A 56,826-nucleotide genomic window follows, 5' to 3' on the forward strand; every position below is an offset into this window, starting at 1 on the left:
AGCCGCCACCTGCAGCTTCACCGTCACATTCCGCCCCGATCTGATCGGCTTGAGGTCGAACAGCCTGACCATCGAGGACTCCACTTCCCTGGAGAGACACACCGTCGCGGTCTCGGGTACCGGTGTCGACCTGCCCGGCGCCCTCGATGTGTCCGTGGTGCCGACCTACACCGGCCACACGGTGAGCTGGAGGTCCCTGCAGACCGCTGCCGGCACACCGGTCCGTGGCTACCAACTGCACCGTTACCTGGACGGAGTGGAAACCACCCAGTGGTTCGAGGAGAAATCCTCCACGACCGACTTCAGCGTGACCGAACCCAACCCGAAGGCCGGCATCGAGTACGCCGTCTCGGTCGTGAACGAGGTCGGCGAGGGGCCGACCGGCTCCCGTCGGGCCGTTCCCCGCGCGAACCAGCAGATCGTGGTCACCCAAGGTCAGGCGGAGACCCGTGAACTGGCGGCGGCCGACCTGTCTGGGTACGTCGTTCCGTTCCCTGCGGACGCGAACTCGGTCAAGCCGAAGGAAGCCGTCACAAGCTCTCCGGACGGCAGGTCGCTCGCCTACGTCACGAGCACCTCGGAGCGCGTCCTGTGGACCCGCACCGTGACCCCGGACGGACTCGGCGTACCGGCGCGGTTGTGGGCCTCCACGGCACCGATCACCCACCTGTCCTGGTCGCCGGACGGCACCCGGATCGCATTCCAGGGGCAGGAGAACTCCACCCCGTGCGTGTACGTGATCGCGGCTGTCGGAGGTACGTCCGAGAAGGTCGCTTGTCAGGTGATCAGCCCGAGTTGGATGCCGGACGGCCGGACCCTGATGGTGGCCGACCACCGGCTCGCCCCCGACCGGTTCGCGAGAATCGAGGCGAAGACCGGTGGCGCACGGGTCAGCACACTGCCTGACCAGGTCGCGGTGGCGGACGGTACGCCGGTGCGAGTCTCGCCCGACGGCCTCCAGGTCGCGTTCGCTTCCGGCTCCACTGTTCGCCTGGCCGGGGAGCTCGCCAAGACGAGTCCTCCCCTCGACTCGGCGGTGCAATCGATCAGCTGGAATCCGGACGGCGACGATCTGGTGGCGCTGACGTCCAGTGGGCGCGTCTACCTGCTCGGTCTGTCGGTGACCCACGACTTGTGGATAAAGGGCGGGCTGCGCGACACGATCGACAGACTCGACCTCACCTGGCAGCGGCTCGGGGTGACGATCAAGCCGACGCCAGCGGTGCTGGGCCCGCAAATCGCGATTCCGTTCGACAGTTCGGCCCTGCCTGCCGGTACCAGGTTCACCTGCGCGCTCACGGGCCGTGCGCTCGCCGCGTGTACCTCCCCGATGACCGCGGCCGGCCTGGTCTCTGGAAATTACTCCCTCACAGTCAACGCGATCGAGCCCGACGGCCGGGTGACCAAGGCGTTCCGGACGTTCACCGTCGACGCCACTGGTCCGGTGGCGCGGACGCTGGCGCCGGCGTACCAGGGGTCGACGGCCACGACGGCCGCGGTGAAGGTGACGGCAACGGATGCCAACGGGGTCGCGACGTACGACGTGCGGTACCGCCGGGCGTCGTACGCCGGGGCATACAGCGCGTATGTGCAGCCGTGGACGAACACGACCGCGACCTCGATGAACCTCGCGATGGCGGCGGGCTACGAGTACTGCGTCTCCGTCCGGGCGAAGGACAAGCTCGGGAACGTCGGCCAGTGGAGCGCGGAACGGTGTTTCTCACGGCCGATGGACGACCGGTTGTTGACCTTGGCAACGACTGGCTGGACGCGGGCCTCGGGGTCGGCGTTCTACCTCGGCACGACGACGCAGACCTCGGCGTACGGGAAGGCTCTCACCCGGAGCGTGCAGGGCAAGCGGTTCTTCCTGGTCGCGACCCGGTGCCCGACCTGTGGGTCGGTCGCGGTCTACGCGGGCAGCAAGTACCTGACCACGCTCAATCTGGCCTCTCCGACCACGCAGCGGCAGGTGCTGCTCGGACTGCCCGTGCAGACCACGCTCTTCAGCGGCACGCTGACCTTCAGTACCCGCTCGACGGGCAAGCTCGTCCAGATCGACGGTCTCGCGGTGGGCCGCACCTGACCAGGCGCCGGAGGCCCCGTCGTACGGCGGAGCCTCCGGTCAGCACTCAGGTCAGGTGGTCGTAGTCTCCGCGGGCCCAGGCTGCGTGCCGGTCCGCGGAGAAGCGGACGACCGCGCGGGCGTCGACGGGGATGGATGCCCCGAAGTTGCCGTACAGCCGGTCGTACTCGAAGACGTCGAGGGCCTTGGCGACCCGGTCGACGACGGCGCCCGAGAGCGGGATGCGGTTCGGGTAGCTGCGCATGAAGCTCACCGACGTACGGTCCGGGTTGGCGAAGATGGTGTCGCCGGCCAGGATCACTCCCTTGCCCTCGGCCCCTTCCGCCCAGTGCACGACCGCGCTGCCCGGGAAGTGCCCGCCCGGCTGGATCAGCGTGACGCCCGGCAACAGGTCCAGGGTGCCGGACCAGAGCTTGATCGCCTCGTCGTCGCGCGCCACCCACTGCTTGTCGGCCTCGGACACATACACCGGTACGCCGCCGAGCCGCTTGCTCCACTCGACCTGTACGCCGTACATGTGCGGGTGACTCGCGATGATCGCCTTGACCTCGCCCAGCGCCCGCACCTGCTCGACCGCCTCGTCATCCAGGTACCCGATCGGGTCCCACAGCAGGTTGCCCTCAGCGGTCTGCACAACCATCGACTGCTGCCCGATCCCCGCACTGGGCGTCGAGGTCACCCCGTGCAACCCTGGCTCAACCTCCTTGACCTCCACCTTGTAGCCAGCCGCAGACAGCGCCTCGAGCGTCGTCCAGTGCTGCCCATCAGCAGGCACCCACTGCCGCTCGTCCGCGCAGATGGCACACACCTCGACCTGCTCGGAGTGCTCCACCGCACAGGTCTCACAGATCCAGAAACTCACTGTCGTCCCCTCTCCTGTTGTCACCGATGCCCACGCTAGGCCCGAAAAGGTTCGCCAGCACGGGCCAATCCGCCTCCCGGAGCGCGGTCCACTGGATCGTCGAGCTTCAACCACGCTTGAGGTCAACAGGACGCCTGATCGCGGTGAGTGACCCCTCACGATCCGTCATGGCGGCTGGCCCCGAGAGCGACGTCACAGGGTCGAGAGCGATGTCACACGGGAGTGGGGCGGTTGCGGGGTGGGGCGGGGATAACATCAAGAACGGCCTGGTTCCCTGCCGGGTCGAGCCGATCGCGGCCCCTTTCGCTGAACTGACGCCCCGGAGTCGCCGCGCCTACCGGCTCTGGTCTGTCGTCCGATCGGAGGATCGGTTTGCCCAGCAAGCCAGTCGGCACCCTGTACCGCGGCCACGAGGGCATGTGGTCGTGGGTGGCGCACCGGATCACCGGCGTCGGGATCTTCTTCTTCCTCCTCGTGCACGTGCTGGACACCGCGCTGGTCCGGGTCTCCCCGGAGGCGTACAACGAGGTCATCGGCACCTACAAGAACCCGATCGTCGGCCTGATGGAGGTCGGGCTGGTCGGGGCGATCCTGTTCCACGCCTTCAACGGCATCCGGCTGATCCTGATCGACTTCTGGGCCAAGGGCCCGCGGCACCAGCGCAAGCTGATGATCGGCGTCGGCGTGGTCTGGGTGCTGCTGTTCGTGCCGTTCGTGATCCGGCACCTGAGCCACGTCTTCGGCGGGGAGTGACCATGTCAGAGATCGCAGCCCCACGCTCCTCCAGCCGGTCCCGGTCACTCAAGGGCGGCGGCCGCAACCGGTCCGGCCAGACCAACTTCGAGCTCTACAGCTGGCTGTTCATGCGGCTGTCCGGCATCGCCTTGGTGGTGCTGGTGCTCGGCCACCTGTTCACCAACCTGATGCTCGGCGGCGGGATCACCGCGCTCGACTTCGGCTTCGTGGCCGGCAAGTGGGCCAACCCGCTGTGGCAGGTCTGGGACCTGCTGATGCTCTGGCTGGCGATGCTGCACGGCACCAACGGGATGCGCACGATCATCAACGACTACGCCGAGAAGGACCAGACCAGGTTCTGGCTCAAGTCGCTGCTGATCACCGCGGCGATCGTGATCGTCGTGCTCGGCACCCTGGTCATCTTCACCTTCGATCCCTGCCTAGACCCGGACAGCACGCTGTCGGTCTGCAAGTAAGGACAGTTCAAGATGCAGCGGCATCAGTACGACGTAGTGATCGTGGGCGCGGGTGGCGCCGGTATGCGCGCCGCGCTCGAGTCGAGCAAGCGGACCCGGACCGCGGTGCTCACCAAGCTCTACCCGACCCGGTCGCACACCGGCGCGGCCCAGGGCGGCATGTGCGCCGCGCTGGCCAACGTCGAGGAGGACAACTGGGAGTGGCACACCTTCGACACGGTCAAGGGCGGTGACTTCCTGGTCGACCAGGACGCCGCCGAGGTGATGTGCCGCGAGGCCGTCGACGCGGTCCTCGACCTGGAGAAGATGGGCCTGCCGTTCAACCGGACGGCCGAGGGCAAGATCGACCAGCGCTTCTTCGGCGGTCACACCCGCAACCACGGCGAGGCGGTCGTCCGCCGGTCCTGCTTCGCGGCGGACCGGACCGGCCACATGATTCTGCAGACGCTGTACCAGCAGTGCATCAAGCAGAACGTGGAGTTCTTCAACGAGTTCTACGTGCTGGACCTGCTGATGGTGGCCGGCAAGGCGACCGGCGTGGTCGCGTACGAGCTGGCCACCGGTGAGCTGCACATCTTCAACGCCAAGTCGATCGTGTTCGCCTCGGGCGGCTTCGGCAAGGTCTTCCGGACCACGTCGAACGCGCACACGCTGACCGGCGACGGGATGGGCATCGTCTGGCGCAAGGGCCTGCCGCTGGAGGACATGGAGTTCTTCCAGTTCCACCCGACCGGCCTGGCGGGCCTCGGCGTACTGCTGTCGGAGGCCGCTCGTGGTGAGGGCGGCATCCTGCGCAACAGCGACAACGAGCGGTTCATGGAGCGGTACGCGCCGACGGTGAAGGACCTCGCGCCGCGCGACATGGTGGCCCGCGCGATGGCGAACGAAGTACGGGAAGGCCGTGGCTGTGGGCCCGACAAGGCCTACGTGATGCTCGACCTGACCCACCTCGAGCCCGCGCACATCGACGCCAAGCTGCCGGACATCACCGAGTTCGCCCGGACGTACCTGGGCGTCGAGCCGTACACCGAGCAGATCCCGGTGTTCCCGACCGCGCACTACGCGATGGGCGGCATCCCGACCAACATCAAGGGCGAGGCGCTGGCCAACAACGACGACGTCATCCCCGGCCTGTACGCCGCGGGCGAGGTCGCCTGCGTCTCGGTGCACGGCGCCAACCGGCTCGGCACCAACTCGCTGCTGGACATCAACGTGTTCGGCCGGCGGGCCGGGATCGCGGCCGCGGAGTACGCCGAAACCGTCGACTACGAAGAGCTGCCGGACCGCCCCGAGACCTTCGTGGTCGAGCTGATCGAGGGCATGCGGAACGCGACCGGAACCGAGCGGGTGGCCGCGATCCGGGCCGATCTGCAGGCGACGATGGACATCAACGCGCAGGTGTACCGGACCGAGGGCTCGCTGAAGCAGGCGCTCACCGACATCGAGGCGCTGAAGGTCCGGTTCGCGGACGTCTCCGTGCAGGACAAGGGCAAGCGGTTCAACACGGACCTGCTGGAGGCCGTCGAGCTGGGCTTCCTGCTCGACCTGGCCGAAGTACTGGTGGTGTCGGCGCTGGCCCGCAAGGAGTCCCGGGGCGGGCACTTCCGCGAGGACTACGACAAGCGCGACGACGTGAACTTCATGCGGCACACGATGGCCTACCGGTCGATCGATGCCGAGGGCAACGTCAATATCCGGCTGGACTACAAACCCGTCGTACAGACCCGTTACAAGCCGATGGAGCGGAAGTACTGATGGACGTCAAGGTCAAGATCCTTCGGTACAACCCCGAGGTGCTCGACGAGACCGAGTGGGTGACGTATGCGGTCACCCTGCAGCCGGGCGACCGGGTGCTGGACGCGCTGCACAAGATCAAGTGGGAGCAGGACGGCACGCTGACCTTCCGGCGGTCCTGCGCACACGGCGTCTGCGGCTCGGACGCGATGCGGATCAACGGCCGCAACCGGTTGGCCTGCAAGACGCTGATCAAGGACCTGAACCCGGACAAGGAGATCACCGTCGAGCCAATCAAGGGCCTGCCGGTGCTCAAGGACCTGGTCGTCGACATGGAGCCGTTCTTCGACGCGTACCGCTCCATCATGCCGTTCCTGGTCACCGACGGGCACGAGCCGAGCCGGGAGCGGATCCAGTCGCAGTCCGACCGGGAGCGCTTCGACGACACCACCAAGTGCATCCTCTGCGCCGCCTGCACCACGTCCTGCCCGGTGTTCTGGTCCGACGGCCAGTACTTCGGCCCGCAGGCGATCGTCGGCGCCCACCGGTTCATCTTCGACAGCCGCGACGAGGGCACCGAGCAGCGGCTGGAGATCCTGAACGACAAGGAAGGCGTCTGGCGCTGCCGGACCACCTTCAACTGCACCGAGGCCTGCCCGCGCGGCATCGAGGTCACCAAGGCCATCCAGGAAGTGAAGCGAGCCCTGATCTTCCGCCGGGTCTGATGCAACCGAACCCACTCCCCGGGAGTCGTGCTGACAAAGGGGTCCGAACTGGGGAGTGGTGATGGTTGACGACGAGACGACGGTACGGGAGCTGTACGAGGGGTGTTATCGGCGGCTGGTAGGGCAACTGTTCGCCGTCTGCGGGAATCTCGGTGAAGCCGAGGACGCCGTCCAGGAGGCGTTCGTCAGGGCGGTCGAGAAGCCGCGGCGGTTCGCTCAGGTCGACAACCCGGAGGCGTGGCTGCGGACGGTCGCGCTGAACGTAGTACGCAGCCGCTACCGCCGCGCCACCCGCTTCCACGGGCTGCTCTCGCGACAGGTCGTGCCACCGACGACCACCGCCGGTATGTCCGCCGACCGGGTCGCCCTGGTCGAGGCGCTCCGGCAACTCCCGTACGAGATGCGCGAAGCGATCACCCTGCATCACATCGCCGACCTCCCGATCCGCGAGATCGCGGCCCAGCTCGGCGTCGCCGAGGGCACCGTCAAGGCCCGGCTGTCCCGCGGCCGGGCGCGCCTCGCCCCACTGGTGCAGGAGTTCGCCGACGAAGCCGAGGAGGTCAACCATGTCTGAGCTCAAGGAACTGTCCTGGGAGATCCAGGAGGACGTCCAGCCGCTGCCGTTCGAGCAACTGGAGCGCCGCGGCCGCCGCCGCCGTCGCCGCAACCAGACCCTGGCCGGTACCGGAGTCGCCGCGGCAGTAACGATCGCCGTACTGGCCGCCTTGCTGCCGCTCCGCAACGTGACCGGCACGGAGAAACCCCCGGTGGCCACCCAGACCGTGCCGATCGCCGTCGACAAGGCAGCCGAAAGCCTGGTCGGTGGGCACGCGAAACTGTCGGAGACCGTCTTCGCCTCCCCCACCCGCTGGGTTGCTTCCTGGGACGGCTCCGGCGAGAAGCAGCGCTACGCGGCGGTGCTGAGCCGGGACGGCGTACGGACGACCACCCCGGTCCGGGACATGTGGTTCTCGGCTCTCCGGATCGGTGGCGACCCGGCCGCCGTGTCCGGGCCCAAGGGCACCGGTGACAAGTTCGATCCGAGCTGGGCCCAGACGCTGCTGGTCCGGCTGACCGCCGACGGCAAGGTCGAGAAGAAGCTGCACTGGGCCGCGCCGACGACGACCTTCGGCAAGAACGAGGTCCTCACCTATGACGTGATCCACGACCACGTCCCGCTGATCCTCGATCCGGACGCCGGCACGTTGCGCAGACTCGTGATCGACGGGACGGAATACCTCTCGTCCCCGGTTCAGGACGGCACCGGACGCTGGTGGCTGGTGGGCGGGAAGTACGAGGGAACGAGCTACATCTTCTGGACCGACGACGGCGGCAGGACGTGGGGCAAGACGGTCATGGATCCGAAGTCCCAGGCCGGCGACATCCACGTCAGCGCTGATGGCAACACCGCCGTCGCCTACTCGACGGGCGGGGGCGCGGGCTCGCTGCTGAGGGTGTCGACCGATCGCGGGGCGACCTGGACGACCGTCGGCCCCAGGGAACGCACCTGGGCCAGGGGGCCGGTTGCGTTGAACGGCGGCCGCGTCCTGCTGCTGGAGGGCGAACTCGTCCTGCTGGGCGGCGACCGGCTCGGCACCGCGCCACCCAAGGACTCGTACGAGCTACGCGGCGACGACAACCTCCTGTACGTGACGATCTCGCGCCCGGACGGAACGCAGCAGTCGATCGCGACCAGCACCGATCTCGGCAAGACGTGGAAGGAGTTCGAGCCTCGTTAGGGGTGCATGCGGGCGCCCTTGAGGATCTTGTCGACGGCGTTCTTCGGTCCGTGCAGAGCCAGTCCGACCAGGTCGAGCTGGCTCTGCTGGACTGCTTTGACGGCTGCGCGGTTGTCGCGGTCGTTGCCGGTGGCAAACAAGTCCTGGGTGAAGACGGAGATGGTCAGGCCGCGGCTCAGGGCCCGTTCGTGGGCGGTCGGCATGAACTCCTTGGCCGCCTCGAAGACCAGCACCGGCTGGCGGAACATGGGGAGGTACCGGGTCCCGTCGGCGTCCTCGTAGGGCTCGCCCACCAACTCGGGGCCGGTCGCGGCGATACCGCTGACCAGGAACGCGGTGACGTTCAGCCGTTGCCAAGTGGGGAGGTCGTCCCGGAGCAGGACGGCGAGCTTGGTGTCGAAGCGAATCGGTTCGTTGTCCACACCCTCCAATCTGCCGCCGCCGACAGACCGGGGTCTTGTACGTTCCTAACCGAGAGCCTTGGTCAGCAGGCTCAGCAGGGTCTCGCGTTCGGCGGCCGAGAGCGAGCCGACCGACGCGGTGAGGACCGAGTCGAGGGCGTCGGCGCCTTGGCGGCGGATCTGCTCGCCTTCCGGGGTGGGTTTGTGGCGGATGGCTCGGCCGGGGCCTTCTACTCGGGTGATCAGGCCTCGGGCGATCATCCGGGTGGCCAGGGAGCCCATGGACTGGTCGGTCTGGAAGGTCAGTTGGGCGAGGTCGTGCAGGGATGCCTCGGGGTGTTCGTGGAGGCGGCGGAGGACGTCCCATTGGGGGAGGGAGACACCCAGTGGGGCCAGCAGCTTGGTGGCTTCGGTGTGGTGTTGCCATTGGAGGCGCTTCACGGCGATGCCGATCTCCTGCAGGGTCACAGAGGTCAGATTACCAGGTTGTTTATATAAGGATGTTGATCTAAGGTTCCTTACATGACTTCCTTTACCGCTCTGGGCACTGGTCCGAATGTTCTGCTGTTGCACGGTGGCGGTGGGCCGCAGACGGTGGCTGGGTTTGCTGAGTTGCTCTCCGCGGACCACCACGTGGTGACGCCTACTCATCCTGGGTTCGGGGGTACGGCGCGGCCGACCGGGCTGACTACCATCGCTGGGCTGGCTGCGGTCTACGCGGAGCTTCTGGATGAGCTGGAGCTCGACGAGGTGACCGTCGTGGGCAACTCGATCGGTGGGTGGATCGCGGCGGAGTTGGCGTTGCTGCGGCCCGATCGACTGAAGGCCGTTGTGCTGGTCGATGCGGTGGGGATCGAGGTGGACGGGCATCCGGTGGCGGACTTCTTCGCGCTGGACTTCCCGACGATCGCCAGGCTGAGCTACTTCGCCCCGGAGAAGTTCCAGATCGATCCGGAGGCGCTGCCGCCGGCGGCGCGAGAGGTGCTGGCGGGCAATCGCGCGACGCTGGCCGTCTACGCCACCGAGATGACCGACCCGACGTTGCGCGGGCGGCTGGCTGGGGTCAAGGTGCCTACCCACGTCATCTGGGGTGATTGCGACCGGATCGTCGATCCGGAGTACGGGCGCGCGTTGGCCGAGGCGATTCCGGGGGCGACTTTCGACGTACTCGAGAACACCGGGCATCTCCCCCAGCTCGAGAGCCCGGAGCTGCTTGCGTCAGCAGTACGGCGGGTTGCTGGTGATCGCGGTCGCGACGCGTAGGAAGAGGTTGAAGAGGCGGTAGAGGTCAGGCATCGGCGCCTCGACCAGAACCGTGCGATCGTCGGTGCGGGTGACGCCCGGGATGGCCGGCAGGTGCGAGGCGATCGACGCGTTCTGCCAGCGCACGGCCAGCCGGTGAGCACTCCGGCTCACCGTCGGCGTCGTGCGCGGCGTACGCACGGCGGCCTCGACCCCGGCCTCGATTGCGGCGCGAGCCTCGGCGACCGGCACCAGCTGAGCAGCGAAGCGATCCTTCGCGAACTTCACCGGCACGACAGTCACCGACGAGTCCCACTCGGTCATCTCCGCGCAAGCACTGTCATCGCCGGTCAGAGCAGCCACCGGTACGCCGTACGCCGCGGCCGTCGCCTGCAGCAGCCCGATCTCTCCGACCACCCGATCGTCGAGCCAGATGTCCTCGATCTCGTGCCCCATGAAGCTGTGGCTGAGCACCCCCAGCACCCCGGCCCGGGCATGGAACCCGACGCAGACGACCGCGTCGTACCCCGGGGTCAGCCCCTCGATCATCCCCATCGGCTTCGGCCGGCCCTTGATCAGCGTGACCCGGGGATCGAGCTGGTCAGGCAGCAGATTGCGCATCGGCCCGTGCGCGTCGTTGACGAGAACCGACGACGCCCCACCCGCGAAGGCCCCGCGGACGGCCGCGTTGACGTCCTCGGTCATCATCACCCGGCCGCGCTCGTAGTCCCGCCCACCAGGCTGGACGTCCTCCGCGTCGACCAGCCCCGTGACGCCTTCCATGTCCGCGCTGACGTAGACCTTCATACCCCGAGCGTATGTTGGACGCTGTGAGTAGTGGCGCGCAGGTGAAGGCCTGGCGACCCGCCATGGACGGGGTCGTCGAGGTGTTGCACGCCTACTTCCCGTCGCACGCGTACCCGAGCCACACGCACGACGCCTGGACCGTACTGATCGTCGACGAGGGCGCTGTCCGGTACGACCTGGACCACCGCGAGCACGGGCTGGCACAAGCGCAGGTGTCGCTCCTGCCGCCCAATGTCCCGCACGACGGCCGATCCGTGCACCCGGAGGGCTTCCGCAAGCGCGTGCTCTACCTGGACCCGGATCGCCTCGGCGGAGCCGGCCTGGTCGGCGCAGCGGTCGACACCCCGGAGTACGTCGATCCTGTACTCCGACGGCGCATCCACCAGCTCCATGGCGTGCTGGTGGACGGCCGCGAAGACCTGGAAGCGCAGAGCCGACTCACCCTGATCGAAGAGCGCCTGCAACAGCACCTGCGCCAGCAGGTCATCGACCCACCCGACCGGCGGGACGCAGCCGTCGCGACCAAGCTGAGGGAGGTGCTCGACGGGCACCTGCCCCAAGGGATCACCCTCGACGAGGCGTCGAAGCTGGTGCACGCGCACCCGGTCCACCTGGTCCGCGCGTTCAGCCGGGAGTACGGCATGCCGCCGCACCGCTACCTGACCGGGCGGCGGGTCGAGCTGGCCCGGCGCTACCTACTCGAAGGCCGCCCAACCGCGGAGGTCGCGGTACTGGCCGGGTTCTACGACCAGTCGCACCTGAACCGGCACTTCCGCAAGATGCTCGGGGTCAGTCCGTCGCGTTTCGCGCGTCCGTGAGCGCCTTGCTCTTGAGCGCCTGCACGCCCCACTTGCCGAGCACGGCCGCGATCACCAGGTTCACCACGATCAGCACGGTGTGCGCGATGTAGTACCCCTTGGGACGGCCTTCCGTGCCGGCCAGGTTCTTGATGAACGTCACGTAGGTGACGACGTTCCAGACGGCGATACCGATCAGGACCAGAGCATGCTTGCGTTCGAGCTTCACCCGACTAGTGTCCGTTGCGGTCGACAGTGCGCAGCAGTTGGGTGCGGTTGGCGACGCCGAAGCGGCGGTACAGCCTGGTCAGCTGGGACTCGACCGCCTTGACGCTCAGGTAGAGCGCCGCCGCGATCTCCCGGTTGGTGGAGCCGTCCCGGACCATCGCGACGATCTGCAGCTCGTTGTCGGTCAGCTCGGACGGCTGCCGGCTCCGGCTCGGTACGTCGAGACGCGCCAACTCCGTCTCGGCCACCTCACGCCAGGCGGGCGCGCCGTACGCCTCGAACTGCTCGATCGCGTCCAGGAACGCCGTCCGCGCCACCGACCGGCGACGAGCCTGCCGGGCCACCCGGCCACGGGTCAGCTCGCAACGCGCCAGGTCGAGCGGGTAGATGTGGTCCCCCGCCGTCGTGATCGTCTTCTCCAGCAGCTCCAGCGCCGCGGCCGGGTCGCCCTGCTTGGCGATCAGCAGCGCCTCGGAACGCGCCAGCCCGAGCAACACGACCGACCGGTCAAGCGTCTCGGCCCGCTCCCGGATCTCGGCGATGAGAGCGGCTGCGTCATCGAGTCGACCTGCAGCGACCAGTGCCTCGGCATAGTCCGCGTGCCAGGGGATGATGGCCGGGTCGTACGGCATCGCGCCCTCACCCGAGTCCGCGATCGCATCGAAGGCCTCGACCGCCCGCTGCGGATCACCCATCAGTACGCCGATGATGCCGACGCCCATGAGCGCCGGGCCGGTCCACTCCTCGTTGCCGACGAGCTTGCAACCCTCTAGTGCCGCATCGGCCAGCTCACGCGCCATCGTCGCCGTTCCGCCCGCCCACTCGGCGCGGCAGGCGACGACCAGACCCACCTCGGGCTCGTCGCCCAGATCCTGCATCAGCTGGTAGCACTCGTGACCCGCGACAAGCGCGTCGGCCCCACGGCCGCTGCGCTCGTAGATGGCCGTCGCGGAGATCAGCGTCGAGGCCAGCCAGCGGACCGCGCCTGCCTCCCGCACCTCGTCGACCAGCGCGCTGATCTGCTCGATCGCCGCACTCGTCCGGCCGCCGAACAGCTCACGCATCGCCGCCATCTGCCGGGCATTCACCACAGCCATCGACAGCGGCAGGGCGCGGGCCAGCTCAGCCGCCTGCTCCAGCAGTGCATCGGATGAGCCCTGCTCGCCACCACGCGCCATCCGGATGTTGCTGGCCGCGCTCAAAGCCTCGATCAGGACCTCGGTATCGCCGCACTCCCGCGCCAGCCTCTCGGCCACCTCGGCGTCCTCTTGGGCGTCGTCGAACCGCCGCTCGAAGTACGCGCTGTTGCTGCGCAGGATCCGCACCCGTGCCTCGAGCTGCGGGTCACCCACTGCCGCCTCGAAGGCTTCCGCCAGCAGTGCGATCCGCTGCTCCCGCTCGGGCCATGCAGCGTCCGCCAGGAGCAGGAGTGCCGCCACCTTGGTCTTTGGACGAGTCGCAGCCTGTACTGCGAGCCGCGCCATCTCGGCCGACTCGACCAGGTGCCCGGCCGCCGCGGCAGCATCTGCCGCACTGGTCAGCCGCATAGCCCGGTCGTCTTGCTCGTCAGCAGGCGTGCGCTCGGCAGCGAGGCGCCAGAGCGTCGCAGCAGCTCCAAGCGCTCCACGGCCGCCCGCGACGACAGCAGCCGCCTCGATGGTGGCCGCGAGACCAGTGTCAGCCTCCTGCGTCGCCAGAGCCCGGTGGGTCGCGTTCTCGACCGGCTCGTCTACGACCAGGGCCAGCTGGGCGTGTGCTTGTCTGCGGGCGGCAGAGGTCGCCTCGGCGTACACGAACTCCCTGAGGAGCGGGTGGGAGAAGCGCAGCCGCTCGGACGAGACATCGATCAAGCCAAGCGCTTCTGCCTCGGCCAGGCCGACATCGACCGGGCGGTTGAGGGACTGGGCCAGCTGGCTGGTCGTCGGGCGCGGCGAGGAGGCCGCATGCAACAGCAGCTCGTACGTCGCCGGAGTGAGGTCGGCGAGCCGGTCCCCCAGCAGCGTCTTCAGCCGACTCGACACTGGCAGCGGGTCGTTGGGCGAGACGCCTTGCGGGTGGCGGAGGATGGCCCGGCCCAGCTCCAGTGCCATGAACGGGTTGCCTGCGCTCGCGGTGAAGATGCGGCGCGCAGTACGGACAGGTAGCGGGCTGGAGAGCCTGTTGCGGAGCAGGGCCAGTACGTCGGGCTCGGCGAGCGGTGGGACTTCCAGCTGCAGCACGGGCTCAGGGCAGGCCTCGGCCATCACCGGGAGGTCGCCGTCGGCCACCTGCTCAGTGGCGAGCATGTGGACGCCCTCGGTCAGGCGCCGGGCGCAGAAGGTCAGTACTTCGAGACTGGACGGGTCGACCCATTGGATGTCGTCGACAACCAGCAGGACCGGTCCAGAGGCCGCCAGGCGACGCAGTACGTGCAGCACTGCGAGGCGCACGGCCAGCTCGTCGCGGACCGTGTCGGGGGCACTCGACTTGAGTAGTGCCACCTCCAGCGGCTGGCGGAGGTGGTCGGGCAGCACCTGCCAGGCGAGCTCGAGCTGGTTGGACAACAGGTCGAGGAGGGTGACGTACGGCAGGCCGGCCTCGCTCTGGGAGGGGGCGGCGCTCAGTACGCGACAGCCGGCCCGGGCCCGTTCAGCGACCAGCGCCCGGCCGGTGGCGGACTTGCCGATCCCGGTCGGGCCGTAGAGCAGCACGCTGCCACTGGTCTCGAGCTGCTTCTTCGCACGCTCGACCAGTCCGGCGCGCCCGACCAGCTCGTCGTCAGTCATCGATCCACATTCTCCCCGAAGGATTACATTCGCCGACATCACAGTCGAGTGCCAATGGCCACGGCGAGTGTCACATATGGAGATCGCCCGGCCATCAGCTCGTTACCTCACTGTTTAAACGAGTAACCCGCACAAAAGTGCGCAATTCCCCGGCGCGGCGCTCAAAATTAGCCGAAATCACCCCCTGGCACAGCAGTGCCCCGACACGACTCCGTCACCCCCGACACGCCGCTTCCTGTCCAAGCCCCCCACTAGCGGGCAGACCCGCCAGTAGTGGGCTTGAACACCGAGCGGCGACCTTGAACACGAAATATCTTGTTCAAGGTCGCCGGTGGGTGTTCGAGCCCACCAGAGGTGGGCTTGTGGGGTCAGATGGATTCGAGGTCGCGTTCGATGGCGGCCAGTTCCTCGGCGGTGCCCTGGACCTTGGGGCCGGTGAACCACTTGCGGGCCGAGACCAGCCACCAGATGCCAGCGAAGCCGAGGACGACCAGGACGGCGATCGGGGTGTAGTTGAAGGTGCTCTTGGCGACCGGGCTGACGGTCGGGAGCATGAACAGGATGGTGATGAAGACGACCCAGGCCACCGCGATGATGCCGATCGGCCGGCTCCAGCGGCCCAGGTGCCACGGGCCCGGCTCGAACTTGTCGCCCTTGAGCAGCCGCAGGAAGGTCGGCATCACGTAGGCGATGTAGAGCCCGATGACCGCGATCGAGGTCACCGCGGCGTACGCCGTCGCGTTCCACAGGTACGGCAGGCCGAGCAGGAAGGCGCCGCCGCCGGCCAGCCAGATCGCGTTGGTCGGCGTCCGGGTCTTCGGGTTGATCCTGTGCCAGAACTTCGAGGCCGGCAGCGCGCCGTCGCGGGAGAAGGCGTAGATCATCCGCGAGTTGGCCGTCATCGACGACATCCCGCAGAACAGCTGGGCGCCGACCACGACGAGCAGCAGGATCTTGCCCAGCGAGGCGCCGACCGCGTCGATGAAGATCTGCGCGGGCGGTACGCCGGTGTCGCTGCCGAGCGCGCCGTCGTAGCTCTGGATCGCGAACGTCAGGCCGATCAGCAGCACCCAGCCGGCCGCCAGCGAGACCAGGATCGACATCACGATGCCGCGCGGGCCCGACCGGGCGGCGTCGTGCGTCTCCTCGGTCATGTGCGCGGACGCGTCGTACCCGGTGAAGGTGTACTGCGCGAGCAGCAGGCCGAGCAGCGCGACGTAGAAGGTCGAGCTCCAGCCGGTGTTGTTGACGAAGTGGCCGAAGACGAAGCCGGCCGACTGGTGGTGGTCGGGCACGAAGGCGAGCACCGCGACGATGAAGACGACGCCGACGATGTGCCACCAGACGCTGATGTCGTTGAGCCGGGCGACCAGCTTCACGCCGACCGAGTTCAGCAGCGCGTGCACGAGCAGGATGCAGCCGAACAGCAGGATCGTGTGCCCCGGCGTCGCACTGAAGCCGAACTGCAGGTCCAGCAACGCGTTCAGGAAGAACGCGGCGCCGAAGTCGATGCCGGCGGTGACGGCGACCTGGCCGAGGAAGTTGAACCAGCCGGTGAACCAGGACCAGGCGGCCCCGTTGGACGGCGCGAGCTTGGCCGACCAGTAGTACAGGCCACCAGCGGTCGGGAAGCTCGAGCAGACCTCTGCCATCGCCAGCCCGACCAGCAAGGTCATCAGGCCGACGATCGGCCAGCCCCAGACGATCATCACCGGGCCGCCGGTGTTCATCCCGAAGCCGTACAGGGTCAGGCAGCCGGACAGGATCGAGATGATCGTGAACGAGACGGCGAAGTTCGAGAACCCCGACATCGTTCTGGACAGCTCCTGGGCGTAGCCCAGCTGGTGCAGGCGTTTTTCGTCGTCGGTCAGGTCGTTGCTCACGAATGCCTCCCAATGGTCTTCATACAGACCTTTGCGGACCATTGAGACATGCGCCACACCCGCTGTCAAGGAATCAGGTGAGGCTGTTCAGAAATCAGGTCAAGAAGGCGCGCAACAGTGCCGCAGTGCCGGACAGATGCTCCTGCATGGCCTGCCGGGCGGCGGCCGGTTCACCGGCCAGGATCGCCGCGACGATCGCCTCGTGCTGGTGGTTGGAGTGCTCCAGATTGACCGCCAGCAAGGGGATCGCGTCGAGCAGCTCGTTCAGCCGCATCCGTACGTCGGCGGTCGCCGACGTCAGCGACGGCGAGCCGCTGACCTCCGCGATCGCCAGGTGCAGACGCGAATCCATCCGCCGGTAGTCGGCCAGTTTGGCGGCCGACGTCTCCGCCAGGCAGCTGCGGAGATGGTCGATCTCCGCCTCGGTGAGGTCGCGGGAGGCTGCCGCTTCGGCTGCTCCGGTCTCCAGGGCGTAGCGGAGTACCAGGGCGTCGTCGACGTCGGCGCCCTGCTCACGGGTGAACGGCTTCGCGCTGACGCGCCGTGCCTTGGGCAGGCGCTCGTTGACGAAGGTCCCGCCGTACCGGCCGCGGCGGGACTCGACGTAGCCGGAGTCGGTGAGCGCCTTGATCGCCTCCCGCAGGGTCTCCCGGCTGACATTCAGCCGGGCCGCCAGGTCGCGCTCGGCGGGCAGCCGCTCCCCCGGCCCGACCACGCCGAGTTTGATTGCCTGCAGCAACCGTTCGACGGTCTCCTCGAACGGGTTCCCGGCCCGTACCGGCCGGAACACCGCCTCGTCCGCGCCTGCCACCCTGCCACCCACTCTCCCCGTAGCCGCCGCCACCCTAGTTCCTTACGTCCGAAGAAGTGGGGTACGTGCCAGACACTTCTTCGGACGTAAGGAATTCAGAGGGGGGTGACGTACGCGCCTGAGATGCCTCCGTCGACGAGGAACGTGTTGGCGGTGATGAAGGACGAGTCGTCGCTGGCCAGGAAGGCGACCGCGGCCGCGATCTCCTCCGGCTCGCCGAACCGGCCCATCGGTACGTGGACCAGGCGGCGGTTGGCCCGCTCCTCGTCCTTGGCGAACAGTTCCTTCAGCAGCGGCGTGTTGACCGGGCCGGGGCACAGTGCGTTGACGCGGATGCCCTGCCGCGCGAACTCGACGCCCAGTTCGCGGCTCATCGCGAGCACGCCGCCCTTCGACGCGGAGTACGAGATCTGCGAGGTGGCGGCGCCCATCACCGCGACGAACGAGGCGGTGTTGATGATGGAGCCCTTGCCCTGGCGCTGCATGTAGGGGATGACGTGCTTGCAGCACAGGTACACCGAGGTCAGGTTGACCTCCTGCACCTTGCGCCAGGCCTCCAGGCCGGTCTCCAGGATCGAGCCGTCCTCGGGCGGCGAGATGCCGGCGTTGTTGAACGCGATGTCGACGCTGCCGTAGGTGTCGAAGGCCTGCTTGAACAGGTTCTCGACATCAGCGTCACTGGTCACGTCGGTCTGCACGAACAAGCCGCCGACTTCGTCCGCGGTCGCCTTGCCGGCGGCAGGGTCGACGTCGCCGACGACCACCTTGGCGCCCTCGGCCGCCAGCCGTCGCACTGATGCCAGGCCGATTCCGCTGGCGCCCCCGGTGACGACCGCGACGCGGCCCTCCAAGCGGTGTGCCTTGACGTCCATTCAGTCCTCCCGATATCTCACGCTGAGATGAAGATGTTCTTGGTCTCGGTGAACGCGTCCAGCGCGTCCGGCCCGAGCTCGCGACCGAGCCCGGATTGCTTGTAGCCGCCGAACGGCGTGGAGTACCGCACCGACGAGTGCGAGTTGACCGACAGGTTGCCCGCCTCCACCCCGCGCCCGACCCGCAGCGCCCGGCCGACGTCCCGGGTCCAGATCGATCCGGACAGCCCGTACTCCGAGTCGTTGGCGATCCGGAGCGCATCGGCCTCGTCCTCGAACGGGATCACCGCGACGACCGGCCCGAAGATCTCCTCGCGCGCGGCCCGATCACCGGGGTCGACCGCCAGCACGGTCGGCGGGAACCAGTATCCCGGGCCGCTCGGCGCGCTGCCTTTGAAGGCGACTTGGGAATCGTCCGGCACGTAGCCGGCGACTCGTTCGAGTTGCTGGGCCGAGATCAGCGGGCCCATCTCCGTGGTGGGGTCGCTGGGATCGCCGACCTTGACACCTTGCACGGCGGGCTCGAAGAGCTCCATGAACCGCTCGTACGCCGTCCGCTCGACCAGGATCCGCGACCGCGCACAGCAGTCCTGCCCGGCGTTGTCGAACACCCCGTACGGCGCCTGCGCGGCCGCCTTGGCCAGATCCGAGTCGGCGAAGACGATGTTCGCCGACTTGCCACCCAGCTCGAGCGTCAACCGCTTCACCTGGTCGGCACACCCCGCCATGATCTGCTTGCCGACCCCGGTCGAGCCGGTGAAGACGACCTTCCGGACGGCCGGATGCGTGACGAACCGTTGACCGACCACCGTTCCGGCGCCGGGCACGATCTCCAGTACTCCCGGCGGGATCCCCGCCTCCGATGCCAGCTCACCGATGCGGATGGCGGTCAACGGAGTCAGCTCGGCCGGCTTGAGGACGACCGTGTTGCCCGCCGCCAGCGCGGGCGCGAAGCCCCAGCCCGCGATCGGCATCGGGAAGTTCCACGGCACGATGATGCCGACCACGCCGAGCGGCTCGTGGAAGGTGAGGTCGATGCCCCCGGCAACGGGGATCTGCTTGCCGAACAGCCGCTCCGGTGCGGCCGAGTAGTAGTTGAGGACATCCCGGACGTTGCCGGCTTCCCAGCGGGCGTTGCTGATCGTGTGCCCGGCGTTCTCGACCTCCAGTCGTGCCAGGTTCTCGAGATCGGCATCGACCGCGTCCGCGAACCTGCGCAGCAACCGGCCGCGATCGGCCGGTGTCACCTCACGCCAGGTCCGGAACGCCTCGGCGGCCCGGGCGATCGCGGCGTCGGTGTCCTCGACCGTGGCGAGCTCGATGCTCCGGACGACCTTCTCGGTCGCGGGGTTGATCACGTCGTGCGTCACCGGCGAGTGCTCCTTTTCTTGCCTTCAGCAACGAGTGCGGCGATCAGCCGCAGGTCTTCGGGGTTCTCCTCGGGATGCCACTGGACGCCGACGGCGAAGTCCGAGCCATCGACCTCGGCCGCCTCGACGGTGCCGTCACCGGCCCGCGCGGTGACCCGGAGGCCGTCGCCGACGCGATCGAGGGCCTGGTGGTGATAGCAGTGCACGGTCGTCTGCTCGCCGAAGATGCTGCCCACCTTGGTATCCGGCTCGATCTTGACCTCGGTCCGGCCGAAGATCGCGGGCGACGGACGGTGCTCGTCATGGGCCACGGCGTCGGGCAGATGCTGCTGCAGGGTGCCGCCGAGCGTCACGTTGAGCATCTGCAGTCCCCGGCAGATCGCGAGCAGCGGCAGGTCCGCGTCGAGGGCCGCCCTGATCAGGATCGCCTCGTGCTCATCGCGACCGGGCCGGGTGTCGACGGTCTCAGGGTGTGGCTCAGCGGCGTACGAGGCAGGATCGACGTCGCAACCGCCCGCGATGATCAGTCCGTCGAGCAGGTCGAGGATCGATGGGTCCGTACCGACCGGCGGCAGCAGCACCGGTACGCCGCCCGCCGCGACCACCGAGTCGAGGTAGACGCGCGGCAGCAGCGCGGCGTCGCGGTGCCAGACTCCCCAGATGATCGGCTCGAGGTAGGTGGTGATGCCGATGCGTGGGCGCTCAGAGGCGTTCGAAGCCACGGATCCGCTCCCAGTCGGTCACCGCCGCGTCGTAGGCATCCAGCTCGACCCGGGCCGCGTTGACGTAGTGCTCGACGACCTCGTCACCGAAGGCCTCGCGGGCGATCTTCGAGCCACCGAAGAGCGCGGCCGCCTCACGCAGGGTCGAGGGGACGTGCGGCTTGTCCGAGGTGTAGGCGTTGCCCTGCAGCATCGGCTCCATCTCGAGCTCGTTCTCGATACCGTGCAGGCCGGCCGCGATCAGGGCCGCGACGGCGAGGTACGGGTTCACATCGCCGCCTGGCAAGCGGTTCTCGACGCGCAAGGACTCGCCGTGGCCGACCACCCGCAGCGAGCAGGTGCGATTGTCGATGCCCCAGGCAACGGCCGTCGGCGCGAAGCTGCCGGCCACGAACCGCTTGTACGAGTTGATGTTCGGCGCGAGCAGGTAGGTGAACTCCTCCAGGCACGCCAGCTGGCCGGCGATGAACCGCTCCATCAGGTCGGAGAAGCCGTACTCGTTGTCACCCGCGAGGACCGCGGTGCCGTCGTCGGCGCGGAAGCTCAGGTGGATGTGGCAGGAGTTGCCCTCGCGCTCGTCGAACTTCGCCATGAAGGTCAGGCTCTTGCCGTGTTTCGAGGCGATCTCCTTGGCGCCGCTCTTGTAGATCGAGTGGTTGTCGCAGGTCGCCAGCGCCTCGTCGTAGCGGAAGGCGATCTCGTGCTGGCCGAGGTTGCACTCGCCCTTGGCGGACTCGACGTACAGGCCGGCGCCCTCCATCGAGAGGCGGATGTCGCGCAGCAACGGCTCGATCCGGGCGGTGCCGAGCAGGGAGTAGTCGACGTTGTACTGGTTGGCCGGGTCGAGGTCCTTGTAGCCCTTGGTCCAGGCCTGCTCGAAGGTGTCGTTGAAGACGATGAACTCGAGCTCGGTACCGACGTACGCCTTCAGCCCGCGCTCGGCGAGCCGGTCGAGCTGCTTCTTGAGGATCTGCCGGGGCGAGGCGGGCATCGGGGTCTTGTCGAGCCACTGGACGTCGCAGAGCACGAGCGCGGTGCCTTCGAGCCAGGGCAGCAGGCGCAGCGTGGTGAGGTCAGGTGCCATCAGGAGGTCGCCGTAGCCGCGCTCCCACGAGGACATCTCGTAGCCGTCGACGGTGTTCATGTCCACGTCGACGGCCAGCAGGTAGTTACAGCCCTCGGTGCCGTGCGCGAGCACCTCTTCGACGAAGTACCGGGCGCCGCAGCGCTTGCCCTGCAATCGCCCCTGCATGTCGGTGATCGCGACCAGCACGGTATCGATCCGCCCGGCTCCGACCTGGTCCCGGAGTTCCTGCACGGTCAGTCTGCCGGTCTTAGAGCTCACGGTCACTCCCGGAGGGGTTCTATTGGTCTGCTGTCAGTCCATTGACGCAAGCCCGGGCCCGGATGTCAATGTGGGATGTCAAAAGCTGCAACTGTGGAAAACCTCCGTGGCCTGGTCTCGACATCCGGCAAGATGTGCCGGTACAAGTCACGAACGGGGGATCCGGCATGAAGCTGCGGTCGACTGAGGTGGACGGCGTCCCGGTCCTCTGGGCGCCGGGCCAGGGCACGCTGCGGGCCAGTCTGTGGTTCCGCGCGGGCATGGTCGACGAGACGATGCCGACCCGTGGCTGGCTGCACCTGCTCGAACACCTCGCGCTGCACGGGCGGGACTCCATCCGGACGCCCGTCAACGGGCACGTCAGCCTGCTGCACACGAGCTTCGATGTCACGGGCGAGCCTGAGGACGTGGTGGCCTTCCTGCGCGACGTCTGCCGCTGGGTCGGCGCGCCGGACCTCTCGGAGCTCGAGCACGAGCGCCGGGTGCTGCGCGCCGAGGGATCCGGCCGCGGCTTCGGCGAGGTCAGCGGCCACCTGCTCTGGCGGTACGGCGCCCGCGGCCCCGGGTTGGTGGGCGACGACGAGTTCGGTCTCTACACCGCTGACGAGGACCGGCTCCGTGAGCTCGCCGGGCGGGCCTTTGCCCAGGGCAACGCCGTCCTCGCGCTCTCCGGACCGCCACCGGCCGGGCTCGCGTTGCCGCTACCACCAGGCCCGCGGCTCCCCACACCGGTGGCTGTGCCTTGTGACCAGCCGCAGCAGGCGGGTATCGCTGGGCGGCCGAACAAGTTCGCCCTGTCCGGGACGTTGGAGCGGTCGTACGGGGCGACGGCGCTGCAACGGGCGCTGGAGCGCGATCTGCAGCGCGGTCTGCGGCACGACCAGGGCGTCGGCTACAGCGCCTGGTCCTCCTACGAGATGATCGACGCCCATCACGCGCTCGTGACCGCGGGGATGGACGTCGTCCCGGAAGCGGTGCCGGTCGTGGTGGCCGAGGCCACCGCCGTGGTGCGCCGGCTCCGCGACCGGGGTCCCGACCCGACCGAGCTACGCGACGATCTCGCCCTGCACATCCGGCGGATGAGCGAGGAGCCGGCCGAGCGGTGGCTGCCCTTCCTGGCCGCGAGCGACACGTTGCTCGACAGACCCGCGTCGATGAGCGTCGACGAGGTGGCCGCCGAGATCGACGCGACCACCGTCGCGGACGTCCAGCGAGCCGCCTACGACCTCTGGACGGACCTGCTCGTATCGGTGGATCCGGACGGCGCGGGCGACCCTCAGCTGGACTGGCTGGGCGCCGCTCCGGCCCCGCAGGGCAAGCCGAGCGGCCGCTCGTTCCGCTCGATCGACAGCCCGGAGAGCAACGATCTGCTGTTCGTCAGCGAGACCGGGGCCCGGCTCCAGACCGGCAGCCCGTCCGAGGCTAGGTACGACGAGCTGGCCGGAGTGCTCGCCTTCGAGGACGGCGGACGGCGGCTGGTCCGCCAGGACGGCTTCCAGGTGCCGGTCGAGCCGACGCTGTGGCGCAAAGGACGTGAGGCGGTCGCACTGGTCGACGCCGCGGTGCCTGAGGGGCTGCGGATACCGCTGCCTGCCCGGTCGCCTGAGCAGATCCCCTGGAAGCGAGTCAGGCGGATCGACAACTTCAGGAACTGGGTCCAGGCCCCCAAGGTGTGGGTTCCGGCCCTGTGGGTCTGCGTTGTGCTGCCCGGAGTCGTGGCGCTGAGCCTGCCGGGCTTCATCACCAAGATCCTCCTCGTCGGTAGCGCGGTCGGCGTCATCAACTTCGTCAGACAGCAGCGCGGCCAGTGATGACCGATCACGAAGGGATGGGTCGATGAGCCCACTACGGCGGGGCAAGGCCGGGTCAGTCCTCGAGATCGACCCCTGCATGGGCGATCAGCAGGCCTGGTCGCTGCGCGATGCCCTCAGCGCGCAGGACTGGCCGACGGCTCGGGCAGTCCTGGTGGCTGCCGAGCATCCGGATGACAAGGCGTTCCTGCTCGAGACGTGTGGGGCCGTTCCCGGAGTACAGGACTGGATCGGACCGCTTGCGGCCGACGATGTGCTGGCCCAGCTGGTCCGCGGTTGCCATGCCGTGGCGTGGGCCTGGCAGGCTCGCGGTAGGTACGGGGCGGAGCACACGGGGCGGGATCGGTTCGCTCTCTTCTTCGAGCGACTCCGGCTGGCCGAGGCCTACCTCTACAACGTCGTCGTGCGAACCCCGGACGACGTGACGGCCTGGGCCTTCCTGGTGCGGACGGCGCGCGGACTGCAGCTTCCGTTGGAGGACGGCGAGTTCCGCTTCGCGCAGGCGATCGAGCGGCATCCCACGAGTCTGAAGGCGCATGCCGAGTGGATGCAGACGCTGTGCAACAAGTGGTCCGGCAGCCACGAGTGGATGCACCAGTTCGCCCGGGACGGCGCGGTCCGCGGTGGAGACGGCAGCATGCTGCACGCCCTCGTCGCGCTGGCTCATCTGGAAGTGATGATCGACCTGAAGGGCGAGAAGCGCACGCAGTACATGGCCCGCGAGGATGTACGGACCGACCTGCTGACGGCCGCCGGACTGTCGATCTGGCACCCTGCAGCCGAGTTTCGGCCGGGCTGGCCGCTGTATCTCAACACCTTTGCGCTCGCCTTCAGCCAGAGCGGTGACCTGCCCTCGGCAGCCAAGGTCTTCGAGCGGCTGGGCGACAACCCCACCGAGTTCCCCTGGGGCTACCTGGGCGGCGACGAGATCAGCTCCTTCACCAAGGCCCGGACGACCGCCTTGGCCGCGCGGTGAGCGGCGAGGGGCTGCGCGCGACAGCGGTCGGGCCGGTGCTTCGGCGCAGTACTGCCGTGGCACCTATCTGACAGGGAACTTCTTTCCAGTTGCCGGGATGACGCTCAAAATCGGCTGATCCGGCCGCCCGCCCCGCGGCCAATGATCCGAGGAGCGCTTCTATGCGATCTCTCATCACCCGCCCCCGCGTACTGGCCGTGATGCTGGCCGGTACCGCACTCGCCTTCAGCCCGCTCGGTGGCCAGGCCACCGCGAAGCTGCCGGCGGACCAGTTGACCAACCCGTGTTTCCAGCCCTCCGAGGGCCCGTCCGCGCGTGGCGGCTTCGGCGCCGACCACCGCGAGCTGTCGGCCGCGGAGCAGAAGGCGATCGACGCGAAGACCGCTCAGCTGCTGAAGGCCAAGCAGGCGCGCGGACTCGCGCCGAAGGCCGGCAAGCTGGCGGCCGCCACCGTGCCGGTCTACATCCACGTGATGCGCAGCAGCAGCGGCGCCGGTGACGTCACCGCCACCCAGATCAGCCAGCAGATCGCCGAGCTGAACCAGGACTTCGCCGGTGGCGAGTCGTCCGCCGCGGCGAACACCGGCTTCACCTTCACGCTGGCCGGCACCTACCGGTACAACAACGACACCTGGCACACCGACGGCCAGAGCACCACGTACCGCTCGCAGACCCGCAAGGGCGGCAAGAACGCGCTCAACATCTGGCTGGTCGACTTCTCCTACCTCGGCATCGCGACCTTCCCGTGGGACTACGCGAGCAACCCGAGCATCGACGGCATCCGGGTGCAGTACAGCTCACTGCCGGGCGGCTCGGCGACCAACTTCAACCTCGGCAAGACCGCCACCCACGAGGCCGGCCACTGGTTCGGGCTCTACCACACCTTCCAGGGTGGCTGCACGAGCACGAACGACTCGGTCTCCGACACGCCGGCCCAGAGCAGCGCCAGCTCCGGCTGCCCGACCGGCCGCAACTCCTGCTCGCTGCCCGGCCTGGACCCGATCCACAACTACATGGACTACTCCTACGACTCCTGCTACAACCAGTTCACCCCGGGTCAGAGCACCCGGATCTCCAACGCGTGGACTGCCTACCGGGCGTGACTCTTGCCCCATCGGGCGTCTAGAGTCTCCGCGATGCGTGTCCTCCTGACGGTCTGCGTCACCGCGGTCGCCTCCACGGCGCTCGCGGTGGCCGGACCTCTTGCTGCGACCGCCGCCGGCCAGGGCCTCAACACCCCGGTCGGCGGCGACCAGCTGACTGCGGAGCCGACGGTTGTCGCCGATGGCGCGACGCCGCCGGCCGTGCAGGCGTCGGCGTACGTGGTCGCAGATGTGGACACCGGCGACGTACTGGCGGCCAAGGCGCCGCATGCCAAGCTGCGGCCGGCCAGCACGCTCAAGACGCTCACTGCTCTGGTACTGCTGCCGCGGCTCAACAAGAGCGACCAGGTGATCGGTAGCGACGAGGATGCGTCGATCATCGGGAGCAAGGTCGGGGTCTACCCGGGTCTCCGGTATTCGGTCGATCTGCTGTTCCAGGGGATGTTCCTGGCGTCGGGCAACGACGCTGTTCACGCGCTGGTTTGTCATGACGAGGGTGGCGTGCCGGGGACGATTCAGCGGATGAACAAGAAGGCGGCTGAGATCGGGGCGCTGGACACGCATGTGACCGACCCGACCGGGCTGGACGCCGACGGGCAGTACTCGAGCGCTTACGACCTGGCGCTTTTCGCGCAGGCGGGGTTGAGTCGGCCGGACTTCGCGAAGTACGCGTCGACGAAGTACACGAACTTCCCGCTGGCGAAGAACGGCGGCAGCTACCAGGTCGCCAATCAGAACAAGCTGCTGTTCAACTACGACGGCGCGCTGGGCGTGAAGACCGGCTACACGACGCTGGCGCGGAACACGTTCGTCGGCGCGGCCCGGCGGAACGGGCACACGCTGGTCGTCACGATGATGAACTCGCCGCACGGCATCACCCAGGATGCCTCCAGCCTGCTGGACTGGGCCTTCAAGTCGTACTCCGCGCTGTCTCCGATCGGCACCCTGGTCAAGCCGGTAGCCGCCGCCCCACCCAAGACGGCCAGTACCACCCAGGGCGAGGGCCCCAACACCTCCAAGAAGGCCTCAGCCCTACCGCCCCTGCGCATCCGCACCGCGCGGGTCTCCAACGCACTGGTCCACTCAGCGGCCTACAAGGTCCCGGTGTGGGCCTGGGCCGCCCCACCCATCCTCCTGCTCCCCCTGTTCCTCCGCCGCCCCCGAGCCCTACGGGCCAAGGCAAAAACAGCCGCTAAAGCAAGACGCGCTCGGCAGGGCTAGCGCTTCAACGAGCGGGTGGCTCTGGCTAGTTGGACGGCTATGGCTGTGGCGGTTACGCCCAGGACGGCGCCGGCGGCTACTGCGACTGTGTCGGCCTTGCGGGCTGGGATGGGGACTACCTTGTAGCGCTTGCCGGGTGGGCCTGGGAGGAGGCCGACGTCGGCTGCTGGGATCTGGGTGGGGATCAGTTGCTCGGCCTCGGCTTCGACCTCGATAGCGTGCGGGTGGGCGTCGAGGGTGGCTTCCTTGGTCCAGGCGGCGATCAGCATGATCACCCGGGTCATCAGGTAGATCCACACCAGCAGGGCCAACGGGAGAGCCAAGGTCCCGTACGCCGCGTTGTTGCCGATCACGTTCTTGACGTAGGAGTTGCCCAGCCGCTGGGCCAGGTAGAAGACGATGCCACCGGCCAGCGCCGCGATCAGCATCACCTTGCGCGGCAGGATGATCCGCGGCAGCGCGGTCTGCAGGTACAGGAACAGCACCGAGCCGGCCGCGATGCCGACGACGATGCTGATCAGCTGGATGCCCCAGCCGGCCAGCCAGGTGCCGTCCAGGTCGAGTGCGTCGACGATCTTGTTCGACAGGCCGACCAGCAGCGACGAGGCGCCGGTGGCGATCAGGCCGATCAGGCCGAGCCCGATCAGCGCGCCGAGATCGGTCAGCTTCAGCTTGACCGGGTTGCCCGGCTGATCGTCGAGCTCGTGCATCGAGCGGATCGAGGCGCGCAGCGAGTCGATCCAGCCCAGCCCGGTCAGCAGCAGCGACGCGCCCGAGATCAACCCGATCGTGCCCGCGTTGCTGATCAGCGAGTCCAGGTCGATCTGGTCGCCGATCCCGGGCAGGTTGGTCCGGATCGCGTCCTTCAGATCGCTGACCGCCTTGGCGTTCAGGAACTTCCCGGTCACCGCGGCCGCCAGCACGATCAGCGGGAACATCGACAGGAAGCCGAAGAAACTCGTTGCCCCCGCCAACCGGTTGCCGCGCCGATCGCCGTACCGTTTCGAGGCGCGCCACAACTGCGTCCGGCTGAAGCGTGCCCAGACTGCCTTGGCCCGATCCTTGATCCCCATGCGACTCCTGTACCCCTGGTAAGGAGTCCTACCCTGCCAGCGGGAACGACCGCTGCGGCCGCCACACGCCGTCGGCGCCGTGCTCGTACCGGCTGAAGGCCGCCACGTCGAAGGCCACGTCGTACTCCGAGAGCGCGTCGTACGCGCGGTCCAGCGCGTCCTTGTCCAGATCGTGGGCCACCGTCACGTGCGGGTGGTACGGGAACCGCAGCGCGACCTCCAGCGGGCCGGAGCGCACCTGCGACTGCAGCACCTCGCAGGACGAGATCCCCTCCGCCAGCGGGACGAACACCACCGGCGAGATCGGCCGGAAGGTCGCCGTACCGCGCAGCCGGATCCGGAAGCTCGGGAACCGGGCCGCCACCGCCAGCAGGTGCTCGTCGACCATCGCCAGGTCCTCGTCGGCCACCTCGGTCGGCGGCATCAACGTGACATGGGTCGGGATCGAGGCCGCCATCGGGTCGCCGAACTCGGCCCGGTACTTCTGCAGCTCGGTGCCGTACGGTTCGGCGATCGGGATCGCCACACCGATCGTCGCCATCCGGGACTACCGGCCCTGCACTGGGCCGGGCACGAAGCCGAGCCGGTCGTAGACGCGCTGCAGGGTCGGCTCGGTGACGGCGCGGGCGCGCTCCGCCCCGGCGGCCAGGATCGCGTCCAGCTGCGCCTTGTCGTCCAGGTACTCCAGCGTCTTCTCCCGGAACGGGGTGACGAACTCGACCACCTGCTCGGCCAGGTCCTTCTTGAAGTCGCCGTAGCCGCGGCCGGCGTACTCGTCCTCGAGCTCGCTGATCTTCTTGCCGCTGAGCGCTGAGTAGATGGTCAGCAGGTTGGCCACGCCGGCCTTGTTCTCCGGGTCGAAGACGACGTCGCGGCCGGAGTCGGTGACGGCGGAGCGGATCTTCTTCGCGCTCACCTTGGGGTCGTCGAGCAGCTCGATGATGCCGGCCGGCGAGGACGCCGACTTGCTCATCTTCGCGGTCGGCTCCTGCAGGTCGGAGATCTTCGCGGTCTCCTTGACGATGTACGGCTCGGGCAGCCGGAAGGTCTTGCCGAACCGGTGGTTGAAGCGCTGCGCCAGGTCGCGGGTCAGCTCCAGGTGCTGGCGCTGGTCCTCGCCGACCGGGACCCGGTCGGCCTGGTAGATCAGGATGTCCGCGGCCTGCAGGATCGGGTAGGTGAACAGCCCGACGGTGGCCCGGTCCGCGCCGCCCTTGGCGGACTTGTCCTTGAACTGGGTCATCCGGCTGGCCTCGCCGAAGCCGGTGATGCAGCCGAGCACCCAGCCCAGCTGGGCGTGCTCGGGCACGTGCGACTGGACGAACAGGGTCGACCGCTCCGGATCGATGCCGGCGGCCAGCAGCTGGGCCGCCGAGCGGCGGGTCCGCTCGCGCAGGATCTTCGGGTCGTACTCGACCGTGATCGCGTGCAGGTCGACGACGCAGTAGAACGCGTCGTGGTCCTCCTGCAGCGCCACCCACTGGCGGACCGCGCCCAGGTAGTTGCCGAAGTGGAAGGAATCCGCGGTCGGCTGGATACCGGAGAGGACGCGCGGGCGCCGCTCGGATCCGGCGGCCTGCACAGGGGTGTCCCCAGGGACGGCTGCTGACATGGGCCCGATTCTGCCAGCGCCCGGGCTCTCTTCCACACCCGGGCGGGTTTCACTTCGTCATAACGTCGGAATTATGTGGTCGCCGGGTTGCCGTCGACGGCCCTGGCGAGCCTGGGCACCAACTGGTCCAGCACCGTCGGCAGGCTCAGGATCGAGACGAAGCTGCTGGCGCTGTACAGGTCGTCGTCGTAGTTCTCCTCGATGTAGACCCCTCGGCCCTGCTTGGCCACGCCGAGGGCCTTGTAGACCGGGTCAGCGAGCAGCTTGTCGAGGTCGGACGGCAGGGTGAAGCCCAGGCCGGTCAGCAGCCGCGAGCGCGGGTCCTGGCTGCCGTAGACGAAGTACCCCTCGTACGGCGAGGCCATGATCGCCGTCTTGCCCTTGAACCGGCTTGTCCCCGAACCACTCGGTCGTCGCGACCGGCGTCACCCCGAGGGCGAGCAGCGCGTCCTGCTCCACCAGCCCGACCACGACGACCCGCTTGGGCGCCGCCTTGATCTGCGCGGTCCCGAACTTGTTCTCGATCGACACCGGAAACGCGCCGGCCTCCGAACCCGCAGGGGGTCCGGAGGCGGTGTCGTCCTGGTCACTCCTGACTACTTCACGCTCCCCTGCGTGACGGAGACCTGCAGCTGACGCTGGAAGATGATGTAGACGACCAGCACCGGCGCCACCGTGATCACCACGGCCGCGAACAGGGCGCCGAAGTCGACCGCGTAGCCGGCCTGCGACGCGAACGACGCCATGCCCTGGGAGAGCACGTAGTTCTTCGAGTCGGTGTTCAGCGCGACCGGGAGCAGGAACTGGTTCCACAACCCGAGGAAGTTGAAGATGGCCACCGAGGCCATCCCCGGCCGGGCCATCGGCAGCATCACCGAGAAGAAGGTGCGCCACTCGCCGGCGCCGTCGATCTGGGCCGCCTCGTAGACCTCGCCCGGCAGCGCCTTGAAGAAGCTGTGCAGGAAGAAGACGGTGAACGGCAGCGCGAACGCGACGTAGGTGATGATCAACCCGGGCAGGGTGTTCAGCAGCGACAGGTTCTTCAGCACGAAGAACAGCGGCACGATCGCCAGGAAGACCGGGAAGGTCAGACCGGCCAGCATGCTGTAGTAGATCAGCCGGTTGCCGCGGAACGAGAACCTGGCCAGCACGTACGCGCACATGGCACCCAGGATCATCACCAGGACCAGCGCGGAGGCCACCACGATCACCGTGTTGGTGAAGTAGCGGCCGATACCGGCCGTCGTCCAGGCAGTGGCGTAGTTGCCGAACCGCAGCTTGCCCGGCAGCGCCAGCGGGTTGCCCAGCACCTCCTGCGTCGACTTGAACGAGGACAGCACGGTCCACACTAGCGGCAGGATCACCAGCAGCGACCACAGAATCAGTGCGATGTGTGCGGTGGTGGCAACTCCCCGGCCTTCCCGGGCCCGCTTCTGCGGCGCTCGGGACGCGGACACGACGGCCCGGTCGGCGGTGGTTGTCGTCATCGGCGTACCTTCCGTTCACGTCCGCCGGTCAGGGTGTTCACCGTGAAGACCAAGAGCGCGAACAGCATCGTCACGGCGGCCAGGACCACGCCCATCGCCGTCGAGTAACCGAACTGCCCCTTGGCGAAGGCCGTGGTGAACAGTTGCTGGGGCATCACGAGGGTCGAGTTCTGCGGACCACCGCCGGGGTTCAGCGCCTGCATGTAGACGAACGCGTCCAGCGCGGCGATGCCCAGATAGATGTACGCCGTCTGCACGTTGTCGCGGATCAGCGGCAGGGTCAGCGAGATCGCCGTCCGGAACCGGCCGGCGCCGTCGATCCGGGCCGCCTCGAACACCTCGGGGTCGATCCCCCGGATGGCGGCGATGAACAGCACCATGTAGAAGCCGACGAAGCCCCAGATCATCACGAACATCGAGGCCGGCATCGCAGTCCGGGCGTCACCGAGCCACGCGTAGTCAGCGGCCCCGTGCAGCCCGATCTTCGACAGCACCGCGTCCAGGATGCCCGTACTCGGGGTGAACACCTGGGCCCAGATCAGGCCGATCACGATCGCCGGGATCACGTACGGGAAGAACGAGACGATCCGGTAGAAACCGGAGTTCTTCAGCCCGCGGACGGTTCCGGTGCCCGAGCCGCCGATGGTCACCAAGGTGGCGAGCGTCAGGGCCAGCACGATCGTCACGATCGGCACCACGATCGCCAGCTCGACGTTGTTGCGGACGGCCTTCAGGAAGATGTCGTCGTGGAACAGCTTGACGTAGTTGTCGAAGCCGACGAAGTTCATCTTCGAGCTGAAGCCGGACCAGTCGGTCAGCGAGTACCACAGCGCCTGGACGAACGGCGAGACCACGAAGATCACGAAGACCGCCAGCGGCAGGCCGAGGAACACGACCATGAAGCTGACCCGGTCGAAGGTCAGCGGGCGGCGGCGCCGCCGGACGGCGGGCCGCTGAGGCCCGCCGTCCGGCACAACATTTGGCGTCACGGTCACTTCGTGACCGGGATCTTCTTGACGGAACTGTCGTTCCTCACCTTGTCGGTGATCTGCTGCAGGCCCTTGGTCAGGCCGGCCGCGTCGGTCTGACCCGACAGGAACGAGTTCCAGACGACCAGCTGGTCGGTGTTCATGCCGTACAGACCGAAGACCTGGTAGTCGAAGATGTTGGTGCCGGCGGCATCCAGCATCGCGGTCTGCGACTGCAGCGCGGTCGAGCCGAAACCGTCGGCGGGCACCAGGCCCTTGACGATGGTCGGCGCGAGCCGGGTCTTGGCGAAGTTGGTCGCCGCCTCCTTGGACAGCATGGCCCGCAAGAGCTCCTTGCCGCCGGCAACGTTCTTGCCCTTCGACGGGACCACGAACGGCTCGCCGGCCGCGCTGCGCAGCGACTCGTACGGCAGCTTCGGGCTCTCGGTCAGGGTCGGCTCCGGGATGCCCTTCATCTGGAACCCGGACTTGGTGGCCTTCTTCATCTCGTTCTCGATCCACGAGCCCGAGGGGTAGAGGATGGCCTGCTGGTCGTTGCTCCACTTCGCCTGCGCGGCGGTGAACTGGGTACCGGCGCCACCGGGCACGAAGTACCCGTTCTTCACCATCTTCTCCAGGGCCGCGAAGATGCCCTGGAACTGCGGCATCGACCAGCAGTTCTCCTTCAGGTTCTCCAGCGCCAGCCGGACCTCGTCGCCACCCTCCTTGATGGCGCCGTCGACGGCCATCGTGTGGTAGTAGGTGGCGGCTTCCTTGCCCCAGACGAACAGGTACTTGCCCTTGGCCTTGGCCTTGGCGCCCAGGTCGAGCAGGGCGTCGTAGGTCTTCGGCGGCTCCCAGCCGTTCTCCTTGAACAGGCTGTCGGAGTACCACAGGCCGTACAGGGTCAGCACGTAGTTCATCGCGACGAACTTGCCGTCGAAGGTGCCGGGGATCTTCGCACCCGGGTACAGGGTGTCGGCGATCTTGGTGCCCTCGTAGTTGTTCGCCTCGAAGACGTCGTCCAGCGTCGCCAGCTGGTCCAGGATCGTGTTGAAGCCGATCTGGTTCGCGCCGGAGTTGTCGATCAGGTCCGGCGGGTTGCCACCGACGAAGCGCGGCTGCAGCTGCTGGGCGATCTGGGTGGACGGCGCGACCTTGAACGTCGAGCCGGCGAACTTCTTCTGCGCGATGTCGGCCGCGAACGTCACGTAGTCGAAGCCGTAACCGCCGTTGAAGATGACCGCGTCGACAGTGGCCTTGTCGGCCATACCGAACGGGTTGTCCGCGGTCTTGTCCGCGCCGCCACCGCTTGAACCGCTGTCGTCGCTGCCGCTACTGGCGCAGGCTGCCAGGAGCGTGCTGCCGCCGGTGGCCAGCAGGGTGCCGACCGCCGCGCGCTGCAGGAACAGCCGCCGCGACAGGTTGTTGGGAGTGGTCATTGGTCCCGCCTTCCGAGAGTGTTTCAAGCAGTACGACGGATCCGGCCGGCGTACTGTGCTTCAAGGGCGTGGTTGTGGTCGTCGCCGCCCGGGATGTTCGCGGACAGGTAGACCGGAGGCTTCTCGCCGGCCTCGGTCAGCCGGCGCAGAACCTCCGCGACCAGCATCTGCGCAATCAGGGCCGCGGTGATGGAAGACACGGCGCAAACCTTGCCCCCATCGGGTAGATCGAGTACGGAGTCGCCGTACGGGGCGTGGTTGTCGAGCACCACGTCGGCGAAGTCGATCAACTTCTTGCCCGACGGGTGCCGCGAGTCGACCCCACTGGTGTGCTGCAGCGAGGTGATCGCGATCAGGGGGTGGCCCTGCTCCTTCACCACCGAGGCGAGCTCGACGATCGAGCCGTTCACGCCGGAGTTGGAAGCGATCACGAACACGTCGCCCGATCGGGCCGCGGACAGTTCGTAGAGCTTCCGGGAGTACTGCGGGTCGCGCTCCAGCTCGGCGCTGCGGAGCAGCTCCGGCGGTTCGCCACCGAGCAGGACCAGATCGCGCAGGGCGATCCGGTTGGTCGCGATCAGGCCGCCGGCGCGGCCGGCGATCTCCATCGCGAGCGCCTCGGAGTGACCCGAGCCGAAGGCCTGGATGACGCCGTTCGCGCGCAAGGAGGTGGTGAACAGATCGGCCGCCTGCTGGATCGGGCCGTCGATCTGCGTGGTCACGGCGGCCATGATCGGAGTGAGCGCGTGAACAAAGGCCTGCGCGCTCAAACCACCCTCAATACCGCCTGCGGCATGCCTGCTGCCGTCTGCCGTGCTGGCCATCAGCGGCCCCACCCCTCGACTAAATTGATCGCCGCGACACACCTGATGCCGACAAGTGCGCAAGTTTGCGGTTTGCTGGACAGAACTTTTCTCACCTGGCAGCTAAAGTCAAGGCTCATCTCACTCTTCCTCCCAGATCGGGACCGTTGCGTGACCTTGTCTGTTGTTGTTCACGACTAGACTCTTTCGAGCAGTTTGGAGCATTGCTTATGTCGGTCGAACGCCCACTCGCGCAACCAAAGGAATCAGTGGTCTTGATGCCAGCATCCACACTGGTCCTGGGCGGCGACCTCGGCGGCACCTCCACCCGGATCGTGATCGCGGACCATGAGGGCAACGTAGTAGGCCGCGGGGCCGCGGCCGGCGGAAATCCGACCAGCCACCCGGCGACCGCCGCGGCCAACTTCGGCCAGGCCGTTCACGCCGCCCTGGAGGGCATCGATCCGGCTGCCGTCAAGGCCGCCGTGATCGGCACGGCCGGCGGCTCGGCCCTCGGCCGGCCGGATGTGAAGGCACAATTCGACGCCGCCTGGGCCGGCGCCGGACTGACGGTGATCCCGCGGTTCATCGGCGATCTCGAGGTCGCCTTCGCCTCCGGTACGCCGGAGCCGGACGGCACCGTGCTGATCGCGGGCACCGGCAGCAACACCGGTCTGGTCCGCGATCACGAACTGGTCCGGACCGCCGGCGGCCACGGCTGGCTGCTCGGCGACGACGGCTCGGGCTTCTGGCTCGGCCGGGAGGCAATGCGCAGCGTGCTGCGCGCCATCGATCTGGGCGAGCCGCTCGGCGTGCTCGGCGAGGCGGTCGTCGAGGCCGTCCTGCCGGACCGCGATCCGACCACCAGCGCGGAGCGTGAGGGCTACGATCTGCTCCGTGACGACCTGATTCGCACGGTGAACGCCCGTCCACCCGTGCTGCTGGCCGAGCTGGCCCGGCCGGTCGTGGCGGCGTACGAGCAGAACGACAAGACCGCCCACGCCTTGGTGAAACGCGCAGCCGAACTGCTCATAGAAACGGTCAGCCGGCTGTGGACAACGTCGGACAACGGCCCGCTGGTGCTGGCCGGCAGTGTCGCCGGTGAATCGTCGCCGGTCGGCCGGTTACTGCGGCAAAGCATTCACGACCACTTCGACGGCGAGGTGCTGACCGCGCACGACGGCGTCGGCGGCGCGACCTGGCTCGCGCTCGGCGTCCTCGACCCCGCTTTGGCGACCAACGACAACCACGCTCGGCTCGTCAGCTGAAGAATCCAGTACTACGGCCCGGTGGCTGTACATCTTCTGCCCCCACCCCAACCACCCCGGTCAGGCACGTCACCGGGCCGTACTGCGTCTGCTTTACATGGAGATCGGGCGGAGCTCGATCGCGTACTGCTGTGCCTCGGGGATCCGGGCGGCGACGTCCTCGGCGCGCTCGGGCGTGGCGACGTCGATGATGAAGACGCCGGCGAGTTGCTCCTTCGCCTCGGAGTACGGGCCGTCGGTCGTCGCGCGGACGCCTTCGCGGACCCGGACCACCTTGGTCTCCCGCGGTGCGGCCAGTGGTGAGGCCGTGATCAGCTCGCCGCGCTCGTGCAACTCCTCGAGCAGTTGCTCGAGCTGTGCCGACAGCGCCTCGCGGGCCGCCTTGGGCAGCTTCTTGCCCTCCTCGGTGTGCAGGAAGGACGGATGTCCCCAGGTCACCGGGTTGCTGTGGATGAGCAACATGTACTTCATGGCTGTGTTCCCTTCGGTCGAGTGGATCCTCGCAGCACAGGTCGGAGGCTCGCCCGCGTTCTCGACATTTCGACCCTAAGGTGAACGCCATGAACGAGACCGACCTCCAGCTGAGCGACGGCCGGACCCTGCACGTCTACGACACCGGGCGGGGCGACCTGCCGGTCTTCTGGAACCACGGCACACCCAATCTGGGCGCGCCGCCGGAGCCGCTGTTCCCGGCGGCCGAGCGACTCGGGTTGCGGTGGATCTCGTTCGACCGGCCGGGGTACGGCGGCTCTACTCCTGCGCCGGGGCGGACGATGGCGTCCGTTGCGGGTGACGTGGAGCAGGTCGCCGATGCGCTGGGGATCGACCGGTTCGCGGTCGTCGGGTACTCCGGTGGCGGGTCCTATGCGCTGGGGACCGCGGCTGTACTCCGTGAGCGGGTTCGCGCCGTCGTCACACTGGCGGCCATCGCGCCGTACGGAGTGGACGGGCTCGACTGGTTCGACGCGATGGTGCCGTCGGGCGTCGCGTCGCTGCGGGCCGCGCTCGGTGGGCGTCAGGTGAAGGAGGCCTGGGAGGCTTCTGGGGTCGAGTACGACCCGGAGTTCACCGCTCAGGACCATGCGCTCTTCGAAGGTCCGTGGGGCTGGCTCGGCAAGGTCGCTGGTGGCGGGCTCACCGCCGGACCGTACGGGCTGATCGACGACGACATCTCCTATGTAACGCCTTGGGGCTGCGACCCGGCGACGATCATTGCGCCGATGCTGCTCCTCCATGGCGACCGGGACGGCATCATCCCCAGCTCACACGGCCGCTGGCTCGCCGCCCATTGCCCGACCGCTGAGCTCCGCAGCTTCCCCACCGACAGCCATTTCACTATCGTCGAGCAGGCCGACTCCGGACTGGATTGGCTGGATAACCTGCCGTAACCGCGCTTCGCGGTCTGTCTGGATGGGTACGGGGCCGGGATGAGGTCACCTGGAGAACTCGGCGAACTGGTAGCCGGGCGCTATCGGCTCGGAGACCCGGTGGGCCGCGGCGGGATGGGTGCGGTCTACCGCGCCACGGACGAGGTGCTCGGCCGTGACGTCGCCATCAAGCTGTTGCTGCCCACGAGAGAAGGGCCCGAGGCCCAGGAACGGTTCAAGCGCGAGGCCCGGGCCGCGGCGATGATCTGCGATCCCTACGTGGTCGCCACCTACGACTTCGGTCCACATCAGGACGGCTACTACCTCGCGATGGAACTGGTCGAGGGGCACACGCTCAGCGTGGAGCTGAACTGGCGGGGCCCGCTCGAGCCCCACTGGGCGGTGGAGATCGTGCGCCAGGCGGCCGCCGGGCTGGCTGCCGCTCATCAGCACGGCCTGGTGCATCGCGACATCAAGCCCGGCAACCTGCTGGTGACCGACGACGGCCTGGTCAAGGTCGCCGACTTCGGCATCGTCCGGATCCTCGGCGACACGACCACGACCCTGACCGCGACCGGGCAGGTCGTCGGTACCAGCCACTACCTCGCGCCCGAGCGGGCGATCGGGAAGCCGGCCGGCGCCGCATCGGACGTGTATGCGCTCGGGTGCGTGCTCTACCAGTTGCTCACCGGCCATCCGCCCTTCCAGGCGGAGGATGCCGCGTCGATCATGTACCAGCACGTGCAGGTCACCCCGACTCCGCCGAGCGAACTGCGCCCGCAGTGCGCGGGTGAGGCCGAGGCCTTGCTGTTCTGGATGATGAACAAGGATCCCGCCCAGCGTCCGACCGCCGCGCAGGTCGCCGCGGGCGTGGAGCCGCCGGCTCTTGCTCTGACCTCCGTGGAGCAGGCGGTGCCGGTACGCCGCCGGCCGTCCCGCAACCTGCTCGTCGTAGCCGGAGCCGTGCTGGCGGTCGCGGCCGCCTCGACCGTCGGCATCCTGATCGATGCGAACTCCACCAAGTCGCCGGGCCCCAATGACCTCCAGCCGTCGATACCGGCCGCCGGATCGCCGTCTCCCGCCAACACGACGTCCGGCGTCCCGGTCGCCCGCGCCTCGACGCGCCCGCCGACCGTCGCGTCGAAGACCACCGCGCGCGCCGGCGAACCAGTCCGGTCGGCCGGCACCTCGGTCGACGCCACCGCAGCCGCCTCCACGGCGCCCTCGGCCGCGCCGACCACGACGGTGCAGCCGACCAGGACCAAGAAGCCGAAGCCGAAGCCGACCAAACCGACGAAGACCCTGAAACCGCACACCACCGGCAAGCCCACCGGCTGACCTCCTCTCTCCTCCTATTCCAAGCAAGGGCTTGACATCGGTCAGCCGTCGGCGGATATTCCAAGCATGTCTTTGGAATCTTCGGAGGATCCTCGCCGGCGGCGGTTGCTGGATGACCCGCTGGCGATCAGGGCGATGGCTCATCCGGTGCGGCTTGATCTGTTGTCGCTGCTGGGGCGGGAAGGGCCGTTGACCGCTGCGGATGCGGCGCGGCGATTGGGGATCAGTCAGGCGTTGGCTTCGCATCACCTGCGGCAGCTGGCGAAGTACGACTTCGTGGAGCCGGCTCAGGGCAAGGACAACCGGGAACGGCCTTGGCGGGCCGTGTCGACGTCGCAGACCTGGGCAGATGCTGATCTTTCGCCGGAGGCGGTGGCTGCGGCCGAAGTACTGGAGCAGTTGATGGCCGAGCGTGCGCTGGACGAGCTCGCGGTCTGGCAGAGACAGCGAGCGGATGAGGAGCCTGCCTGGCGTCAGAACGCCGGGATCGGGCGGACCGGGATCTATCTGACCCGCGACGAGTTCGTGGAGCTCGAGGAGCAGGTGCAGGCGTTGGTCATGCGGTACGTCGACGAGCGCCCGATCGACGACAAGTCCACCCGGCCGCCGGGAAGCCGCCTGGTCGAGATCACCCGGATCGTCGTCGTACACCCCGAGGACAAGGTGCTGGAGGAGGAATGAGAAATCTGTGGGAAGTGCTCGCACGGCGGCGGGACTACCGGCTCGTGCTCGGTGCCGGGCTGGTGTCGCTGACCGGTGACTGGATCCTGCGGATCGGGCTCGCCTTCCACGTCTATGCGTTGACCGGCTCGACGCTCGCCTCCGGTGGACTGCTACTGGCGTCGTTCCTGCCGTTGGTGCTGCTCGGCTCGCCGGCCGGCGTGTTCGTCGATCGGTGGGACCGGCGGCGGACGATGGTCGTCACGAATCTCCTGCACGCGCTGGTGTTGCTGCCGTTGCTGCTGGTCCGCGACGGCGACACGCTCTGGCTGATCTACCTGGTGATCCTGGCGCAAAGTTGCCTTCAGCAATTTTTCCGGCCGGCCGAGCAGTCGCTGATCCCGGCGCTGGTCGAGGCTCCGCAGCTGGTCACCGCCAACTCGTTGAACAGCCAGGCCAACGACATCTCGCGACTGGTCGGCGCCGGGGCCGGCGGCGTCCTGGCCGCGGCCGGTGGGCTGCCGCTGCTGGCCTTGGTCGATGCGGCGACCTACCTGATCGCGATGACCTTCCTGCTCGGTGTGCGGCATCGCCCGGAGCGGGTGAAGGCCGAGCGGGTCGGTGGGGTGCGGGTCGCGGTACGAGGGATCAAGGGTGAGTGGGTCGAGGGGATCGGGGTTTGCCTGAGTGGGCCGGCACTGCGGCTGGTGTTCGTCTTCGGGCTGGTGACCGGGGTTGGGGAGGGCGTGATGAGCACGTTGTTCGCGCCGTTCGTGTCGGCGGAGCTGGGCGGTGACGGTACGGCGTACGGGCTGATCACCTCGTCGCAGGCCGTGGGCGGGATCGCGGGCGGGCTGATCGCGGCGGCCGTCGGGTCGCGGTTCCCGGCGGCGAAGCTGTGGGGCTTCGGGGCGGTCGCGTTCGGGCTGATCGACCTGGCACTGTTCCTGTATCCCTTGTTCTGGAAGGGTTTGGCGCCGGCCTTCGTCTGTATGGTCGCCGTCGGCGTGCCGGGAGCGTTCATGGTCGCCGGGTTGATGACGGTGATCCAGCGGCTCACCGACGACGCCTCGCGCGGACGGGTCTTCGGGGCGCTGTTCGCGACCGAAGGGCTCGCGGTTCTGGTGGGCATCGTCGGCGCGGGGGCGCTCGGCGACGTCGTCGGCATCATCCCCCTGCTGGTCGTGCAGGGGCTCGGCTTCTCGATCGGCGGGGTGGTCGTGCTGAGCCGGCTGCGAATCCTGACGCCGGCGCCGGCTGAGCCCGTCCCCGCCGTCGTCTAGTCGGTGGCCGGCTCGGCGGTCGACTGCTCGGCGTCGTCGGCCGCGACGCGGTGGACCCGGACCCGCGCCACCCGGCGGCCGTCCATCTCCTTGACGGTGAGTTGGTAGCCGTCGACCGAGCCCTCGTCGCCGACGGACGGAACCCGGCCGAGCTGGGCGGCGACGAAGCCGGCCACCGTCTCGTACGGGCCGTCGGGCAGCTCGACGCCGGTCTCGTCGGCGAAGTCGTCCAGGTTGAGCAGGCCGTCCACCTCGACGTCGCCACTGCGCAACCGGGTGGTCTCCGGCGACTCCTCGTCGTACTCGTCCTTGATGTCGCCGATCAGTTCCTCGACCAGATCCTCGAGCGTGACGATGCCGGCGGTGCCGCCGTACTCGTCGAGCACGATCGCCAGGTGGGTGCTGCGCCGGCGCATCTCGGTCAGGGTGGGCAGCAGCTTGGCGGTGTCGGGCAGCATCAGCACCTCGCGGGCGAGATCGCCGACGCGGACCGAGCGGGTCGCGACCGCCGGGTCGAACAGGTCGCGGACGTGCACGAACCCGACGATGTCGTCGGCCGAGCCGTTCATCACCGGGTAGCGCGAGTGCGGCCGCTCCGCGGCGAACTTCACCGCCTTGTACGCCGGCATCTCCGCGTCGACGAAGTCCACCTCGGTCCGCGGCAGCATCAGCTCGCGCAACTGCCGGCCGCCGGCCTCGAAGACGTCGTCGACGATCCGGCGCTCCTCCTCGCCGAGCGACTCGTGCGCGGAGACGATCTCGCGCAACTCCTCGTCGCTCATCACCTCGCGGTTCGCGTTCGGGTCGCCGCCGAGCGCGCGGACCACCAGGTCGGTCGACTTCGACAGCAGCCAGATCACCGGCCGGGCGCCGGACGCGATCCGGTCGACCAGCGGCGCCAGGCCGAGCGCGAAGGTCTCGGCCCGCTGCAGCGCGAGCCGCTTGGCCGCCAGCTCACCGATCACGATGGACACGTACGAGATGGCGATGGTGATCAGGATCAGCGCGACGGTGTTCGCGACCGACTCCGGCAGGCCGAGCCTCTGCAGGTGCGGCGACAGGCTGTCGGCCAGCGTCGCGCCACCGAAGGCGGCCGACAGGAAGCCCATCAGGGTCACGCCGATCTGGACGGCGGACAGGAAGCGGTTCGGGTTCGCTGCCACCCGGGCGACCGTCTCACCGCGTTTGCCGCGCTGGGAGATCGACTTGAGCTGGCTGTCCCGCAGCGACACGAGCGCCATCTCGGCGGCGGCGAAGACGCCACCGATGAGCACGAAGACGAAGATCAGGACGATGTTGAGCAGGGTGTCGTTCATGACTTGGGGGTTCCTAGCGCCCTCTCCGAGTAGACAGGAGAGGACGCGAGCGTTGGGCGACGTCCATCGATCAAGAGTAGCGGTGGCGGGTCTCACGATGCATGTTCGAATATGTTGGTTTACGATGGTTGATGGCTGAGAGTGTCGATTCTCGGCGTACTTCGGGAAAGGTCGGTCGATGAACACCACCCCTCGCGGCGCTCGCCGGACGGACACCACACTGTCCGACGGCCGGCAGCTGATCTACTACGACCCCGCCGACGCTCCCGTCCGGGTGCCGCTCGAGGACAGCCGTGGCCTGCCCGCGCCCAAGCCGCTGGCCGAGTTCCGGATCGACCCGCTGACCGGCGACACGATCACCTTCGCCACCCACCGCAACACCCGGACCTACCTGCCGCCCGCCGACCAGTGCCCGCTGGACGCCAGCCGGCCCGGCAACGCGACCGAGATCCCGGACCACGACTACAACGTCGCCGTCTTCGAGAACCGGTTCCCGTCGTTCTCCGGACCCGGCCGGTGCGAGGTGGTCTGCTTCACCAGCGACCACAACAAGTCCTTCACCGAGCTCTCCCAGGGCCAGGCCCGGCTGGTCGTCGAGGCCTGGGCCGACCGGACGGCGGAGCTCAGCGCCCGTCCCGACGTCGAGTACGTCTTCCCGTTCGAGAATCGCGGCCGGGAGATCGGCGTCACGCTCAGCCACCCGCACGGCCAGATCTACGCGTACCCGTTCCTGCCGCCGCGGATCAAGACCCTGATGGCACGCGCCCGCGAGCACCAGGAAGTTGCCGGGAGCAACCTCTTCGCCGACATCCTGGCGGCCGAGCGCAAGGACGGCCGCCGGATCGTGGCGGAGAACGGGAACTGGACGGCCTTCGTCCCCCAGGCGGCTCGCTGGCCGGTCGAAGTACACCTGTATCCGCATCGCCAGGTCGCCGACATCTCCGAGCTGACGACCGAGGAGCGGGACGACTTCACCATGCTGTACCTCGACGTACTGGGCCGTTTCGACGGACAGTACGACGACGACCTGCCCTACATCGCGGCCTGGCACCCGGCTCCGGTGCGGGTGGATCGCGAGCTCGGCTACCTGCATCTGGAGTTGTTGTCGATCCGGCGGGCGCAGGACAAGATCAAGTACCTCGCGGGGTCGGAGTCGGGGATGGGCGCGTTCATCTCGGACACGCTGCCCGAGGACGTCGCCGAGACGCTGCGGAAGGTGGGCTCGTGAGCAGGTTCGTGGAGGTCTTCGGCGTCGAGGCCGACGGGGTCTGGCGCGCGCCCGGGCGGGTCAACCTGATCGGCGAGCACACCGACTACAACGACGGCCTGGTGCTGCCGATCGCGCTGCCGAACCAGATCACGATCACCGCCTCGGCCCGTACGGACGGCGTGATCGCGGTGGCGTCGTCCGGGCAGCAGGACGTGGTCGAGTTCTCGCTGGACTCGTTGGCTCCTGACTCGGTGAAGGACTGGGCGGCTTATCCGGCGGGGGCGGCTTGGGTGCTGCTGCAGGACAAGTACGAGATCGGCGGCGCCAACTTGCTGGTCGAGTCGGACCTGCCGACCGGTGCCGGGCTCTCGTCGTCGGCAGCTCTCCTGTGTGCGACAGCCGTCGCCTTGCTGGGACTGCACTCGATCGAGGTCGACCCGGCCGAGGTCGCGCGGCTGGCTCAGCGGGCCGAGAACCAGTACGTCGGTGCGCCGGTCGGCCTGATGGACCAGATGGCGTCGATGTGCTGCACGGCCGGCCACGCCCTGTACTTCGACATCCGCGCGATGTCGACGGCCCAGATCCCCTTCGACCCGCCCGCCGACGGCCTCGCCCTGCTGGTCGTCGACGTGAAGGCGCCGCATCGGCATGTCGACGGTGAGTACGCAGCCCGCCGCAAGTCCTGCGAACAGGCCGCGGCCGAACTCGGCGTACCGGCCCTCCGCTCGATCGCCTTCGAAGACCTCGACGACACGTTGGCCCGACTGACCGACGAGGTCACCCGGCGTCGCGTCCGGCACGTGGTCACGGAGATCCGGCGGGTGGAGGACGCAGTCGCGCTGATGCATGCGGGCCGGCTGCGCGATGTCGGCCCGCTCTTCACCGCGTCGCATGCCTCGTTGCGCGACGACTTCGAGATCACCGTGCCCGAGCTCGACGTGGCGGTGGACACCGCACTCGCCGCCGGCGCGCTGGGCGCGCGGATGACGGGCGGCGGCTTCGGCGGCTGCATCATCGCGCTGGTCGAGGCGTCCGCGACGAAGACCGTGCTGGACGCCATCGACAAGGCCTTCGAGGAGAACGGTTTCAGCGCTCCCAGCTCACTCGATGCCACTCCCTCCGCCGGGGCCTCCCGCATTTCGTGACAGTTCCCGGCGGATGGTCGGGGCGAAGACGAGGGTCGCTGCCAACTGGAGCAGGCCCATTACGACGTACGGGGTCTTGAGGTCGGTGCGGTGTGCCAGGAAACCGGCGGCCACCGCACCGAGTGGGCCTGCGCAGAAGGCGACCATCCGGTACGCCGAGGTGACTCGGCCCAGCAGCGCGGGTGGGACCAGGCGTTGGCGGAGGCTGATGGTCAAGACATTCCACCAGGTGCCGCCGAGGCCGAGGATGGTCGCCGCGATGGCGACGAGGGTGAAGGTGCTGACCACCCCGAAGGCGATGACGGCCAGGCCGGAGATCAGCATCGAGGCGAGCAGGCCGGCGAAGAGCGGGATGCGCTTGGACAGCCGCGGGGCGAGCAGGCCGCCCAGGATGCCACCGACCGCGTAGATCGCCACCAGCCAGCCGAAGCCTGCTTCGGGCAACTCCAGTACTTCGAGGACGTACAGCACCAGAATCGCGACGATGCCGGAGCCGACCGCGTTGACCACCAGGAGCAGCAGGCAGAGCGAACGCAGGAGTTTGTGCCGCCACAGATAGCTGAGGCCCTCCTTGAGCTCGCGACCGAGGTGCCGGTCGGCAGCCTGCCCGCGTGGTGGTGAGGCGTGCCGGATCGACCAGACCAGGGCCGCGGCGACCGCGAACGAGACGGCGTCGATGAGGATCGGCAGGCCGTGGTCCAGGACGAAGAGGGCGGCGCCGAGCGGCGGGCCGATCAGGCTGGACAGGAGCAGCAGGGAGACCTGCTGGTAGCCGTTGGCGCGTTCGAGCGCGTCGCCGGCGACGAGGTCGGGAACGATCACCGACGACGCGTTGTCGAAGAAGGGCGAGAGCAGGCCGAGCACGAAACCGGCGATCAGCAGAGTCGGGATGTTCGCCCGGTCCAGCAGGATCAGGACGGCGAACGCGCCGGCGACGACCGCGCGGATGGCGTCGACGATCCACATCGTCGAGGTCCGCCGCCAGCGGTCGACCATCACGCCGGAGACCAGCCCGAGCAGCAACCAGCCGGCCCCCGCGACCGCTTCACTGAGCGAGACGATCCGTGGATCGCGGGTGAACGACGCCGCCAGCAACGGCAGCGCCCCGAAGGTGATGCCGTCACCGGCGAAGGAGACCGCCCCTGCACACCACACGACCCAGAACGGCCGCCCCAGTGGGACGGCCGTTCCTTGCTTGGTCACGAGGCGATTATCAGATCACAGCCTGTTTCCCGCATGGACTTCTTGGCCGATGCAGGTAGTCCGGAGTCGGTGACGACCAGGTCGAGGTCGGACCAGGTGGCGAAGGTGCTCAGGCCGACGGTGCCCCACTTCGTATGGTCGGCGACCAGGACCACCTCGCGGCTGGCCGCGATGAAGGAGCGGTTGGTTTCCGCTTCCATCAGGTTGGGGGTGCTGAGGCCGTGTTCGGCGTCTACGCCGTGGGCCCCCAGGAAGAGGAGGTCCAGGTGCAGGGACTGCAGGGCCGCTGTGGCGATGGGACCGACCAGGGCGTCCGAGGGTGTGCGGATGCCGCCGATCAGGACGACTGTGCGGTCTGAGCGGGCGTTGCCGTGGAAGACATCGGCGATGCGGGCGGAGTTGGTGACGACCGTGAGGTTCTCGACCCGGAGCAGCTGACGGGCCAGCGCGTATGTCGTCGTACCGGCGCCGATGCCGATCGCGCTGTCGGGCTGGACGCGGGCGGCCGCCTCGATCGCGATCGCCTGCTTGGCGGCGGACTCCTGGGTGAGCTTGGCGTCGAACCCCGGCTCGTGCGCGCTGCGCAGGCCGACCGACGTCGCGCCGCCGTGCACCTTGTGCAGCAGACCGCTGGAGTCGAGGGCATCCAGATCGCGCCGGATCGTCATATCGGACACGCCGAAGCGCTCGACCAGCTCGGCGACCGTGATCGCGCCCCGGCTGTTGACCTCGGCAACGATCGTGGCCTGCCGCTGGGCGGCCAGCTGGCCACCGCGGCCGCGGGACGGTTCGGAGACGTTCACAGCTGACAGCCTAAGGTCTGGCCTGCCCGATCGCAGTGGGAAAGTGTTCATTTGTGTCGCGCTCCGTGAAATACCGTTGCCGCCCGGCGCGCGGGTTGTCAGGCTGAGCTATGCGATTCCCCGAGGACGTGCCCACCCTGGCCGACGATGTCGTGACGCTGCGTGCCCACACGGTCGCGGACACGCGGCCGGCGTACGAGGCCTGCCAGGACCCGGAGATGCAGCGCTGGACGACGATCCCGGTGCCGTACGAGCTGGGCAACGCCGAGCACTTCCTGACCGAGTTCGTGCCGGCCGGCTGGCGCGACGGCAGCAATTGGGCCTGGGCGATCGAGTACGACGGCCGCTACTCGGGCACCATCGATCTGCGCCCCGGAGACGGCGACGTCGGCGAGGTCGGGTTCGCGATCGCGCCGTGGGCCCGGGGCAACGGCGTGATGACGCGGGCGTTGCGGCTGGCCGTGGCGCACGCGTTCGAGCAGGGCTGGGAGCGGGTGACCTGGCGGGCGTACGTCGGCAACTGGGGCTCCCGGCGGGTCGCCTGGAAGGCCGGCTTCCGGAATCTGGTGACGATTCCAGCCGGCGGGGTCCAGCGCGGCGTCCGGCGGGACGAGTGGGTCGCTTCGATCGCGCGCGACGACGTACCGGAGCCGCAGGGCAACTGGTGGCGGGTGCCGGTCATCGAGCTGGACGGGGTGCGACTGCGAGCGTTCGAGGGTTCGGACGCCAAGCGCCTGATGGAGGCCTGCAACGACCCGCGCACCCAGCAGTGGCTGGCCGGACTCCCGAAGCCTTACCAGCTGGAGGATGCCGAGGGATTCATCGAGAGCCGGCTGGAGAACCTGGCGTCCGGTGAGGGCGTCTCCTGGGCGATCGCCGATCCGGACACCGACGAGCTGCTCGGCAACGTCAGCGTGTTCGACCTGCGGAACCGGATCGACAAGACGATGGGCGAGGTCGGCTACTGGGCGCACCCCGACGCACGCGGCCGGGGCGTGATGAGCACTGCGGTCCGGGGCGCGATCGGGCACGCCTTCACTCCGGTCGAGGACGGCGGGCTCGGGCGGCGCCGGCTGGTGCTGTTCGCTGCCGACGGCAACACGGCCTCCCAGCGGGTTGCCGAGGTCAACGGGTTCACCCGGACCGGGCGCGAGCGCGCCGCCAGCCCGGACCGCGACGGCGGCTTCCGCGATCTGCACGCCTTCGACCTGCTGAGCACCGACCAGCGGCCGGGTTCGAACCGCTGAACGGCGCTGAAAAGTCGTTCCCAGAGGTAACGAATCCGCCATCGAGCGACCAGATGGTGACAGCCGACACCGCTTCCTCTCGCCGTGGAACGTTCTGACTGCTTGAATCGACAGGTGAGAGATCGTGAGGAACTCGTCCGCCGCTGGCAGGCCGGGTGGTCTGTATCGCGGGGCTGGACCACAGTCGAGGATGACAACGACGGGATCCTGACCGTCCGCGCGGGCGAGGAGAACCGCGCGATGGAGTACGTCGTACTGGACGCCGACGACAAACCCGAGCGCGTCGAGCGCGCCGCCGAACTGGCCAGAGCCGCGGGCAGCGGCCGGGGCGCCGGCTGGGTGACGCTGGCCACCGACGACCGGGAGGCGCGGATCGAGCAGCTCGAGGACCTCGGGCTGGAGGTACAGCCGGACCAGGACTGGCTGATGACGATCCAGCTGTCCGAGCAGCCCGCGCTGAAGCTGAACGAGCGGTACACGCTGCATACCGAGCTCGAGGACGACCTGATCATCACCCGGGCGACGCTGCACGGTGGCGTCGTCTCGAGTGGCCGGATGGCGGTCGTCGGCCAGGACGCCGTCGCCGACCGGATCGAGACCGACCCGGCGCACCGGCGTCGCGGCCTGGGCAGCGCCGTGATGGCGTCGCTGGTGGAGACGGCGGCGGCTCAGGGCGCCAAACGCGGCATCCTGATCGCGTCGATCGACGGCCTCCGCCTCTACCGCAGCCTCGGCTGGAAGGTCATCGCCGACATCGTCATCGCCCGCTCCTAGCCACAACTGGTGACCTTGAACACCGAACGGTGACCTTGAACAAGTTATTACGTGTTCAAGGTCACCGTTCGGTGTTCAAGGTTCCGGCCCGCTCGTCGTAAAAGGTTCGTCAAAGCGGGCGTTGTCGGCCGTTCGGGGGTCGTCGTGTTACATCAAGATCCGATAACGTCCGTGCCGCACGGCCTGGGGACGACGGGGATCGACGACGAGAGGCTTGCTGGCTGCAATGAACGAAGTACCGAACGATCCCTTCTACGAGAGCAACCCCGAACCGCCCCGATCGCACGGCCGCCGCAAGCAGCGGCGTGGTGTCGCGGGGCCGATCCTGGGAGCGTTGGCGGTGCTGGCCCTGCTGGCCGGCGCCGGTTGGTACGTGACCCGCGACACCACGCAGGCGACCAGCCAGGACCAGCAGCTGACGGTCCGGAGCAGTACCGACGACCCGATGGTCACGCCGACCGACGACGCGAGCAGCCCGGTGGCGACCCCCACCAGGACTCCTTCGGCCACTCCCTCCAAGACGCCGTCGAAGACGCCGAGCGCGACCCCGACGCCGACCCGCTCGAGCAGCGCGCCGAGCCGGCAGGGCACCCGCTCCCCCAAGCCGACGAAGCCGACGCCGCGCCCGACGCACACCGCGACGCCGAAGCCGTCGACCAAGCCGCCGACCACCAAGCCGCCGGCGCCGAGTGGTGGCGCGGAGGCGCAGGTGCTGCAACTGACGAACAACGAACGCGCCAAGAACGGCTGTGGCCCGCTGCGGATGAACAGCGCGCTGACCAAGGCCGCTGACCTGCACGCGACCGACATGGTCGTGCACCACTTCTTCGACCACAACAGCCAGGACGGCCGGTCGCCGTTCGACCGGATGAAGGCAGCCGGCTTCAAGGGCGGCGCGATGGCCGAGAACATTGCCGTCGGCTACAAAACCGCCGCGGCCGTGGTGGACGGCTGGATGCACAGCGAGGGTCACCGCAAGAACATCCTGAACTGCGACTACACGATGATCGGCATCGGCTACGACTCCGGCCAGGTCAAGCCCGAATGGGGTAACGGAAGTTGGGTCCAGGACTTCGGCGGATGACGCCGGAAAGCCCTGAATCTCAGGGCTTCGTTAAGACGGGACGCGGACCCGTAACAGTGACCTTGCGTGTCGGTTAGGGTCACTGTTCGGTAACCAGGGGGGCCTGGCAACGAACACGCACGGGGAACGACGGAACTTCCGGTAGTACGACGAACTGAAGAGGACTCGCCCACCCATGACGGACTCGCCTACCCCTGGGCGGCACCGCAGCAGAAAAAAGGCACCCCGACGCAGAGGCCTGATCGGCCCGATCGTCAGTGCCCTGTCCGTGCTACTCGCCATCGGGCCCGTGGTCTACCTGATGTCGGCACGTGACGGTTCGGCGGTCGCCGACGACGACGCCACCAAGGTTCTGAACGTCTCCGAGGACAACTCGGGCCCCGCCGCTGTCGAGGGCGAGAGCGCCGGAGCCGGCAAGCCGAAGGTCACCGTGACGAAGACGCTGCCGAACGGCAAGACCGTCGTCTCGGTCGGTACGCCGGCCCTCGGGTCGGCCGAGTCCACCATGAGCACCAGTACGTCGGCCACGCCAGGCGCACCCACCACGGTGCTCACCACCGGCCCGACCGGCGGCGTCGGGCCGGTCACCGTCACGCCGACCGGCCCGGTGATGACGGAGAACGGCAACGGCGGTACGCCGACCCAGAAGCCGAAGCCGTCGAAGCCCACCAAGCCGGTGACCAAGCCGACGAAGACGCCGACCAGGACGGTCACCACGACCGAGCCGACCCCGGACGACCCGCCGCAACCGCCGTCGGGCGGCGGCGGTACCAGCTCGATCGAGCGCGAGGTCCTCGACCTCACCAACCAGGCGCGGCGCAGTCAGGGCTGCGGCAAGCTGCAGCTCGACGACGCACTGGTCGAGGCCGCCGGCTCGCACGCCTCCGACATGGTCCGCAACCACTACATGGACCACACCAACAAGGCCGGCGAGGACCCGGGCGACCGGATGGCCAAGGCCGGGTACCACGGCTCGGGCTGGGGCGAGAACATCGCGGCCGGCTACAGCAGTGCGCAGAAGGTCTTCAACGCCTGGATGAACAGCGACGGCCACCGGGCGAACATCCTCAACTGCAAGTTCACCTTGATCGGCATCGGGTACGACCCGGGGCAGGTCAAGTCCGACTGGGGCAACGGGAGCTGGGTGCAGGACTTCGGTCGTAACTGACCGCAGGACCGACCGCACTCGGCACTGTCCGCCGGGCACTGTGTTCGCCGCAACGACTGTGGCGAACCGACAACGGATGCCCGGTTGTCCCGAGATCAGCGCGGGTAGATCCGTCCTTGCTACACCATCGGGCGCTCCTCACAGCGCCGCGGTGAGACGAATGAGGCACGTCTTGGGGGCGCGACCGTGAAGGGAACACGCACTTAAATGTCACAGCGATCAGCCGCTGGGCGGCGACGGCGCAGCAAGCCGGCGACCGCCCGGCCGGAGTCCCGCCTGAAGCGGATCACGGTAGCGATGGGGACGGTGATCCTGGTGATCACGCCGATCTCCTGGATCCTGCTCCACCAGCCGCAGTCCAACGAGGCCGACGCGTCGGTCCCCTATGTCACCCGCGACGACGACACCTATCTGAAGTCGTCGGCGAAGCCGGTCGTGGCGCGACCGACGGCCACCACGCCGAGCAGCACCCCATCCGGTACGCCGGCCGGTACGCCGTCCCCGAGCGACACCCCGTCGACCCCGGGCCGGACACCGACCGGCGACCCGAGCACCACGCCGACCGAGGGTCCCACCGACGGACCGACGGACCGCCCGACGACGACCGGCGCGACCGACGGCCCGACCAGCAGCACGACGACGAAGGCGCCGGACAACCCGAACACCACACCGACCCACTCACCCAGCACCACCCCGTCCAGCACCCCCAGCACCCCACCCCCGCCCGCCGACGGCGGCAGCATGTCGGCCGAGGAGTTCGAGCTGTTCTCGCTGGTCGACAACAAGCGGGTCGAGAGCGGGTGCTCACCGCTGCACCGCAACAGCAACCTCACCGGCGGTGCGCGCGCGGAAGCGGAAGACCGGGCCAGGACCGGGCAGATGGCCTCGGGCGGCTCCTCCGGCGCGTCCACGGGCGGCAAGGACATGACCGCGAAGGCAGCCTTCGACCGGCTGATGAGCTCCAACTCGAGGACCGTGCTCGACTGCGGGCTGGACGAACTCGGGGTCGGCCAGGGCGATGCGAAGTACTGCACGACGCAGGTGCTGGTCTGTCTGAACACCGCCACCCGGTACGCGTGGGTCGTCGACTTTCAGTAACCAGAGAACTACCCAGGACGGCGGCTCGCGGGGTGCGGGCCGCCGTTTGTGGTCTGTGGGTGGGACGATGGGGCGAGGTGCTTGAGTCGGCCTCGGCAGCGGGGTTAGCTTGAGCCTCCACCGATCCTGCGGGAGGCCGGATGTACGGCGAGCGCGACGATCTCGATCCGCCCCGGCCTGCGTTGTACGGGATCCCGCCGGACGCGATCGCGGACGAGCGCCCGGACCGCCGGCCGGAGGACGCCAAGCGGATCGGGCTGAGCAGGCACACCGAGGAAGGCGCGGTCGTGCACTTCGCCGCCAACCTCGACCGGACCAAACCGGGTCACAAGATGATGGCCTGGATCCTGCTGATCACCTTCGCCACCCCGGCCCTCTACACCCTCTTCTTGTTGCTCTAGCCGAACTCCTGCCGATGGCGTTGCGGCGTCGTCCCGAGCACGTGGTGGAAGTGGTGCCGCAGCGCCGCACTGCTGCCGAATCCGCTTGCCGTCGCGACCCGCTCGATCGACTGGTCGGTTGTCTCCAGCAACAGCCGAGCTCGATCAAGCCGTTGCTGGAGCAACCAGGCCTGTCCGCTGCTCCCTGTCCGCGCCCGGAACTGCCTCGTGAAGGTACGCCGGGACAGCGCGACCGCTGCTGCCCACTCGTCCAGCGAGACCGGCTGGTCGAGCCGCATGCGGGCCCAGACCATGGCCCGCTCGATCACGTCGTCCGTAGGGTCCGGCGGGACAGGTACAGGGATGTACTGCGCCTGCGAGCCACTCCTGTGCGGCGCAACCACGATCACCCGGGCCAACTGCTCTGCACGCTCCACTCCGTGGTGAGTCCGGACCAGGTGGAGGCAGCAGTCGAGGGAGGCCGCAGTACCGGCTGAGGTGACCAGGTCGCCGAGGTCCGACCAGAGGACGTCCGCCCGCACGTCGACCTTCGGGTACTGCGCTGCCAGGCGCTCAGCCCACCGCCAGTGCGTGACCACGTCCCGGCCGTCCGCGATGCCACTGGCCGCCACCAGGAACGCGCCGATGCAGAGGCCGACCACTGTCGCCCCTCGAGCGTGGGCCGCGCGGATGGCCTCCACCAGCCGGCCGGACGGCTCCAGGTCGGGTTCCCAGCTCGGCAGGATGACCAGGTCGGCGTGCTCCATCACATCGAGCCCGCGTTCGACGTACAGGTCGAAGCCGGCATTGGTGCCGAGCCGGCCGGGGTGCTCGGCGCAGACCTGTACGTCGTACTCGACCTCGCCGCCGAGTCGATCGCCGAGCACGAGACAGGGCACGGACAGATGGAACGGACTCATCCCGTCGTACGCGAGAACCGCCACGGAGCGCATGGCCCGATCTTAAGGAACTATGTCCCCCGGGCCAATGGCCCGGCAGCTTCCGAGCTCGCAGGATGGGGGCATGAAGATCACACATGTGGGCGGGCCGACCGCCCTGATCAGCCTTGGCGGGCTGTCCTTGCTGACCGACCCTGCGTTCGACCAGCCGCGCGAGTACCAGCTGCCCGGCCGGGTGATGACCAAGCTGACCGGACCCGCGGTGGGCGTGGCCGAGCTCGGCCCGATCGACGCCGTGCTGCTGTCCCACGACCAGCACAAGGACAACCTCGACGAGAGCGGGCGGGAGTTGCTGGCGGATGTCCCGGTAGTGCTGTCGACGCCTGGCGCGGCGGAGCGGATCGAAGGCGTCCGCGGGCTGGAGAACTGGGAGTCCGTCGAGTTGCAGCGGCCGGACGGCGGCGTACTGGTTGTCACCGGATTGCCTGCCCGGCATGGGCCCGAGGGCTGCGAGTCGGTGACCGGCACCGTCACCGGCTTCTTGCTGAGCGGCGACGGCGTACCGACGGTCTACGTGTCCGGAGACAACGCGTCCGTCGAGCTGGTCGCCGAGATCGTCGACCGCTTGGCGGCCGGCAGCATCCCTGGTGTGACAGCTCGTTCCGTTGACGTCGCCGTACTCTTCGCAGGCGCGGCTCGTACCGCCCTACTCGACGGCGCACCGCTCACGTTGACCTCCGAAGCCGCGGTCGAAGCAGCTCGCCTGCTTGCGCCGGCTGTCATCGTTCCGGTGCACACGGAGGGTTGGGCGCACTTCTCCGAAGGGCCCGACGTCCTCGCCAAGACCTTCGCCGAAGCCGGTCTGGAGCTGCGGATTCCGCCTGCGGGCGAGGCATTGTCACTCTGAGTGCTCCCACCCCTTGACGAACACGGAGGGTGACCCCTAGGTTCGACCCGCCGGGGGGAACCGGCAGTCAGCAGTTCATCGGGCCGGGGGGAAATCGGCCCACAGCCGGAGGGGAAATCCGTGTTCGTACGTCGCTTCAGCCTGCCCATCGCCGCCGCCGTCATCACCGCGGTGGTCGGCTTCGCCGTACCGCTGCCCGCGATGGCGGCGAGTTCGGTGGTCCTGACCGGGATCCAGTACGACCCGGCCGGCAAGGACACCCGGACCAACGCGCATCTCAACCTCGAGTACTTCAGCATCCGTAACGTCAGCACGAAGGCGATCAACCTGAGCGGTTACCGGGTGAAGGACGTCGCCAACCACACCTTCGTCTTCCCGCGCGGCTACGTCCTCAAGGGCCGGACGACAGCGGTCGTCCACACCGGCAAAGCCCGCAACACCGCGGTCCACCTGTACTGGAACCAGGGCAACTACATCTGGAACAACACCGGCGACACCGCCCGCTTCCAGACGCCCGCCGGCAAGACCTTCGACACCTGCACGTACAAGGCGGTCGCGGGCCGCGCTCGCGTCGCCTGCTAGCCCGCCGGCCGTCAGTCGCGCTCGTCGGGTATCGCGAGGTGCCCGCGGGCAGCGGCGGTTGCGATCCAAGGGACGGCCGACAGGGTGCCGATTCCCAGCAGCACCAAGCCGGGGCGTAGACCGAGAGTGGCGCCGAGCAGACCTCCGAACAGGCCGCCCAGGGGCCCGGCGCCCCACTCGACCAGGCGGATGACCGAGCCTGCGCGGCCTAGGAGTCCGGGCTCGATGGAGCGTTGCAGCATGGTCGAGCGAACGATGATCAGGAAGACCACGCCGAGGCCGAGGAGGAACTGGCCAAGGCCGATCGTGGCGATGACCAGGAGGTCCGGGCCCGCGGCCAGCGGCGTGAGGAGGTTGCCGCCGAGGAGGATGGCAGCGACGACCGAGGTCCAGGTCGTGCCGAATCGGCGGCTCACCGGGGTGGTGATGACGCCGGCCAGCAACGGGCCGAGCGATCCCAGGACGGCGATGGCGCCGATCGCGGCGGGCGACAGGTGCAGCTCGCGGACGGCGTACAGGATGTAGAGCGCGATGACGGCCCACTGGAAGAAGTCGAAGCTGCCCTTGCCCGCGGTGATGGCGACGATGCCCGGCTGGCCGCGGAACGCGGCGAAGCCGGCTCGGACCGATGGCAGGAATCGGGTCTTCTCCGCCATCGGCGAAGGGTCGGGCCCTCGGCCGCTTGCTTGAAGGACCGCGGCGACCAGGAACGACGCGCTGTCGACAGCGATCGCTGCGGGAGCCGTCAGTAGCTGGACGAGCAGGCCGCCGAGGCCTGGGCCGGCTACTGCGGTGACTGAGTCGGTCAGCGCGATACTGCTGTTCGCGGCGGTCAGTTGCCGGCGATCGGGTACCAGCACAGGGATGTAGGCGGTGTGGGCGAGGCCGTAGGCCAACGCGAGTCCACCCACCGCGAAGGTCACCACGTAGAGCTGAGCCATCGTCAACACATCGAAAGCGGCAGCCACCGGCACCGTGCCGATCAGTACGCCTTGCCCGATGTTGCACCAGAACAGCAGCCGGCCGCGCCGAAGCCGATCCACGAACACACCGAGGAAGACGGCAAGCACCAAGCTGGGCAGGGCTTCCAGCGCCGTCAGGACACCCATGGCCCCCGGCCCGGCCGACAGGGTGAGCACCGCGATCAGCGGGATGGCGAGTTCGCTGACCTGCGTACCGGCGTTGGACAGCAGCTGCGCGACCCAGAAGAACGCGAACGGCCGATTCCGCCGCAGCGACACCAGCAGGATCCGGCTAGCGAACTGATGGGGCGGGGTCAGCCCCGTCCGGCAGCCATTCGTGGACCACGATCTCGTCGCCCACGGCAACGACCCCCGGAGTCAGCACCGCGCCCTTGATGCCGAAGCTCACGCCGCCGCCGTAGTCGGGCTGGCGCCGGTACTTCGCCAGCGTGCGGGTCGGCTCCGGCCCGCGCTTCTCCCCCGTCGCCTGGTCCACGGTCGGCACCGCGCACCGGATCCCCCGGGCCGAGTAGCCGAACTCGAGCGACCCCGCCGACGCCCGCAGCAAGCGATCCTCGGTATGCGCCTCAGGCCAGCCCTCGATGACGATGTTCGGCCGGAAGCGGTTCATCGGAATCGCCTCCCCGCCGGCCTCCATGATCCGCGCGTTGAGCCCGTCGAGCGAGGAGTACGCCGTGATCATCAGCGCATGCGCGTCGCCGAAGCCGGTGAGCCCCTTGTGCACACCCCATCCCGGCCGCTCGTGCTCCGGCGTGACCCGGACGAACCCGACCGGCCGCTCCAACCGCTCGGAGAACCACTCCTCCGCGGCCGCGTCCTGCACCACCCCGGCCCCGAACCACTTGTTGAACAGACTCACGTCGCGCCGCTTCCCGTCGTACGCGACCTGCACGACGAGATCCTCGGCGCCATCTGCCGACAACCGGAGAGAGTCCCCATCAGCCAGTACTTCGACCCGCAGCGGTGCCATCGCCGGCGTCGTGCGCTGACTCAGGAAGCTGCCGTCCGCCGGGTCGACCAGCATGAAGTTCCGATCGTGCCGCAACCCTGTCGCGAGCACGTCGGCACGCTCGACGGACACCCCGGTGAGACCCTTCACGGGGTAGTACCTCAGCTCGGCAACCCTGGCAGCAGACACCCGCCCAAGCTACCTGCCGCCGGGCTCTCCCCCACCACGGTTTCCGCCAAGGCTGACAGCGTTTTGTCCGGTTCAGCGGCCGAACGTGCCCGCCGGAGCAGCCGGCGACGCGAACCCCTCGGAGTCCGTCAGCGGCGCCGCCTTGCCCGCGAGCTCGCGCAACGGCAGCACCTCGTACGGCGGTTGCGCCCGTCGCCCGACCGGTGTCAGGTCCGGTACCGGCTGCGGCGATCCCACCAGCACCACGTTCCCGAAGCCCTTGCCCCGCAGGACCTTGCGCTCAGCCAGCACCACCCCGTCGCCGAGCCCGGCCAGCAGCGTCGCGGCCACCCGGCGAACGAACCCCAGCCCGGCAGTCCCGTCGATCAGGTTGAAGACGAGCACGCCACCAGGACGCAGGATCCTGGCACACAAGGCGACGAACTCGGCGGTGACCAGATTCGCCGGCACGGCCTCGCGGACGAAGGCGTCCACGATCACCACGTCGGTCGAGTCCTCGTACAGCTCGGTGATCCCGGCCCGGCCGGTGACACCGCGGACCTTGATCCCGGACCGCTTCGGCAGCGGCAGCGTCTCGCGGACGAACTCGGTGAGGTCCTCGTCGGGCTCCAGCACGATCTGCCGGGACCGCGGCCGGGTGACCGCGACGTACCGGGCGAGGGTCAGCCCGGCGCCGCCGACGTGCACGACCGAGATCGGCTGCTTGCGGGCCGCCACCAGGTCGAGCACGTCGCCGATCCGCCGGACGTACTCGAACGCGAGGTTCGACGGATCGGCCAGGTCGACCTGGGACTGCAACGAGCCGTCGACGCGGAGCAGGAAAGTACCGTCCGGCTCCGCCTCGACCGTCGCAGTCCCCGTGCCGACCTTTCGTTCCACC

General features: G+C 68.5%; 56 protein-coding genes (1 of these 56 cut by a window edge). 28 read left to right on the forward strand and 28 right to left on the reverse strand.

Features of this window, described 5'->3' with window-relative positions:
• Positions 1–2,083 carry the 3' portion of a choice-of-anchor D domain-containing protein gene (locus ABD116_RS14405; protein WP_343969004.1) on the forward strand. It extends 944 nt beyond the left edge of the window, so only the last 2,083 of its 3,027 coding nucleotides appear in the window; the start codon falls outside the window, past its left edge; the stop codon is at positions 2,081–2,083.
• 46 nt (positions 2,084–2,129) lie between these two features.
• Here the strand turns inward: ABD116_RS14405 and ABD116_RS14410 are convergent, their stop codons facing one another.
• A complete protein-coding gene (locus ABD116_RS14410; RefSeq protein WP_343969006.1) occupies positions 2,130–2,945 on the reverse strand; it encodes an MBL fold metallo-hydrolase in 816 nt (271 codons plus the stop codon).
• 372 nt (positions 2,946–3,317) lie between these two features.
• Here ABD116_RS14410 and sdhC point away from each other — a divergent pair, with 372 nt between their 5' ends.
• The 6 genes from sdhC (at position 3,318) to ABD116_RS14440 (ending at position 8,354) form a co-directional block, all read left to right on the forward strand.
• A complete protein-coding gene (gene sdhC / locus ABD116_RS14415) occupies positions 3,318–3,698 on the forward strand; it encodes a succinate dehydrogenase, cytochrome b556 subunit (protein ID WP_328334359.1) in 381 nt (126 codons plus the stop codon).
• 2 nt (positions 3,699–3,700) lie between these two features.
• Positions 3,701–4,156 carry a succinate dehydrogenase hydrophobic membrane anchor subunit gene (locus ABD116_RS14420; RefSeq protein WP_343969008.1) on the forward strand — a complete coding sequence of 152 codons (456 nt, stop codon included), beginning with the start codon at positions 3,701–3,703 and terminating at the stop codon, positions 4,154–4,156.
• A 12-nt stretch (positions 4,157–4,168) separates the two neighbouring features.
• The gene (gene sdhA / locus ABD116_RS14425) at positions 4,169–5,911 is read left to right on the forward strand and encodes a succinate dehydrogenase flavoprotein subunit (RefSeq protein ID WP_343969010.1); all 1,743 of its coding nucleotides are present in this window, start codon (positions 4,169–4,171) and stop codon (positions 5,909–5,911) included.
• On the forward strand, positions 5,911–6,615 hold the full coding sequence (locus ABD116_RS14430; RefSeq protein ID WP_343969012.1) for a succinate dehydrogenase iron-sulfur subunit: 705 nt from the start codon (positions 5,911–5,913) through the stop codon (positions 6,613–6,615). Before sdhA ends, ABD116_RS14430 begins: the two co-directional genes overlap by 1 nt.
• Before the next feature lie 61 nt (positions 6,616–6,676).
• Entirely contained in the window at positions 6,677–7,189 is a 513-nt protein-coding gene (locus ABD116_RS14435; protein ID WP_343969013.1) for an RNA polymerase sigma factor, read from the forward strand.
• Positions 7,182–8,354, forward strand: a complete 1,173-nt coding sequence (locus ABD116_RS14440; protein WP_343969015.1) for a beta propeller repeat protein — start codon at positions 7,182–7,184, stop codon at positions 8,352–8,354. The genes ABD116_RS14435 and ABD116_RS14440 overlap by 8 nt, the downstream gene beginning before the upstream one ends.
• Here ABD116_RS14440 and ABD116_RS14445 read toward each other — a convergent pair.
• Together ABD116_RS14445 and ABD116_RS14450 are read right to left on the reverse strand one after the other, a co-directional pair.
• Positions 8,351–8,776 carry a DUF2000 family protein gene (locus ABD116_RS14445; protein WP_343969017.1) on the reverse strand — a complete coding sequence of 142 codons (426 nt, stop codon included), beginning with the start codon at positions 8,774–8,776 and terminating at the stop codon, positions 8,351–8,353. The genes ABD116_RS14440 and ABD116_RS14445 overlap by 4 nt on opposite strands.
• 45 nt (positions 8,777–8,821) lie before the next feature.
• Positions 8,822–9,223, reverse strand: coding sequence for a MarR family winged helix-turn-helix transcriptional regulator (locus tag ABD116_RS14450; protein ID WP_343969019.1), 402 nt, complete (start codon positions 9,221–9,223; stop codon positions 8,822–8,824).
• A gap of 54 nt (positions 9,224–9,277) precedes the next feature.
• Here ABD116_RS14450 and ABD116_RS14455 point away from each other — a divergent pair, with 54 nt between their 5' ends.
• A complete protein-coding gene (locus ABD116_RS14455; protein ID WP_343969020.1) occupies positions 9,278–10,018 on the forward strand; it encodes an alpha/beta fold hydrolase in 741 nt (246 codons plus the stop codon).
• On the opposite strand, the gene ABD116_RS14460 is transcribed toward ABD116_RS14455, so the two are convergent.
• Positions 9,974–10,804: a M55 family metallopeptidase gene (locus ABD116_RS14460; protein ID WP_343969021.1), complete on the reverse strand. Its 831-nt coding sequence runs from the start codon at positions 10,802–10,804 to the stop codon at positions 9,974–9,976. The genes ABD116_RS14455 and ABD116_RS14460 overlap by 45 nt on opposite strands.
• Before the next feature lie 23 nt (positions 10,805–10,827).
• Between ABD116_RS14460 and ABD116_RS14465 the strand changes: the two genes are divergently transcribed.
• Positions 10,828–11,622, forward strand: coding sequence for a helix-turn-helix transcriptional regulator (locus tag ABD116_RS14465; protein ID WP_343969022.1), 795 nt, complete (start codon positions 10,828–10,830; stop codon positions 11,620–11,622).
• Here the strand turns inward: ABD116_RS14465 and ABD116_RS14470 are convergent.
• The 8 genes from ABD116_RS14470 to ABD116_RS14505 form a co-directional block, all read right to left on the reverse strand.
• On the reverse strand, positions 11,594–11,830 hold the full coding sequence (locus tag ABD116_RS14470) for an SCO4848 family membrane protein (RefSeq protein WP_343969023.1): 237 nt from the start codon (positions 11,828–11,830) through the stop codon (positions 11,594–11,596). The genes ABD116_RS14465 and ABD116_RS14470 overlap by 29 nt on opposite strands.
• Positions 11,831–11,834: 4 nt before the next feature.
• Positions 11,835–14,594: a helix-turn-helix transcriptional regulator gene (locus tag ABD116_RS14475; RefSeq protein ID WP_343969024.1), complete on the reverse strand. Its 2,760-nt coding sequence runs from the start codon at positions 14,592–14,594 to the stop codon at positions 11,835–11,837.
• A gap of 368 nt (positions 14,595–14,962) precedes the next feature.
• A complete protein-coding gene (locus tag ABD116_RS14480; RefSeq protein ID WP_343969025.1) occupies positions 14,963–16,477 on the reverse strand; it encodes an amino acid permease in 1,515 nt (504 codons plus the stop codon).
• A gap of 94 nt (positions 16,478–16,571) precedes the next feature.
• Positions 16,572–17,288 (reverse strand): FadR/GntR family transcriptional regulator, encoded by a 717-nt coding sequence (locus ABD116_RS14485; RefSeq protein ID WP_343969026.1) that lies wholly within the window; start codon positions 17,286–17,288, stop codon positions 16,572–16,574.
• Between the two features lie 95 nt (positions 17,289–17,383).
• Complete coding sequence (locus ABD116_RS14490) at positions 17,384–18,160, reverse strand: 3-oxoacyl-ACP reductase (RefSeq protein ID WP_343969027.1); 777 nt, start codon at positions 18,158–18,160, stop codon at positions 17,384–17,386.
• Positions 18,161–18,177: 17 nt separating this feature from the next.
• Positions 18,178–19,530 carry an aldehyde dehydrogenase family protein gene (locus tag ABD116_RS14495; RefSeq protein ID WP_343969028.1) on the reverse strand — a complete coding sequence of 451 codons (1,353 nt, stop codon included), beginning with the start codon at positions 19,528–19,530 and terminating at the stop codon, positions 18,178–18,180.
• Entirely contained in the window at positions 19,527–20,252 is a 726-nt protein-coding gene (locus ABD116_RS14500; protein WP_343969029.1) for a gamma-glutamyl-gamma-aminobutyrate hydrolase family protein, read from the reverse strand. The genes ABD116_RS14495 and ABD116_RS14500 overlap by 4 nt, the downstream gene beginning before the upstream one ends.
• A complete protein-coding gene (locus ABD116_RS14505; protein ID WP_343969030.1) occupies positions 20,233–21,597 on the reverse strand; it encodes a glutamine synthetase family protein in 1,365 nt (454 codons plus the stop codon). Before ABD116_RS14505 ends, ABD116_RS14500 begins: the two co-directional genes overlap by 20 nt.
• 167 nt (positions 21,598–21,764) lie before the next feature.
• On the opposite strand from ABD116_RS14505, the gene ABD116_RS14510 reads away from it, so the two are divergent.
• The 4 genes from ABD116_RS14510 to ABD116_RS14525 all read left to right on the forward strand — a co-directional run bounded on the left by ABD116_RS14510 (position 21,765) and on the right by ABD116_RS14525 (position 26,708).
• Positions 21,765–23,408 carry a hypothetical protein gene (locus ABD116_RS14510; protein ID WP_343969032.1) on the forward strand — a complete coding sequence of 548 codons (1,644 nt, stop codon included), beginning with the start codon at positions 21,765–21,767 and terminating at the stop codon, positions 23,406–23,408.
• Positions 23,409–23,433: 25 nt separating this feature from the next.
• Positions 23,434–24,384, forward strand: a complete 951-nt coding sequence (locus tag ABD116_RS14515) for a hypothetical protein (RefSeq protein WP_343969034.1) — start codon at positions 23,434–23,436, stop codon at positions 24,382–24,384.
• Between the two features lie 161 nt (positions 24,385–24,545).
• The gene (locus ABD116_RS14520) at positions 24,546–25,487 is read left to right on the forward strand and encodes a zinc metalloprotease (RefSeq protein WP_343969036.1); all 942 of its coding nucleotides are present in this window, start codon (positions 24,546–24,548) and stop codon (positions 25,485–25,487) included.
• Positions 25,488–25,520: 33 nt separating this feature from the next.
• A complete protein-coding gene (locus tag ABD116_RS14525; protein ID WP_343969038.1) occupies positions 25,521–26,708 on the forward strand; it encodes a D-alanyl-D-alanine carboxypeptidase family protein in 1,188 nt (395 codons plus the stop codon).
• Here ABD116_RS14525 and ABD116_RS14530 read toward each other — a convergent pair.
• The 8 genes from ABD116_RS14530 to ABD116_RS14565 form a co-directional block, all read right to left on the reverse strand.
• Complete coding sequence (locus ABD116_RS14530) at positions 26,705–27,781, reverse strand: YihY/virulence factor BrkB family protein (RefSeq protein WP_343969040.1); 1,077 nt, start codon at positions 27,779–27,781, stop codon at positions 26,705–26,707. The genes ABD116_RS14525 and ABD116_RS14530 overlap by 4 nt on opposite strands.
• 28 nt (positions 27,782–27,809) lie before the next feature.
• Positions 27,810–28,322, reverse strand: a complete 513-nt coding sequence (locus tag ABD116_RS14535) for a 2'-5' RNA ligase family protein (RefSeq protein WP_343969042.1) — start codon at positions 28,320–28,322, stop codon at positions 27,810–27,812.
• A 6-nt stretch (positions 28,323–28,328) separates the two neighbouring features.
• On the reverse strand, positions 28,329–29,393 hold the full coding sequence (gene trpS, locus ABD116_RS14540; protein WP_343969044.1) for a tryptophan--tRNA ligase: 1,065 nt from the start codon (positions 29,391–29,393) through the stop codon (positions 28,329–28,331).
• Between the two features lie 71 nt (positions 29,394–29,464).
• Positions 29,465–29,758 (reverse strand): hypothetical protein, encoded by a 294-nt coding sequence (locus ABD116_RS14545; protein WP_343969046.1) that lies wholly within the window; start codon positions 29,756–29,758, stop codon positions 29,465–29,467.
• A gap of 231 nt (positions 29,759–29,989) precedes the next feature.
• Entirely contained in the window at positions 29,990–30,880 is an 891-nt protein-coding gene (locus ABD116_RS14550; RefSeq protein WP_343969048.1) for a carbohydrate ABC transporter permease, read from the reverse strand.
• Entirely contained in the window at positions 30,877–31,869 is a 993-nt protein-coding gene (locus ABD116_RS14555; RefSeq protein ID WP_343969050.1) for a carbohydrate ABC transporter permease, read from the reverse strand. Before ABD116_RS14555 ends, ABD116_RS14550 begins: the two co-directional genes overlap by 4 nt.
• A gap of 2 nt (positions 31,870–31,871) precedes the next feature.
• Positions 31,872–33,290: an N-acetylglucosamine/diacetylchitobiose ABC transporter substrate-binding protein gene (gene ngcE / locus ABD116_RS14560; protein ID WP_343969052.1), complete on the reverse strand. Its 1,419-nt coding sequence runs from the start codon at positions 33,288–33,290 to the stop codon at positions 31,872–31,874.
• 23 nt (positions 33,291–33,313) lie between these two features.
• A complete protein-coding gene (locus tag ABD116_RS14565; RefSeq protein WP_343969054.1) occupies positions 33,314–34,114 on the reverse strand; it encodes a sugar isomerase domain-containing protein in 801 nt (266 codons plus the stop codon).
• A gap of 257 nt (positions 34,115–34,371) precedes the next feature.
• Here ABD116_RS14565 and ABD116_RS14570 point away from each other — a divergent pair, with 257 nt between their 5' ends.
• Positions 34,372–35,361: an N-acetylglucosamine kinase gene (locus ABD116_RS14570; RefSeq protein ID WP_343969056.1), complete on the forward strand. Its 990-nt coding sequence runs from the start codon at positions 34,372–34,374 to the stop codon at positions 35,359–35,361.
• A gap of 93 nt (positions 35,362–35,454) precedes the next feature.
• On the opposite strand, the gene ABD116_RS14575 is transcribed toward ABD116_RS14570, so the two are convergent.
• Positions 35,455–35,832, reverse strand: a complete 378-nt coding sequence (locus tag ABD116_RS14575) for a YciI family protein (RefSeq protein WP_343969058.1) — start codon at positions 35,830–35,832, stop codon at positions 35,455–35,457.
• 89 nt (positions 35,833–35,921) lie between these two features.
• Between ABD116_RS14575 and ABD116_RS14580 the strand changes: the two genes are divergently transcribed.
• From ABD116_RS14580 to ABD116_RS14595, 4 genes are all read left to right on the forward strand, one after another.
• Positions 35,922–36,749, forward strand: a complete 828-nt coding sequence (locus ABD116_RS14580; RefSeq protein WP_343969060.1) for an alpha/beta fold hydrolase — start codon at positions 35,922–35,924, stop codon at positions 36,747–36,749.
• A 39-nt stretch (positions 36,750–36,788) separates the two neighbouring features.
• Positions 36,789–38,066 (forward strand): serine/threonine-protein kinase, encoded by a 1,278-nt coding sequence (locus ABD116_RS14585; protein ID WP_343969062.1) that lies wholly within the window; start codon positions 36,789–36,791, stop codon positions 38,064–38,066.
• Between the two features lie 66 nt (positions 38,067–38,132).
• Positions 38,133–38,747, forward strand: coding sequence for a helix-turn-helix domain-containing protein (locus ABD116_RS14590; RefSeq protein ID WP_343969064.1), 615 nt, complete (start codon positions 38,133–38,135; stop codon positions 38,745–38,747).
• Positions 38,744–40,009, forward strand: coding sequence for an MFS transporter (locus ABD116_RS14595; protein WP_343969066.1), 1,266 nt, complete (start codon positions 38,744–38,746; stop codon positions 40,007–40,009). The genes ABD116_RS14590 and ABD116_RS14595 overlap by 4 nt, the downstream gene beginning before the upstream one ends.
• On the opposite strand, the gene ABD116_RS14600 is transcribed toward ABD116_RS14595, so the two are convergent.
• Positions 40,006–41,325 carry a hemolysin family protein gene (locus ABD116_RS14600; protein WP_343969067.1) on the reverse strand — a complete coding sequence of 440 codons (1,320 nt, stop codon included), beginning with the start codon at positions 41,323–41,325 and terminating at the stop codon, positions 40,006–40,008. The genes ABD116_RS14595 and ABD116_RS14600 overlap by 4 nt on opposite strands.
• A 178-nt stretch (positions 41,326–41,503) precedes the next feature.
• Between ABD116_RS14600 and galT the strand changes: the two genes are divergently transcribed.
• On the forward strand, positions 41,504–42,553 hold the full coding sequence (galT, locus tag ABD116_RS14605) for a galactose-1-phosphate uridylyltransferase (protein WP_343969068.1): 1,050 nt from the start codon (positions 41,504–41,506) through the stop codon (positions 42,551–42,553).
• Entirely contained in the window at positions 42,550–43,680 is a 1,131-nt protein-coding gene (gene galK, locus ABD116_RS14610; RefSeq protein WP_343969070.1) for a galactokinase, read from the forward strand. Before galT ends, galK begins: the two co-directional genes overlap by 4 nt.
• Here galK and ABD116_RS14615 read toward each other — a convergent pair.
• Both ABD116_RS14615 and ABD116_RS14620 read right to left on the reverse strand, forming a co-directional pair.
• Positions 43,636–44,883: an MFS transporter gene (locus tag ABD116_RS14615; RefSeq protein WP_343969072.1), complete on the reverse strand. Its 1,248-nt coding sequence runs from the start codon at positions 44,881–44,883 to the stop codon at positions 43,636–43,638. The two genes, galK and ABD116_RS14615, sit on opposite strands and share 45 nt — an antisense overlap.
• Positions 44,880–45,686 (reverse strand): DeoR/GlpR family DNA-binding transcription regulator, encoded by an 807-nt coding sequence (locus ABD116_RS14620; RefSeq protein ID WP_343969074.1) that lies wholly within the window; start codon positions 45,684–45,686, stop codon positions 44,880–44,882. The genes ABD116_RS14615 and ABD116_RS14620 overlap by 4 nt, the downstream gene beginning before the upstream one ends.
• A gap of 110 nt (positions 45,687–45,796) precedes the next feature.
• Between ABD116_RS14620 and ABD116_RS14625 the strand changes: the two genes are divergently transcribed.
• From ABD116_RS14625 to ABD116_RS14650, 6 genes are all read left to right on the forward strand, one after another.
• Positions 45,797–46,933 (forward strand): GNAT family N-acetyltransferase, encoded by a 1,137-nt coding sequence (locus ABD116_RS14625; protein ID WP_343969076.1) that lies wholly within the window; start codon positions 45,797–45,799, stop codon positions 46,931–46,933.
• A gap of 114 nt (positions 46,934–47,047) precedes the next feature.
• A complete protein-coding gene (locus tag ABD116_RS14630; RefSeq protein WP_343969078.1) occupies positions 47,048–47,707 on the forward strand; it encodes a GNAT family N-acetyltransferase in 660 nt (219 codons plus the stop codon).
• A 226-nt stretch (positions 47,708–47,933) separates the two neighbouring features.
• A complete protein-coding gene (locus ABD116_RS14635) occupies positions 47,934–48,791 on the forward strand; it encodes a CAP domain-containing protein (protein ID WP_343969080.1) in 858 nt (285 codons plus the stop codon).
• Between the two features lie 175 nt (positions 48,792–48,966).
• A complete protein-coding gene (locus tag ABD116_RS14640; protein WP_343969082.1) occupies positions 48,967–49,959 on the forward strand; it encodes a CAP domain-containing protein in 993 nt (330 codons plus the stop codon).
• A gap of 207 nt (positions 49,960–50,166) precedes the next feature.
• A complete protein-coding gene (locus ABD116_RS14645) occupies positions 50,167–51,057 on the forward strand; it encodes a hypothetical protein (protein WP_343969084.1) in 891 nt (296 codons plus the stop codon).
• Positions 51,058–51,197: 140 nt separating this feature from the next.
• Complete coding sequence (locus ABD116_RS14650) at positions 51,198–51,458, forward strand: hypothetical protein (RefSeq protein ID WP_343969086.1); 261 nt, start codon at positions 51,198–51,200, stop codon at positions 51,456–51,458.
• On the opposite strand, the gene ABD116_RS14655 is transcribed toward ABD116_RS14650, so the two are convergent.
• Entirely contained in the window at positions 51,455–52,390 is a 936-nt protein-coding gene (locus ABD116_RS14655; protein ID WP_343969088.1) for a GlxA family transcriptional regulator, read from the reverse strand. The two genes, ABD116_RS14650 and ABD116_RS14655, sit on opposite strands and share 4 nt — an antisense overlap.
• Before the next feature lie 70 nt (positions 52,391–52,460).
• Between ABD116_RS14655 and ABD116_RS14660 the strand changes: the two genes are divergently transcribed.
• Both ABD116_RS14660 and ABD116_RS14665 read left to right on the forward strand, forming a co-directional pair.
• The gene (locus ABD116_RS14660) at positions 52,461–53,243 is read left to right on the forward strand and encodes an MBL fold metallo-hydrolase (RefSeq protein ID WP_343969090.1); all 783 of its coding nucleotides are present in this window, start codon (positions 52,461–52,463) and stop codon (positions 53,241–53,243) included.
• Positions 53,244–53,363: 120 nt separating this feature from the next.
• Positions 53,364–53,825, forward strand: a complete 462-nt coding sequence (locus ABD116_RS14665) for a lamin tail domain-containing protein (RefSeq protein WP_343969092.1) — start codon at positions 53,364–53,366, stop codon at positions 53,823–53,825.
• Between the two features lie 11 nt (positions 53,826–53,836).
• On the opposite strand, the gene ABD116_RS14670 is transcribed toward ABD116_RS14665, so the two are convergent.
• The 3 genes from ABD116_RS14670 to ABD116_RS14680 all read right to left on the reverse strand — a co-directional run bounded on the left by ABD116_RS14670 (position 53,837) and on the right by ABD116_RS14680 (position 56,825).
• A complete protein-coding gene (locus ABD116_RS14670; RefSeq protein WP_343969094.1) occupies positions 53,837–55,066 on the reverse strand; it encodes an MFS transporter in 1,230 nt (409 codons plus the stop codon).
• A 13-nt stretch (positions 55,067–55,079) separates the two neighbouring features.
• Entirely contained in the window at positions 55,080–55,946 is an 867-nt protein-coding gene (locus ABD116_RS14675) for an MOSC domain-containing protein (protein ID WP_343969096.1), read from the reverse strand.
• Positions 55,947–56,018: 72 nt separating this feature from the next.
• Positions 56,019–56,825: a spermidine synthase gene (locus ABD116_RS14680; protein WP_343969098.1), complete on the reverse strand. Its 807-nt coding sequence runs from the start codon at positions 56,823–56,825 to the stop codon at positions 56,019–56,021.
• Between the last annotated feature and the right edge of the window lies 1 nt (position 56,826).

The sequence above is a fragment of the Kribbella koreensis genome, assembly GCF_039525325.1.
Taxonomy (GTDB): domain Bacteria; phylum Actinomycetota; class Actinomycetes; order Propionibacteriales; family Kribbellaceae; genus Kribbella; species Kribbella koreensis.

Coding starts and splice junctions, on each gene's coding strand:
- ABD116_RS14420 (WP_343969008.1), top strand. CDS start 3,701: ATGTCAGAGATCGCAGCCCCACGCTCCTCCAGCCGGTCCCGGTCACTC.
- sdhA (WP_343969010.1), top strand. CDS start 4,169: ATGCAGCGGCATCAGTACGACGTAGTGATCGTGGGCGCGGGTGGCGCC.
- ABD116_RS14430 (WP_343969012.1), top strand. CDS start 5,911: ATGGACGTCAAGGTCAAGATCCTTCGGTACAACCCCGAGGTGCTCGAC.
- ABD116_RS14435 (WP_343969013.1), top strand. CDS start 6,677: ATGGTTGACGACGAGACGACGGTACGGGAGCTGTACGAGGGGTGTTAT.
- ABD116_RS14440 (WP_343969015.1), top strand. CDS start 7,182: ATGTCTGAGCTCAAGGAACTGTCCTGGGAGATCCAGGAGGACGTCCAG.
- ABD116_RS14455 (WP_343969020.1), top strand. CDS start 9,278: ATGACTTCCTTTACCGCTCTGGGCACTGGTCCGAATGTTCTGCTGTTG.
- ABD116_RS14460 (WP_343969021.1), bottom strand. CDS start 10,804: ATGAAGGTCTACGTCAGCGCGGACATGGAAGGCGTCACGGGGCTGGTC.
- ABD116_RS14475 (WP_343969024.1), bottom strand. CDS start 14,594: ATGACTGACGACGAGCTGGTCGGGCGCGCCGGACTGGTCGAGCGTGCG.
- ABD116_RS14490 (WP_343969027.1), bottom strand. CDS start 18,160: ATGGACGTCAAGGCACACCGCTTGGAGGGCCGCGTCGCGGTCGTCACC.
- ABD116_RS14510 (WP_343969032.1), top strand. CDS start 21,765: ATGAAGCTGCGGTCGACTGAGGTGGACGGCGTCCCGGTCCTCTGGGCG.
- ABD116_RS14515 (WP_343969034.1), top strand. CDS start 23,434: ATGAGCCCACTACGGCGGGGCAAGGCCGGGTCAGTCCTCGAGATCGAC.
- ABD116_RS14520 (WP_343969036.1), top strand. CDS start 24,546: ATGCGATCTCTCATCACCCGCCCCCGCGTACTGGCCGTGATGCTGGCC.
- ABD116_RS14525 (WP_343969038.1), top strand. CDS start 25,521: ATGCGTGTCCTCCTGACGGTCTGCGTCACCGCGGTCGCCTCCACGGCG.
- ABD116_RS14530 (WP_343969040.1), bottom strand. CDS start 27,781: ATGGGGATCAAGGATCGGGCCAAGGCAGTCTGGGCACGCTTCAGCCGG.
- ABD116_RS14535 (WP_343969042.1), bottom strand. CDS start 28,322: ATGGCGACGATCGGTGTGGCGATCCCGATCGCCGAACCGTACGGCACC.
- trpS (WP_343969044.1), bottom strand. CDS start 29,393: ATGTCAGCAGCCGTCCCTGGGGACACCCCTGTGCAGGCCGCCGGATCC.
- ABD116_RS14545 (WP_343969046.1), bottom strand. CDS start 29,758: ATGGCCTCGCCGTACGAGGGGTACTTCGTCTACGGCAGCCAGGACCCG.
- ABD116_RS14550 (WP_343969048.1), bottom strand. CDS start 30,880: ATGACGACAACCACCGCCGACCGGGCCGTCGTGTCCGCGTCCCGAGCG.
- ngcE (WP_343969052.1), bottom strand. CDS start 33,290: ATGACCACTCCCAACAACCTGTCGCGGCGGCTGTTCCTGCAGCGCGCG.
- ABD116_RS14565 (WP_343969054.1), bottom strand. CDS start 34,114: ATGGCCAGCACGGCAGACGGCAGCAGGCATGCCGCAGGCGGTATTGAG.
- ABD116_RS14570 (WP_343969056.1), top strand. CDS start 34,372: ATGCCAGCATCCACACTGGTCCTGGGCGGCGACCTCGGCGGCACCTCC.
- ABD116_RS14575 (WP_343969058.1), bottom strand. CDS start 35,832: ATGAAGTACATGTTGCTCATCCACAGCAACCCGGTGACCTGGGGACAT.
- ABD116_RS14580 (WP_343969060.1), top strand. CDS start 35,922: ATGAACGAGACCGACCTCCAGCTGAGCGACGGCCGGACCCTGCACGTC.
- ABD116_RS14585 (WP_343969062.1), top strand. CDS start 36,789: ATGAGGTCACCTGGAGAACTCGGCGAACTGGTAGCCGGGCGCTATCGG.
- ABD116_RS14590 (WP_343969064.1), top strand. CDS start 38,133: ATGTCTTTGGAATCTTCGGAGGATCCTCGCCGGCGGCGGTTGCTGGAT.
- ABD116_RS14595 (WP_343969066.1), top strand. CDS start 38,744: ATGAGAAATCTGTGGGAAGTGCTCGCACGGCGGCGGGACTACCGGCTC.
- ABD116_RS14600 (WP_343969067.1), bottom strand. CDS start 41,325: ATGAACGACACCCTGCTCAACATCGTCCTGATCTTCGTCTTCGTGCTC.
- galT (WP_343969068.1), top strand. CDS start 41,504: ATGAACACCACCCCTCGCGGCGCTCGCCGGACGGACACCACACTGTCC.
- ABD116_RS14625 (WP_343969076.1), top strand. CDS start 45,797: ATGCGATTCCCCGAGGACGTGCCCACCCTGGCCGACGATGTCGTGACG.
- ABD116_RS14635 (WP_343969080.1), top strand. CDS start 47,934: ATGAACGAAGTACCGAACGATCCCTTCTACGAGAGCAACCCCGAACCG.
- ABD116_RS14640 (WP_343969082.1), top strand. CDS start 48,967: ATGACGGACTCGCCTACCCCTGGGCGGCACCGCAGCAGAAAAAAGGCA.
- ABD116_RS14645 (WP_343969084.1), top strand. CDS start 50,167: ATGTCACAGCGATCAGCCGCTGGGCGGCGACGGCGCAGCAAGCCGGCG.
- ABD116_RS14650 (WP_343969086.1), top strand. CDS start 51,198: ATGTACGGCGAGCGCGACGATCTCGATCCGCCCCGGCCTGCGTTGTAC.
- ABD116_RS14655 (WP_343969088.1), bottom strand. CDS start 52,390: ATGCGCTCCGTGGCGGTTCTCGCGTACGACGGGATGAGTCCGTTCCAT.
- ABD116_RS14660 (WP_343969090.1), top strand. CDS start 52,461: ATGAAGATCACACATGTGGGCGGGCCGACCGCCCTGATCAGCCTTGGC.